This window comes from Pseudomonas sp. FW305-28 (assembly GCF_017351395.1).
Classification (GTDB): Bacteria; Pseudomonadota; Gammaproteobacteria; order Pseudomonadales; family Pseudomonadaceae; genus Aquipseudomonas; species Aquipseudomonas fluorescens_AA.
The window spans coordinates 1-57,671 of the sequence record NZ_JACNDD010000001.1 but is presented as its reverse complement, the minus strand read 5'-3'; the positions used below and the strand labels follow the sequence as shown (position 1 = coordinate 57,671).

Genomic DNA, 57,671 nt, shown 5'->3' with positions numbered 1-57,671 from the left:
GCTGGTCGTCGGCACCGAAGCCCGGCAGGCTGCAAGTTCAAGATAGCAAGATCGGTCGAGCGCATTGTGCTCGCCGGCCTCATGCTGGTGGCCTTTACCGGGAAAGACCATGACCGACACAAAAAAGCATTACCAATCCCGCATGCGCAAGGTGCTCGATTACATCGACCTGCACCTTGATGACTGCCTGGACCTGGACACGTTGAGTGGCGTTGCGGCTTTTTCGAAATACCATTTTCACCGGCAGTTCATCGCGACGTTCAGCTTGCCCTTGAATCGCTACGTCCAACTCGCGCGCCTGAAACGCGCCTCCTACAAACTGGCGTTTCGCGAACATGAAACGATTACGCAGATCGCCATGGACGCCGGTTACGCAGCGCCTGACGCCTTTGCCCGCGTATTTCGACAACGGGTGGGACAACCGCCTTCGAATTTCCGCAAGTCTCCCGACTGGCAGCGCTGGAACAACCTTTTCACGCCATTGCACGCTGCGAGGAACTGCCTCATGCCCACGCCCTATCAGCCCAGTGACGTACGGATCCGTACGGTTCCCGCGACCCCCGTCGCCATCATGGAGCACCGAGGCGATCCCTCGACGATCGGGACGACTCTCCGGCGCTTCATTGCCTGGCGGCGAAGTGTCGGCCTGATCCCCTCGATCAGCCCGACGTTCAATGTATTTCACTCCGACCCGCGCACGACGCCGCCGCAAGACTATCGCCTGGATTTATGCGCGGGGACGGGCCGACCTGTCGTGCCGAACGGAGAAACGATCAAGGCTGGCAGTATTCCCGCCGGACGTTGTGCAGTGCTGCGGGTCGAAGGGGGCGCCGACAACCTCGAGCCCGCCGCGCTGTACCTGTACAGGGACTGGTTGCCGGCCAGCGGTGAGGAGCCAGGAGATTTCCCCCTCTACTGCCAGCGTATTACGTTCTTTCCGGACGTTGCGGAGAACCAAGCCATTACCGAGCTCTTTCTGCCACTCAGGTGATCGTCTAGTGGGTAATGCCAGTCAGAGATCAAACGGCACAAAACCTGTGGGAGCAAAGCTTGCTCGCGATAGCGGCAGACCCGTCAATGGGTTGTCGACTGGCTCACCCCAATCGCGAGCAAGCTTTGCTCCCACGGGTATGAGGCTTAACTGACTGGCACTATCGTCTAGTGAGCGCTTTTTTCCTGTCTAACCGATGTACGAGTAAACGGCGAAATCGAACCCATTGAATGGAAAGGAAGCAACTTCTTTCATACCCATTTTCAAATGCGCACGGAGCGAGGGTTCATTGTCCTTGCGTATGAAAAGAATACCTTCACGCCCCCGCTCGAGCCGCCGGAGCTCCGCGAACATTCGCTGGGCCAAACCCTTGCCACGTTCCGCCTCGCCCACGCAAATCGGGCCATAGACATAGGCATCCGGCGTTCCATGATAAGCGGCGAACATCGCCTGTACGATCGGCAGGTCAGCATTCATCGCCCGCGTGGTAGTCATCAGGAAACCGGTGATACGACCCTCTCGACGCGCAACAATCAGAGGCATTTCCTGCATCATCGCTGCCACACGGGCCCTTGGCAGGCTCGCAGAAAGCGAGCCGCCGCGGGCCATCTGATTCGCGGCCTGAAGCACCAGGATCCCGTCCAGGTCGGCCTCATTGGCTCTGCCGACATCGGTTTCATGATTCGTCATTCGAGGTATCTCTGCTGGCTAGTTAAATGACTACTCCTACCGTGCCTGCCAAGAGATTAGTACAGGTCAACAATTACAGGATTTATACCTCGACAACGCAGCCTCAACCCATAGGTAACACCAATACATTGCATTGCATATCGGTCTTGGACGCTATAGCTAAAGCGGCAGATGATGGCTTCAACCAAGCGACATCAACCCGATCCAAACCGATAGGAGCTACGCCATGCAACAGTCCCACGCCTACAACGACATCAGCCTGGCCCTGACCACCGAAGTGCTGGATGCCAAGGCACGCAAGCACCTGTCCTGGCAGGACTTGGCCGATGGCACCGGCCTGAGCCTTGCCTACGTCACCGCCGCCCTGCTCGGCCAGCATCCATTGCCGGAACACGCGGCCAAGGTGATTGGCGAGAAGCTCGACCTGACCGCTGACTTGGTCGCCCGCCTGCAGATCATTCCCCTGCGCGGCAGCCTCGCTGGCGTGCCGACCGATCCGACGATCTATCGCTTCTACGAAATGATCCAGATCTACGGCACCACCCTCAAGGCCCTGGTTCATGAGCAGTTCGGCGACGGCATCATCAGCGCGATCAACTTCAAGCTCGACATCAAGAAAGTCGAAGACCCTGAAGGCGGCTCGCGTGCGGTGATCACACTGGACGGCAAGTTCCTGCCCCTGCGTCCGTTCTGATCGTCCCGCTGGCCCCAGGCGAACCTGGGGCTTCGCTGCAAACAACTTATCGCTGATTTGAACTCACTACTCTTGCGTGGAGCATGACTCATGAAAAAATTCCTGTTTCTGGCCCTGTCGCTGACCGCCTCGCTGTCGGCCCATGCCCAACCATCCACCACACCTGCGGACGTCGTTCCCTATGCCTACGGCATGCATCTGGACATCGCCCAGGTGTTGGACATCACCACGCCCGCCGATGTCTGCGGGCCGACGCCAGTGCAAATGACCTATCGCGATTCCCAAGGTGAAACCCACATTCTTGAATACAGCCTGATCGGCAACGGCTGCACGAACTGATAACACCCTATTCATTGGAGGCAAGCAGCATGAAAGCGCTGATCGAAGGTTTCCTGAAGTTCCAGCAAGAGGTCTTTCCACAACGCACGGACCTGTTCAAACACCTGGCCACCACGCAACACCCGGGCACGTTGTTCATCACCTGCTCCGACAGCCGTGTTGTGCCGGAACTGCTGACCCAGCAAGAACCCGGCGAACTGTTCGTGATCCGCAATGCCGGCAACATCGTGCCGTCCTATAGCCCGCACCCAGGCGGTGTTTCCGCGACGGTGGAATATGCCGTCGCGGTGCTGGGCGTGAGGGATATCGTGATCTGTGGTCATTCCGATTGCGGTGCCATGACCGCCGTCGCCAAATGCGCCTGCATGAATCACCTGCCGGCGGTCAGCGGTTGGCTGCAACACGCCGAGTCGGCACGGGTCATCAATGAGTCACGGCCTCACGTCGATGACGCGGCGAAAGTCAGTTCGATGGTGCGTGAAAACGTCATCGCCCAATTGGCGAACATCCAGACGCACCCGAGTGTGCGGCTGGCCCAGGAGAAGGGCTTGCTCAACCTGCACGGCTGGGTCTATGACATCGAGACCGGCTCCATCGACGCCCTGGACGCCGACAATCGCCGCTTCAGGTCCTTGGCGGACAACCCCCAGGCGTGTGCCGTACCGGCCCGGACGGCGACTGCCGCGTGAGGGTCGCTGCCTGGTCTAGGGCAGTTGCCCACCTCGATCACGGTGGCGAGGGAGCTTGCTCCCGCTGGGCTGCGCAGCGGCCCCAAAGCCATCCACCCCGTGCAACAGTGTCTCCACGAAAGCCACGGACGCCGCGCTGTGATAGTTGTTCTTGCGCCGCAACAGCGAAGCTCCACGCCGGGGCGCCGCGTCCTGCAGCGCCAGCTTGCGCAGTGCGCGCTCCTGGGTGGCGATGGGCTCCGGAAGAATGGTGGCGACGGCCGAATGCCCGATCACTTCCAGCAACGTGCTGACCGAATTGACCTCAATGCTCACCTTGGGCGTGATCCGAGCCTGGACGAAGTAGTCGTCGATGCACGTACGGGTGGCAAAGTCCGGGCTCAACAAGGCGAACTCCAGTCGCCCGACCTGCTCAGCCGTCAGCGCGGCCTGGCAGTCATACAACGGGTGATTGCGCCCCACCATCAGCCCCAGGGTTTCGGTGAACGCCGGGATCGATTCGATATCGGCGCTCCTGACCTGATCGAATGCGATGGCGATGTCTAACGTGTCATTCGCCAAGCCCTCCTCGATATCAACCATCGACAACTCGAAGATTTGCAGATGGATATTCGGGTATCGCGCTCGATAGTCACGCACCAGCGGCCCGACCAGGTAAGCCATGAACGTCGGGGTCATGGCCAGCCTCAAGCTGCCGCGGGACAGGTCCTTGACGTCGTGCAGCGCGCGCTTGCCGGCGGCCAGCTCCACCAGCACCCGCCGGGCGCATTCGATATAGGCCGCCCCGGCATCCGTGGGCCTGACCGTGCGAGACGTGCGGTCGAACAGACTCACGCCAAGAGTTTCTTCCAGTTGCCGGATCTGTTGCGACAGGGTCGGCTGCGACACGTGCAGCACCTCGGCGGCACGCGTGAAACCGCCGTGGTCAGCAACCGCCAACAGATAGCGCAAGTGACGTAGCAACATCGGAACCACCACCTGGAGCTTGAGTAATTGCGATGCATTGTATAGGGGACATGTCGCGTCCACATCCGCCACGGGCTCAGCGTTGCGTTTAGCGGGTCGGCGTCAACCTCAGCACCCGCATCACAAAAGCGCTCGCCTTCGCCAGCATGGCGCCGCTCGTACTCGGCTGGCACAGGACGTTCGAAACGGGTGCTGCAGACTCGCTGGCCAGGGCGCCCATCAACTGGGGCAACAGGAATCCGCTTTCGTATTCTGGGTGAATCGCAACAGAGGTGTCCGACCAAGGGTTGCCGGTGCAGGTGACGTCGATCATGGGAAATCTCCTGGAGGATGGAGAGCACTGCGACGGCCCGAAACGGTCGATCGCTTCTGGGATCAGTTTCACTGGCGAACAGTTTTTAGAGAATGCCCAGGAATCTGATGACTTGATTGCGCCATCTGAAACAATCGCCCCGGGCAGCCAAAAAAGCCCCGGTATCGTTGCAATGCTGTTCACTTAAGGCTGTCGACAAACCCGTGGCGAGGGTGCTTGCTCCCGCTGGGCGGCGAAGCGGCCCCAAAACCTGTCAAATGCGGAGCATCAGATACACCGCACCCACCGGTTTACGACTGCTTCGCAGCCGAGCGGGAGCAAGCTCTCTCGCCACAGGTCCATCATTTTTCTTAAGTGCACGCCAAACCGGGCTTGGGACCGGCTATGAGTCACACCGGTTTTTTCAGCGTGTCATACGCTTCAAGCGAGCGCAGCGAGTAGATGTAGGCAGCCCCCGCATTCAACGAAATCGCAGTGGCCAGGGCCGCTGCGACCTCTTCACGGCTCGCCCCCGCCTTGATCGCCGCATCCGTGTGGGCGGCGATACAGCCGTCGCAACGGGTGGTCACGGCGATGGCGATCGAGATCAGCTCGCGGGTCTTGGCATCGAGCACGTTGTTTTCGCTGGCGGCTTCCCCGAGCGCCATATAGGCCTTGACCATTTTCGGGTTGCTGCGGCCCAGCGCGCCAAACGCTTTCTGAATGGTGGGCAACAATTCGGACCAGTTATTGAACATGGCATTAACTCCTGAGTGGGTTGGGTGTACTGTTTTGACGCCCTCAGTTTTTCACCCTGGCGCCACTCGGTTTTGCTCAATCCGCTCAGTTTTTTTGGCGAAACGCTCAAATGAATGCGATCGATAAACTCATCAGCCTGGCCAACGTTCGCGGCAGCCTGGACCTGCGCTGTCAGTTCCAGGGCGACTGGGCCCTGGATCACGGCCAGCATGCCCTGGGCACGGCGCCCTATCACATCGTGCTGGCCGGCGAATGCCGCGTCGAGTTTGCCGATGGGCAGCGCTTGCCTATGCGCGCCGGTGACATCCTGCTGCTGCCGCGCGGCGCCCCGCACCTCATGCACAGCCCTGGGAAAATGGTGACGCCGACCTCACCCCGGATCGTGACCGGAGGCGCCCTGCCGATTCACCGCATTGGCGGTGCCAGCGCGGAGCTGGACATGCTTTGCGGTGGTTTTCATTTCAACCGGGCTTCGTTGCTGTTCAGCGCCCTGCCCGACTACCTGGTGATTCCCAGCGGCGCCTTACCGGCCAACGGACCTTTGCCGGCATTGGTGGAAATCCTTCGCGGGGAAGCGGATGGGAACCAGCCCGGCGCTCGCTTCTTGCTCGACGCCTTGTCCCAGGCCCTGTTCACCCTGATTCTGCGTGCGCACCTGTCGAGTCATGGCCAGGACAGCGGCACGCTGGCCCTGCTCGGCGACAAGCGCCTGGGCCGGGCCTGGCAGGCGATGCTGGCGGACCCTGCGCACGAGTGGACCATCCAAGGCCTGGCAGACCTCGCGAGCATGTCCCGGGCCAATTTCATGCGCGCATTCGTCAAGCTGGCCGGCGTCTCGCCGTGGGTACTGTTGACGCAAGTGCGAATGGAGTTGGCCTTCAGTCTGCTCAGCCACTCACACCTGGGGCTGAGCGATATTGCCGTACAGGTCGGCTACCAATCCCAGGCTGCGTTCAGCAAGAAATTCAAGGAAATCTACGGCGAGGCGCCAGGGCGGGTGCGTCGTGGGATCCAGGCCCCGAACGCGCGCTGACTATCAAGAGATATCCGCTCGCAGGGCCGGGTGCTCGCGCAGGTGCTCGACGATGTAGTCCACGAAACTGCGCACCCGCATCGGCGCCTTGCGCCTTTCACGGTAGACCACCTGCACGGGCATGGAGGGTGGTTCATAGGCTTGCAAGACCCTGCGCAAGCGTCCGCTGCTCAGATAGTCGTACAACGGATAGCTCAAGCAGCGCGTCAACCCGGCCCCATGAGCTGCTGCGTCGATGGCCGCCTGTAGCGTGGCGCAACTGAGCCGCGTGCGGGCCTTGAAGCCGTTGGTCTCGCCCTGCTGTTGAAAAGACCACTGGACCCAGTCCTGGTTGGCCTGCGTGGCGATCAGGCGGTGATCGTGCAGATCCTGCGGCACAACCGGCTCACCATACATCGCCAGATAACCAGGACTGGCGCAGACGAGCGAGCGAACGCTGCCGACAGGTCGTGCGATCAATGAGCAACTGGGTAGATGCCCTACCAGCACCGCGACATCCAGCCCTTCCTCATGCATGTTCGGGAAACGATCATGGTAGTGGGCCAATACCCTGATCTCGGGAAAGTGATCCATGTAGCCGGCCAATACCGGGGCCATGACATAACGGCTGAACAAGGTGGGCAACAGAATCGTCAGATTGCCCTGGGCCTGGACATGCCAGCCCTTGGCCGATGCTTCAGCCTCGTCAACGGCCTGGAGAATGCGTGAACAATCGGCCATGAAGCCGACCCCGGCTTCCGTCAGCGCCACCCCGCGCGTGCTTCGTGACAGCAGCTGCACACCCAGTCGCGCTTCCAGTCGAGCGACCGCACGCATCACGGTCGGGCCGGAGACGTTGAGGCGCTGGGCGGCCGAGGCGAGGCTGGGGCACTGCGACAGCGCGTGGAATATCAGCATTTCATGGTGGCGCGCCATCAGCCGGTGCCTTTTACAACAGGCTTGAGCGTGACGTCGTCTCCCAGCCGATCGGCGAGGAAGTCCACGAACGTACGCACTTTGGCCGGCACCCGATTGCTCTTCTGATACACCACGTGAATCGGCAACGCCGGTGGTTCGAAGGCCTTGAGCACCACTTCCAGTTCACCCTCGGCGACCTGCCGGGCCACTTGATAGGACAATACCCGGGTAACGCCCCAGCCCTGGCGGGCGATATTGATCGCGGCCTGATTCGCGGTCACCACCAGGCGTGGGTCAACCCGCAGGCTCAGCGAGTTTGCTTCGTCCATGAACTGCCAGTGGCTCAGCAAATGACTGGCCGAAGACATCACGATATTGGCCGTGCTCAACTCGCCAGGATGGCTTGGCCGTCCATGGCGCTGGAAATAGGCCGGGGCGCCGCAAATCACTTGGCGTACCTCACCGACCTTGATGGCGTGCTGATTGTTTTCCTGCAAATGGCCGATGCGGATCGCCACATCGATGCCCTCGTCCGCGATATTCACCACACGGTCGACCAGCAAGGCATTGAGGTGCACCGAGGGAAACCGATCCAGGTAATCCGTCAGCAAGGGCGCGATGTACAACTCGCCAAACAGCACCGGCGCGGTAACCGTCAGATACCCGCACGGGATCGAGTAGCTGCCGGCGGCGGCCTCCTCGGCCTCTTCGAGCTCACTCAGGATTCGCCGGCAATCTTCCAGGTAGCGTTGCCCCGCTTCGGTCAGGTGCACATTGCGGGTGGTACGAGACAATAGTTGGGTGCCGATCCGTTCTTCCATCGCCGCAATGGCCCGCGTCACGCTCGGTGGCGAAATGCGCAAGCGCCGGGCGGCAGCGGCGAACCCTTCCTCCTCGGCAACCACCATGAAAATCTGCATTTCCTGAAAGCGATCCATGGGTGATCCAGCCTTGCGTGAGGGAGATTGAACATACGTGGCGGTTTCGGCCTCAAGGCTTGCCGGAAGAGGCCTCCCGGCAAGCTCCTGCGGTTTGACTCAGGCTTGCTGCAAGCCCTTGGCGGTGCGCTGCATGCCGACGAAATTCGGCAAGGCTTCGATGCTGCCCAGCCAGGCACGGACGTTCGGATAGTCGGTCAGCGCGACGTTGCCTTCCGGTGCATGGGACACGTAGGTGTACGCGGCCACGTCAGCGATGGTCGGTTGCTCACCGGCCAGGAACCGGCTTTGCCCCAGCTCCGTCTCCATCACCTTCAACAGGGCGTGGGAACGCTTGATGGCATCTTCGGCGTCATAGCCGGCGCCGAACACGGTGATCAATCGGGCGTTGGCCGGCCCCTGGTTGATCTGGCCCGCGGCCACCGAAAGCCAGCGCTGCACCCGGGCCTGGGCGAGCGGATCGCCGGGCAGCCATTGGCCCTTGCCGTATTTGGCCGCGAGGTAGACCAGGATCGCGTTCGAGTCGGCCAGCACAACACCGTTGTCATCGATCACCGGCACCTGGCCGAAGCTGTTGATGGCGAGGAACTCCGGGGTCTTGTGCTCGCCTTTCATCAAGTCCACGAATACCAGCTCGGTCGGCAGGCCCAGCAGCGAGAGCATCAGCTCGACACGATGGGCGTGACCCGACAACGGGTGGCGATAAAGTTTGATCGCGTTCTCAGGCATAACGTACTCCATGTTGTTTGGGCTCGAAGCGGTGATCGCGTCGATGGGGCTATCCTCTGCTCCTGCTCCGGACAGTGGAATAACCAGCTTTTACAATCCAGCATTTCACCCAGTGAAATGATCGCAAGCCCTAGACCTCAAGCACCAGCGGCTCGCTGCCTTGAGCCGGCACCGCGCAACAGATCAGCACTTCGCCTTCGCCAACCGGTTCGGCCGGCTGGCTCAGGTAATGCACCTGGCCGCGGCTCAAGCGGGTTTTGCAGGTGCCGCAGGAACCGCCGCGGCAGCTGAATTCCGGGTTCAGGCCGCGCGCTTCGGCCAGCTCCAGCAGCGTTCCGCCGCCGGGCTCCCAACGGGCCTCCTTGCCGGAACTGGCGAACAAGACCTTCACCGCTTCAGTCGCGGCCGGCACTTGCTGGGGCGCCGGCATGCTGACTTCGATGTCCCGCACAAGGGTGGAGGGACCGAAGGTTTCCGCATGGATGCGATCGTCAGGGATGCGCAATTTGCGCAGCCCGTCGTACAGCGCCTGGGTAAAGCTGCCCGGCCCGCACAGATAGAAGTCGTAGTCGTTGAGCGGCAGCAGTTTCTTCAGCAGTTCCACATCGATCCGGCCCGCCAGGTCATAATCTTCACCAACCTTGGCTTCGGTGGGCGGTTGGCTGACCATGCGCACAACCTGGAGCTTGTCGCCGGCACGGGCGGCCAGTTCGTCGATCTCTTCACGGAACGCCAGGTCGGCCACCGAGCGGGCGCTTTGCAGCAGCCAGACCGAACGCATGCGGCTGATGCGTTGCCCCTGGTAAACCACCTCGCGCAACATCGACAACAGCGGCGTGATGCCCACCCCCGCTGCCAGCAATACCAACGGACGCCGCTCGGTGGCCTGGACGGTGAAATGGCCCTGGGGCGCCCGCGCTTCGATCTCGTGCAGCGCCCGCACCTGCTCATGCAGGTGGGACGACACCGATCCATCGCGCTTGACGCTGATGCGCAGGAAATCATCCGACGGCGCACTGGAAACGCTATAGGTTCGAATCGAGGGCGCTTTCTGCCCCTCCAGCTGGATCCGCACCGGCAAATGTTGCCCGGCTTCAAACCGAGGCAAGCCCAAGCCATCGCTCGCCTGCAGGTAGAACGAACGAATGTTGTGGCTCTCATCCACGACTCGCGCAACCCGCAACGCACGCCAGCGGCTACGCAGCGCCTCAGCCTGCAAACGCTCGGCGGCTTGCTCCCAACTGCCGGTCATCAATGAATTGGGCGAATCGCCTTCATCCTGATCCTTCCAGCGCAGCGCGATGGCGGCCGGACGATAGACGATGCGTTGCGGTGTGAAGCGCAGCAGCCGCTCGGCGCCTTGGAAGGCATTGATCTCGGGATCGTCCAGCAGGACTTGCGCCGAGCCACTCATTTGCAGCAGATCGCCGGTCTGGAAATCGACGAACACCAGCCCGGCCCGCGGGTTGAGCAGGATGTTGCCCAGGGTGTTGAAGAACAGATTGCCGGAAAAATCCGGAATGGTCAGCGACCCGTCTTCATCCATGCGCACGAACCCCGGCTTGCCGCCACGGTGAGAAGCATCGACCTGCCGCTCGCCATCGCGCACCACGTAGGTGGCGATATAAAACGAATCGGCCGCCGTCACCAGGCGCCGGACCAGCGGGTCTGACACGCTCAACTGCCGCGGCGCGACCGCCTGTGGGTCGACAAATTGATACTGGCGCAGGTTGATGTAGCGAGGGCAGTTGCCATAGGCCTGGCTCACTGCAATCTCCAGCCCTGGGGCAAGCTGACGGCGCACCACGCCATTCATGCGATTACGCCGACGGGTGTGCAACTCGATCCCCAGCATGCCGATGGCATCCCCCTCGCCCATGCCCTCCTGGGCGGGGTCGTTCGGCTCGGGCGCGAGGTTGATGTGCAGGGTCTGCGGATCGGGCGAATTCATGAAACCCGGTTGCCCCGCGCGCAGGGTCGCCCACACGTCGCCTTGCCGGTCCACCGCCCCCAGCACCACGAAAGGCAGTTGGGCGTAGAACTCCCGGTGCTGGTCCGGCATCCACGTACGCGCCAGTTGCCGTTGGCCGACACTGGCCATCATGTCGACAGCCCCGACGGAGCGCTGCAAGGTCAGCTCTCCTTCGTGCCAGGGCGAGGTTTTTGCTTGCAAGGCTTCGTCCATCAGCTACTCCTCGCGCTCGCAGCATGAACGCCTGCGCCAGTGCGCTACGGTTGGGGATTCTCCGCCATCGTTTGCACGGGTGTGCAAGTGGCTGGCGTTATCTTCTGCCCAAAGCGGTTGCGCAGGAATACGCACGAACTGCAATCCACCGTTTCATAAAATGAAATGGTGGGCTCATGGCCTGACACTGGCGAAATGCTTGGTCAATTCGAGCAAGGTCACCCGCAACTCCGGAGGCCGCACGGGCTTGGCCAGGATTGAAATGTTCATGTGGTGCAGGGCGTGGCGAATTCTTTCGATTTCATGGCCGGTCATGATCATGGCGGGGACTTCCCAGCCTCGCTGTTCGCGAATCGCAGCAATGCATTCGGCCCCCGAGACTTTCGTACCCAGGTCGAAGTCGGCAATGATGATGTCGCAGTCGCTGGTCACACCCACCCCGTCGCTGTGGGTTTCCACTTCGCATCCCCACTTCTCCAACAGCGCCGACGTCGCCATCAGCACGTTGGCGTCATCCTCCACCAGGCACACCCGCAAGCCCTGCAAACGGCTTTGCGTGGGCACCGGTCTGTCCACCACAGCCCTTGGCGCGACCCTTTCCAGCCCTTGGATGGTGGCGCGCGTGCCCTGGCCGAGCCGGGAGTCCAGCTGGATGTCCAGATTGATCAGGTGGCTGATTCGCTTGACGATGGACAACCCCAGGCCCAGCCCCTCGACATCCTTGTCACGGACATGGCGTACCCGATAAAACTCCTTGAACACCTCAGGCAGATGTTCGGCGGCAATGCCCCGGCCCTTGTCGTAGATGACGATGGCCAGGCCACTGCCTTTCGGACGCACACCGATCAACACCGGTTGGCCGGGGGCATATTTGAGCGTATTGGAAACCAGGTTCTGCACCATGGTCGCCAACAAACCGGCATTGACGCTGACCCAGTGCCGGCAAGGCCGCAGGCGCAACTCGACACCGGCCCAGCGGGCGGCTTCGGTGTTCTGCTTGACCACATCCTGGAGCAACGCGCCCAGGTGCACGGGTTCGGCCTGGGGTTCAAGCTGCCCGTTGTCGAGGGTGTAGATGTCCAGGATCGAACGAAACAGCTGCGACACGATGTGCAGCGAACGGTCGATGTTGTCCACCAGTCGCAGCTCTTCCTGGCCCAACCGGGCATCGCGCAGGCAGGCGGTGAACAAGCCGATCGAGTGGATCGGCTGGCGCAAGTCATGGCTGGCCTGGGCCAGGAAGCGGGATTTTTCCTGGTTCGCGGCAATCGCCTCTTCCGAAGCGATGCGGGTACGGGTCAGCAGGATATGCGCGTAGGCAGGCACCACGATGGTGGTGACGATCAACGTCAGGAACAGATAGGGCTGGCCACGCCAGAACGGCGTGAGCAGGAAAATCACCCCCAGTGTCGACAGCGCGAGAACGGTTGCCAGCGCCAGGTAGCGCGAGCCGAAGCGCATGCCATTGCCCAACGTGACCCAGAGCAATGCCGCGTACACCGGCAGCGTGCCCTCCCCACCGACGATCAAGGCAAAGGCGAGGCTTGCGTAATCCAGGGTCATGGCAAAAAGACGACGCAGGAAAAAGTGCCCGGGCCAGCGCCTGACCGCCATGCGCAGCGGGACCGCGGCGCCGAAGAAAAAGGCCATGTACCACAGGATCGGTACATAGGTTTCGAAGTCGCTGGCCAGAAAGGCCACCACAATGATGTAAAGCGCAGTACACGCCCCGACCGTCAATCTCAATGTCGCCTGATCAAGCTCGCTATTCTTTTCCGTCATAGTCACAGGAATATTCCCAACATGAAAGTTTGTATCAACTTGAAAACCAAGGGAGTCGTTTAGGTTACGATGTGCGAACTTGAAGTCAGAAGGATCTGAAGCATGACGTGCAGAGTCATTGTGGCAGATGACCATCCTTTGTTTCGTGAAGGTATGTTGAGAACCATCGAACGGCTTCTGCCGACAGCCACCATAGAACAAGCTGGCAATCTGGATGAAGTATTGGCGCTGGCGCGTTCCGGGGTGGAAGTGGACTCCCTGATACTCGACTTGCGCTTTCCCGGGATCAAATCGCTGCAAGTCATAGGCCAGTTGCGCAGTGAGTTCAAACGGACCTCCATTATTGTGGTTTCAATGATGGATGACATCGAGGTTATTTCCCAGGTGATGGCGCTGGGTGCCGACGGTTTCATCGGCAAGAATATCGACCCTTCCGATATTGCCGACGCCATCATGGCAATACGCGAAGGCGAAGTGGTGGTGAAGTATCAAGCCGAAAATTCGGTACTGGACGATGCGCTTTCCCAGCTGACCGTACGCCAACGGCAAGTGCTTGGGTTGATCGCGGCCGGCAAGACCAACAAGGAAATAGCCCGGGACCTGGGCATTTCCCCGTTCACGGTGCGCATCCATGTCTCGAGCCTGCTCAAATCCCTGGGTGTCCCCACGCGCGCGGCGGCCGCGGCGCAATTTTCCAACTTTCCAAGCAATGGAGGATGGTCGGAAAAACAAGACAATTAAATGTATAACAGCTGCAAATACTCATTGAGCATTACCCTCCCTGCCAGTCCCCCAGGCCATAGCACACTTGTACTATAGCTTCGCCCAGTACTCTCCCCCTAAGCTGTGGGCGTTCCATACAAAGGCTGTTCGAACAGCCAATCATAAAGAAAGCCAACGCGCCATTCGCCGTGCAGTATCACTGTGCCTATCGAAACGTCATGGCGTGCGAAGCCTATGGATTAAATAAGTCCACAGGCGGCGCAATGCTGGGTCAACTTCACCGTCTGCGCGGTTGAAATGGAATGGTCCTGACATTAACTCAAGGTAAGTCATCATGTCCTTCGAATATGGAAAAACACTTAGAAATGGATTGGCGCTGTGCGTGCTGGCGGGCGTACTCAACGGTTGTGCAAACACCGGTGACTTGGGCAACTTGGGCAACTTGATGGGCACCTTGAATCAGGGCGCCCAGAAATACGACGTCTCTTACCTCAAGCAAACGATCATTCCGGGCAAGACGACAAAGGGCCAGATCACCCAAATGTTCGGCGCGCCGACGAATGAAGAGCTCAATTCGACCAGCGCCAGCAACGAGTCGAACTGGACCTATGAAAAGAGTGATGAGGGCCTGGATAAGTACATGAAGCTGGCCCATAAGTACGTGTCGCCCGAGACACGCCTGAAGATGGCCGACACCTCGGCACAACTGTACAAGGCACAGACCGTGGCTAACGACGTCAGCAGCGTGACCGGCGGGAAAACGGGCCAAAGCCAGACTCAAGGTTCGGTATTGACCATTTATTTCGTCGATGACGTCGTGAAGTACTACAGGGTCTACTGACGCAATGACTCGTCCATTGGGGGCAGCATCAAGCCTGCCCCCAACCTTCACCGGTCACTCCTTCCACGTACCTCCGCTCAAGGCGCAACTCTTGCGGGTGCTGTCCAACAGCTCAGCGGTACGCTTGTAGTAATAAAAGTCCACGCCCTGCCCGTTCACATTCACACAGGTGCCCTGGGGATTCTCCGGGCAGGTTTGCGAGTAGGTGATCCTGCCCGCTTCGCCACCAAGCGCGACCGGCATGTTGGCGAAGGATTCACAACTGGCGCGGAACTTGGCCGCCGGTTGCTTATCGCTCGCTTGCACGCAGTCTTTCGCCTCGATGTGTTGCCCCATGACGGTCATCTCACCTTCCATCGTGCACGCCTGGCTACCTGCATGGGCCACTGAAGCGCACAGCATCGCGGCGCTGATCACACTGAAAAAACGAACGACTCCGTTCATGTACTCTCCCGACGTCCTGAGTGGTCATACCTCCTGAAGTATCCTGACTCGGGCAACAATTCTGAATAGCACAGATGGGCTAGCCGCTAAGCTTGCTCAAGGCACCAGAGGCACATGAGGTTCGAACGCCCGTGGAAAAGAACAGTGAACTGGACCAGGCCACGTTGCGCCTGATCGTCAGCGCCTGTGCGCTGTTGTACATCGTCGTGTTGGCCAGCCTCCATCCCGGCGATGCCACAGGCTACGTGCCCATCATCATTTACATCACAACGTTTATCGTCGCCTCGGTATTCCTGCGCATGATCATCAAGCGCTGGCCAGGACACTTCTTCTGGCGGCGCCTTTTCTCGATGCTGCATGACTACACGGGCATCGCTTTCGCCATGGTGCTGGGCGGTGAAAGCGCACTGCCGATCTACGCGGCACTGCTCTGGGTCACCCTGGGCAATGGCATGCGCTTCGGCTCGCGCTACCTGGCGCTGGCAACCGTTATCGCGCTGTCGACCCTGGTGCTGATTTTCTGGCTCAATCCGTTCTGGCATGGCCAGCCCTACATGTTCCTGATGTTGATCGTCACCACCATCGTGGTGCCGGCCTATGCGCACATCCTGCTTAAGCGCACCCGCATTGCTTCGGAAGAGGCGATTGCCGCGAACCAGGAGAAATCCCGCTTCCTGGCCCAGGCCAGCCATGACCTGCGCCAACCGATCCACTCCATCGGCCTGTTCACCGCCTGCCTGCGTGACGCCAGGCTGGGCCTGGAGGAATTGCGGCTGGTGGACAACATCGACCGTTCGCTGCACACCGTATCGCAGCTGTTCCGTTCGATCCTCGATATCTACACCCTGGACCATGGCCAACTGATGCCGAAGGCCGAACCCGTGCACTTGGGCGCGCTACTACAGGACGTGGTCAAGCAGAACACCGAGGCGGCTCGCTGGGCTGGGGTCGAACTGCGCCTGCGCGCCAGCCCTTACTGGGTCAGCGTCAATCCAGGCATGCTGACCACGATGGTCCAGAACCTGCTGTCCAACGCCCTCAAATACGCGCCCGGCCAACCGGTACTGATCGGCGTGCGACGCCAGGGCAAGCGCCTGGCCGTGGTGATCTACGACAAGGGCCGGGGCATTGCCGCCGAACATTTGCCCGAAGTGTTCAAGGAGTTCTACCGCGTGCGCCATGTGCGCGACAAGGATGTCGAGGGTCTTGGCCTAGGCCTGTCCATCGTCAAGCGCATCAGCCAGATACTCGGTGTCGATGTACACATCCGCTCCACGGTTGGACAAGGCACCAAGGTAGCGATCAGCGGCCTGGAACTGGCGGCGCCAAGGGCCATGGAGCCCAAGGTGTCGCCCGTCCAGAATCGCTTGGACGGATTGCGGGTGTGCTTGGTAGAAGACGACGCCAACGTCCTGATGGCGACGTCGGCGCTCCTGGAAAAATGGGGTTGCGAGGTTGAGGCCCACAGCGACGGCGAGGGGCTGACCAGCGATTGCGCCATCGTCATCGCCGATTTCGACCTGGGCACGAAAGTCTCGGGCGCAGAATGCATCGCCGCGATACGCGCACAGCGCGGCTGGGAAGTCCCGGCATTGGTCATCACCGGACACGAGATCGAGCGCATACGCCAGTCATTGCAAAGCCTGAACATCTCGGTGCTGGCCAAGCCCGTGCGACCGCCGGAGCTGCGAACAGTATTGCTTGAACTGCTCAAGTCCATGGATCGCCAGGGCGAGGGCTCAGCTCACCTCAACCCACCCAGCCGATAGCCGTCTTGGGAATCACCTCGGACTCGTCGAGCTTGGAAGCGAACATGCTCACCGCATCGAGGGCATCGGTGGTCCCGTTCCGGATCTGCACGATGACCGATCCGGCCTGGTCTGCCAGGGTGACACCGCGCAAGGCGCCCTCGTGGGTCACGTTCATGCTCGCGACGGCATCGCGGGTTTCGGAGAGGATCATGCCGATCATTTCGGCAATCTCCGAGGTGGAACGACTGGTGCGCCCGGCCAGTTGCCGGACCTCGTCGGCCACCACCGCGAACCCCCGCCCCTGATCGCCGGCCCGCGCAGCCTCAATGGCCGCGTTGAGGGCCAGCAGGTTGGTCTGGTCGGCAATGCCGCGAATGGTGTTGACGATGGCCGTGATCTCTTCCGAACGCGCGCCCAGTTGCCCAACCAGGCGCGCGGAGGCGCCGATGTTGTCGGCGATCTCGCGCATCTCCTTGGCGGTCTGGTGGATCACCTGGGCGCCCTGCTCGGCCACGCGCTCGGTCTCGGCGGAGATGTGGTACGCACGGGAGGCGCCGCGTGAGTCCTCCTCGAATTTCTCTACCCGTTCGGTGATGTCACTGGCGAACTTCACAATCTTGCATAACTTGCCTTCGGCGTCGTAGACCGGGTTGTAACTGGCTTCCAGCCAGACAACTTTGCCGTTTTTGCCGAGACGCTTGAATTGCCCGCTGAAAAACTCACCGGCGTTCAGACGACGCCAGAAATCACTGTACTCCGAGCTACCCACCAGGCTCGGTTCGCAAAACATCCGGTGGTGCTTGCCCTTGAGTTCGGCCAGTGAGTAATGCATGACATTCATGAAGTTGTCGTTGGCGGTCAGGATGTTGCCGCCCAGGTCGAACTCGATGACCGCCATGGCCCGGTCGAGGGCCGCCAGCCGGCCGCGTGTTTCGGCCTCGGCGGTGACCTTGGCGGTGACATCGAGTGCGTACTTGACCACCTTCACGACACGGCCTTGTTCGTCCACCACCGGGTTATAGCTGGCTTCCAGCCACACGTTCTGGCCTGACGCGCTGCGGCGGTGAAACGTGCCGGATACGAATTGACCGGTGCGCAATTTGTTCCAGAATTCACGGTACTCGGCGCTGCCCGCCAACGCCGGGGGGCAGAAATCCCGATGGGACAGGCTGGCCAATTGTTCCGCACGGTAACCCATCGTGCTCAGGAAATTCTCGTTCGCCCGAAGGACCTTGCCATCGGAGCTGAACTCGATAACAGCCATCGACCGCTCCAGAGCGCCCACCAGTCCTTTGTAAGTTGCCAATTCGGCCGTCCTAGCCGTCAGTTCATCTTTTAGTTTTTTATTAAACATGACGTACCCTCGAAGTAACCGGACCTTATATACATATCGACTGGTTAGCTTGGGGCTGAACGGTATGGCGAAATTATGTTTCGACGCCAAAACCCACCGAATCCATCAACCAGGTTCTAAAGGCCTGCACCTTTGGGGCATCGGCCAGTTCATGTGGGGTGACGAAGTAAATCGCGGGGTTGTCCGCTAGGCAGCATCATAAAAATTTCATGGTGCCGGAGCATGATCGCTACGTTTGCTGATTACTTTCGTTCCCATTCAGCGAGGTAGGACCATGCCACCGCAAGGACTCCAGGTGGACTTCGCCCATCGACCACGGCTTGCCGATCTGCACCCCCTGCTGGAACCCGCCAGGCGCCTGTCCAGCACCCTGCGCAAACAGCCAGGGCCAGCCGTCACACCGGCGGTGCAGTTGCAAGACCGGCGGGGATACGACAGCGGCTTTCTTGGCGACTTCATAGTGCCTTGGCCAAGCGTGGAAGCGGCGTTGGTCGATGACGTCTACCCGACCGGCACCGTCGACAATCGCCTGGATTATCAGCACTTCTCCATCGTTCTTTCGCGACGGCGACGCCTGGCCCTGGTGGCGGGCGTCAACATCGATGGCGCCAGCAGTGTCGAGATCGACCGGGGGCGTGACGCCTGGGCGTATGACGGTCGAATCCCCAGCGATGCCCAGATTGGAGAGGCGCTGTACGCCGGCAATTTGCTGGATCGCGGTCATCTGGTCAGACGACAGGATCCCAATTGGGGCTCCGAGGCACAGACCGCCAACAACGACACCTTCCACTTCACCAATTGCTCGCCGCAGATGGCAGCCTTCAATCAAAAAACCTGGCTCGAGCTTGAGGATTACATCCTCGATAACACGCGCCGGTGGAAAGCCAGGGCGACGATATTTACCGGGCCCTTGTTCCGGGACGATGATCAAGCGTACAGAGGCGTACAGATCCCCACTGCGTTCTGGAAAGTCGTGGCCTTTCTCGGTGACGACGGTAAACCTTCGGCCAGTGCCTACATGATTGACCAGCGTCAGGAACTGGAAAAGTTGGAACTTGTGTTCGGAGCACTCAAGACTTACCGACGCAGCGTCGATCAAATTGAAGCGCTGAGCGGTATCCGCTTTGGCGACTTGGCTGACTACGACGGCTTTTCCAATGAAGAACGACTGACAGGTACGAGGATTGAAGCGCCAATCCGTGGGCCTGAAGACATTCGCCTTTGAAAACGGTGGGAATGAGCTGGCTCGCGATGACGGCAGTACAGACATCCCCGCAAACTGACCTGCCGCTATCGCGAGCAAGCTCGCTCCCACAGGGGATTGAAGGTGCATGGGATGTTGGTGAGCGATTCAAAAAACGGTGGGACTTATTCGCTCAAGGCTTGGCTGAAGGAGGTGTCGATAATCCCGGCAGTGGCCAGCGGGGCTGGCAGCGCCTTGACCTTGAACAGGAAGTCCGCCGTGCTTTGCAGGTCGGCGGCGGCCTGTCGATCCACCGGGCCGACGCTCATGTGGGCCTGGCGCAACCAATGGCGTGAGACGTTCTGGTCGAGGTTGGCCTTTTTCGCCCACAAGTCCGCGTATGAGTCGGTGTGGTTGTCGACCCAGGTTCGGGCTTGTTTCACGCGGCCGAGGAAGTCGGCGATGGCTTCGCGCTTGCTGTCGATGGACGGTGTCGAAGCGGCAATGGCGCTGAGACCGGGCATGAGGTTTTTCGCCGTCAGGATCGGCCGGGCGCCGGAGAACAGGATCTGTTGCGAGATGTAGGGTTCCCACACCGGAAAGGCATCGATGCTGCCCTGGGGCAAGGCCGCCGCCGCGTCGATCGGCATCAGCTTGATGAATTCCACATGGTTCTCCGGCAAGCCGGCCTGCTCCAGGGCGCGCAGGGTCAGTTGCTGGCTCCAGGCGCCGGGCCAATAGGCAACCTTCTTGCCCTTGAGGTCGGCGATGGTCTTGACCGGTGAGTCCTTGGGCACCAACAGCGCAATGGTGTCCGGGTTCTGCCGCGAAACACCGATCAGTTTCACCGGTGCCTGTTTGGCAGCCAGGAACAGAAAACCCGAATCGCCGAGAAAGCCCAGGTCCAGGTCGCCGGTATTCAGCGCCTCGGCCAGGGGCGCGGCGGCTTGGAAGTGTTTCCAGTCGACGCGGTAGGGTGCACCCTCAAGCACCCCCGAGGCCTCCACCGAAGCTCGCACGTTGTAATAATTCTGGTCGCCGACATGCAGGACCAACGGCTCACTGGCCTGGAGCAAAGGGGCGGCGAACAATGTGCTGAGGAGCAGACCGCGCAGGGATCGGGCGAACGTCATGAAGGCAATCCTGAATGAATTTCATAGAACATAACGCTCTTGTAATTCGCTTTAGAAATTCTTTTAGCGCATAAGCTCATAGTCACAAGCAGCCACTGTCCATGACCCAACAGTGCCGCAACAGACTGTTGGCTGGGCAACATTTCCTTGAAGCCGTCACCCCGTGGCGGCACCCGAAAACCGCCCATTCGCCGGCTATGGCACAGAGCCTGCAATATTCCTTTCAAGTGCGATTTTCTTCCGCACTCCGATTTTTCGGAAATAAGAACATTGCCTTCTCACCGCCTTGCTGGAGCTGTTCCATGAAACCCGACTTCCGCTTCCCACTGGCCCTCGCCAGATCCCTGATCGGTGCCTGTGCCCTGGCGTTGAGCCTGCCGACCCTGGCCCAGGCCGCAGAAAGCCCTCCGGCCGAAGTGCACCTGGATTACGCCTATTACTCGCCGGTCAGCCTGGTGCTCAAGCATTTCGGTTACCTGGAAAAGGCCCTGCCCCAGACCAAGGTCAGTTGGGTCCTGAGCCAGGGCAGTAACCGCTCCCTGGAATACCTCAATAGCGGCGGCGTCGACTTCGCTTCGTCCGCCAGCCTCGCCGCGGTGCTGAGCCGGGCCAATGGCAGCCCGATCAAGTCGGTGTATGTCTACAGTCGCGCCGAATGGACCGCCCTGGTGGTGCGCAAGGATTCGCCGTACCAGACGGTCGCCGACCTCAAGGGCAAGAAAATCGCCGCCACCAAAGGCACCGATCCCTACCTGTTCACCCTGCGCAGCCTGCAACAGGCCGGGCTGAAGAAAGACGATGTGGAGCTGGTGCACTTGCAGCACCCGGATGGTCGCACCGCCTTGGAAAAAGGCGATGTCGACGCCTGGGCCGGTCTCGACCCGCACATGGCCGCCAGCGAAGTACAAGCCGGGTCGCGCCTGCTGTATCGCAACCCCGCCTTCAACAGCTACGGCGTGGTCAGTGTCACGGAGAAATATGCCCAGGAGCATCCGCAAACCATCGACACCGTGCTTGCGGCCTACGAACAGGCCCGGGCCTGGTCGGTGGAGCATCCGCAAGAGCTGGCCAAATTGCTGGCCGACGAATCCGGACTGCCGCTGGAAGTGGCCCGGCTGCAACTGTCCCGCACCGACCTGGGCAGCCCGCAGTTGAGTGCCAAGGATGTGCTGGCTTCCAAGGCGGCCGCGCCGATCCTGGTCTCGGAAGAGTTGGTTCGTCGCGGGGTGAATGTGGACCAGGTGATCGATCAATTGCTCGACACCGGTCGCCAGCAGGCCGTGGCCCGTCAATAACCCTTGCCCAGGCGACAACCGATCCGCGCCTGGCGCGGATTCGGCGTTGCCGGAGGAACGCCATGAGCAGTAACAGCGAAGACCTCTCCAGCCCCCATTTGGCCCTGCCCGCATCGGGCAAAGCGCCCCTGTTCAATCCCGACCGCTGGCGGCTGCGCCTCAAGGGGCTGGCCCTGCCGGTGCTGATCATCGTGTTCCTGGAGATCATCGTGCGCATCGGTTGGCTGCCCGCCTACCAGATGCCGGCCCCCAGTGAGATCGCCCTGACCCTCGGCGACCTGGCCGAAGGTGCGCTATGGAAACATATCAGCGCCAGCCTGTTGCGAGTGCTGCTGGGCTTTGCCATCGGCGCCAGCCTGGCGTTGGTCTTCGCCGCCTGGGTTGGCTTGAGTCGGGAGGCCGAAGCCTATCTGGAGCCGACCTTCGCCGGCCTGCGCTCGATCCCCAGCCTGGCCTGGGTGCCATTGCTCCTGCTGTGGCTGGGCATCGACGAAACCTCGAAGGTGGTGCTGATCGCCATCGGCGCGTTCTTTCCCGTGTACCTCAATGGCGTGGCAGCGATTCGCAACATCGACCGCAAGCTGGTGGAGGTCGGCCAAATGTACGGCTTCAGCCGCCGCCGTCTGGTGCGGCGGATTCTCCTGCCCGCCGCCCTCCCCGGCCTGTTCACCGGGTTGCGCGGCGGCATGAGCCTGGCCTGGATGTTCCTGGTGGCCGCCGAGCTGATCGCCGCGACCAAAGGCCTGGGCTATCTGCTCAGCGATGGCCGCGAAACCTCGCGTCCGGACATCGTGCTGGCGGCGATCATCGTGCTCGCCCTGCTGGGCAAGCTCAGCGACGGCATCCTCGCCGCCCTGGAAAAGCATTTCCTGGCCTGGCGCGACACCTTTAACGGCACCGAGGAGTGAGCCATGACCCAAGCCCTGCTGGACATCCACGTCGAGCGCAAGACGTTCGCCGACACCACCGTGCTCAATCATATCCACCTGCAACTGCAACCCCGGGAAACCGTGTGCCTGCTGGGCCCCAGCGGCTGTGGCAAGAGCACCTTGCTGCGCATCGTCGCCGGTCTGGAGAAAGACTTCGAAGGGCAACTGCTCAGCCACACCGAACACCTGGCCTTTGTGTTCCAGGAACCGCGCTTGATGCCCTGGCTGACGGTGCAACAGAACATCGGGTTCAGTGATGACGACGATTACGACAGGGCCTGGGTCGCGCAGTTGATCGAGGAAGTCGGCCTCACGGGTTTTGCCGACGCATTGCCCAAGGCGTTGTCCGGCGGTATGGCGCAGCGGGTGGCGATTGCCCGCGGCCTGTACGCGCGACCACAGGTGCTGTTGCTGGACGAGCCCTTCAGCGCCGTGGATGCCTTCACCCGAATGAAATTGCAGGACCTGTTGCTGCAACTGGCCGAACGGCATGGGATCGCCTTGTTGCTGGTGACTCACGATGTCGACGAGGCGCTGTACCTGAGCGACCGGGTGTTGGTGATGGACAACCGCCCCAGCCGCATTCGCCAAGCATTGACGGTGCAACTGGACCATCCGCGAGACCGGCGCGACCCGTTGCTGGCCCGACTCAAGGCGCTGGCCCTGACCGAACTGCAACGTGCTCATGTGATTTGATCAAGGCCCTTCGCTAAGCACTTAATAGCATTAACAAATAAACAATCAGTATTTATGGTTATAAAAATAACCACGTACTCTCAACTCATCCCGTCCCATTGGTCACGACAGTGAAGTGCCTTATGAAACCGACTGACAACGTTATCGACTTCGTCCAATTCCGCAAACGCAAGCAGGCTCAGCAACAGGCCCGGGCCATGTGGGAAATGTACGCGCGTAATGCCGGTTACCAGGCGTTCCAGTGGGTCCAGGCGTTCCAGCCGACCAGGACGTACCAGGCGTGAGCGCCCAGGAACCCTCGCGCTTTTTGGCGAGTGCCGACGAACCCGAAGTGGATCTGAACAACCTGGAAGCCTTGGATGAAGATCCGATTTGCGAACGGGTCGCGCAGAACCTGCAACGCCTGCGGGGCAAGCGACACCTGTCCCTGGACGCCCTCGCTCGCCAGTGCGGGGTAAGTCGGGCCATGCTGGCGCAGATCGAGTCCGGACGCAGCGTGCCCTCGATCAAGGTGCTGTGCAAAATCGCCAAGGGTCTGAAGGTGTCGGTTGCCGCGTTCCTGGAACATCGGGCTTTCGAGGGGGTGGCGGTGCTGTCGGTCAGCCAGAGCAAACGCCTGGTCAGCGCCAGTGGCGCCTTCGTCAGCCGTGCCCTGTTCCCGTTCGATGTGGCACGCCAGTCGGAATTCTACGAGCTGCGCCTGAGCCCGCTGGGGGAGGAGCACTCCGAAGGGCATGGGCCGGGTGTTCAGGAGAACCTGGTGGTGTCCCAGGGTGTGCTGGAGATCAGTGTCAACGACGAGCGCTACCTGCTCTCCACCGGCGACTCGATTCTGTTTTATGCCGACCAACCACACCGCTATCGCAACCCGGCCGACAGCGAAGCGGTGGCGTACCTGGTGGTTACCTACCCGGAACGCCTGGACTGAACCCGCCTGTGGCGAGGGAGCTTGCTCCCGTTTGAGTGCGCAGCGCTCACAAAATGGGGGCTGCTGCGCAGCCCAGCGGGAGCAAGCTCCCTCGCCACGGGGCCAGTCTCAAGGACGTTGCCCGGCTGTAATCAGCAGGTGCAGCACATCATCGGCATGCCGTTGCAGCTCATCATCATCGGCATGCTGCAGTCGTCCATCATCTTCATCATCAAGGCGCAGCAGTTTTTCATCATGTCCATGTTCATGCCCGCCATCGGCATGACTTTGCACATCATGCAGTCCGCCATCACCGTGCATTCCATCACGCACTTCATCATCGGCATCGGCATGCCCATCATCGGCATTGGCATCATCATGCTCGCCATCGGCATGGCCATGCTCGCCTGGGACATGCACATCATGCTCATGTTGCCGCAGTGCATCATCATCGGCATGCCGCAGTTCATCATCATCTGCATCATGTCGGCGCTGTTCTTGAACATGGCCATGTCCATGCCGGCGGCTGGCATCATTTTGCACATCATGCCGTCGTCCATCATTTCGCAGGTCATGGTCGCCATCATCATCGGCATGCCCATCATTGGCATCATCGGCATGTTGGCGTTCATTGGCATTGGCATCTGCATGGCGTTCATCATGGTGGTGTTCCCTGTAAGGTTCGAGAGTCGGACAAGCTGATGGGGCGGATTCTAAGCATTGACCCGGACCCGACAAGATGGCGATCGAACAGCAGGAATGAACGTTCAGACAGGCTTACCGGAGCGACACACGCAAAGCCTTCTGCTATTGCATGCACTTCGCTTTCATTGCAGACACTTTCCAAACGACAGCTTCGATTCTTCGGTCATGGATATGCCATCCAAACCTATATCAATAACCGTAAGAAATAATCGATCTAAATATCCCCCAGCGTTTCCCGCCACGAGGGCTCAGCCAATCAACTGGGCATACACCGGCCGGTCGATATTCCCACCAGACAGAATCACCCCCACCTTTTTCCCCTGCATCGCTTCACGTTCCTGCATGAGTGCCGCCAAGGCCGCGGCACCTGCGCCCTCGGCGAGGTTATGAGTGTCGGTGTAATACACCCGCATGGCCTCGGCTATTTGCGCGTCGCTGACCGCGACGATCCGCGCCGCAGCGGCCCCATAGATGGCAAAGGCCTCGGGAATGGGTCTACGCACGGCCAACCCGTCCGCGAAGGTATTCGCCGAAGCGGTCTCACACAGTCTTCCGGTTTCAAATGACAACTTCGCCGCGACGGCCTCGGTGGACACCACGCCCACCACTTGGGTTTTCAGCCCCAAGGCATCGCGGGCGGCGATGACTGCGCAAATCCCCGACCCACAGCCTATCGGCACGTAGACCGTGTCGAGGTCCGGCACCGCCTTGAACAGCTCAAGCCCATAAGTCGCCACGCCCCTGACCAACTCAGGATGGAACGGCGGCACCAGGTAGAGCCCCTGAGCGTGGGCCAGGCGTGCTGCCTCTTCCCGGGCCTCATCAAAATCGCGGCCATACTCGACCACCTCGCCGCCAAAGCCACGCATGGCATTGTTCTTCTCCACCGAGTTACCTTGCGGCACGACGATCAACGCTTTCAAACCCAAGGCGGTGGCCGCCAGTGCCAGGCTCTGGCCATGGTTGCCGCGCGTCGCCGTGACAATGCCTTTCGCCTCGGGATGCTCGCGCTTGAGCCAGTGCACGAAGGTCAGGCCGCCGCGCACCTTGAAGGCCCCGGTCGGGGTGTGATTCTCGTGCTTGACCCACACCGTGCAACCCAACCGTTCAGCCAGCAACGGCCAGGCATACTGGGCCGTGGCGGGCATGAATTGATAGAGATGGCGGGCAGCGTGTTCGATGTCGTCGCGGGTCAGTGTGTGCATGATGGGCCTCCTGGTTTTGCCCAGTCTAATCAGCGCGCCGGCGACGGGGCTTTCAGAAAACTGACCTGACTTTCAGGCCCACTCTTCATTACTATGCTGTTCATGAGCCCGCGAAATCGCCCACCGCCGCCCCTGTCTGAACCGGTCCGTCGTATCGAGGCAGGGCCCTGGGCGATCGAATTGCTCCCCGGCTGTGCCTACGCGACCCGCTACGTCGCGACCCAGTCGGCGATCGGCTTTGCCTTCGACAGTCAGCGCGGCCTGCACGCCATCGGCAGCGACCGCGTGTTGCCCTTCGAGGCGCTGCCCAACGGCCTGGCATTCGTTCCCGCCGGGTGCGACGTGTTCTCCGAATCCCCCCGGGGCGGTGAATACCTGCGGATAGTGCGCACCGACGGCATGGCGTTGCCGGCGAAACATGCGTTCAACAACCGTATTGACCCGCAGGCCATCACCCTCGCCTTGAGAATGCGCAGCGCACTGCTGCGTGCCACGGCAGAAGACGATTGGGAAGCCTGGGCGCTCGGGCTGGCTGAGCGAGTGAAGGACCACAAGCGGTTTTCGGCACACTCCCAAGGTTCGATCACGGCCGGCCGGATGCGCCTGCTCGATGAATTCATCGACGCCGGTCTCGACGGCCCGCTGGGGGTCAAGGAAATGGCGGGACTGCTTGGCTTGTCCGAAGGTTATTTCATGCGGGCTTTCAAGCAGGCGACCGGCAAAAGCCCACACAGCTACCTGATCGACCGACGCCTCGCCAAGGCACGGGCGCTGATGCGCGACTCAACCGCCCGACTGACCGACATCGCCCACATCTGCGGCTTCAATTCCCAGGCGCACATGACCACGCTGTTCAAGCAACGCCTGGGCGTCAGCCCGGCGCAGTTGCGCGGGTATTCAAGGCCCTGAAGCCTCTGGGCAATGGGTTGATGCGGGCACCTGAGGCGCGAAATGGCGCCCCAAATCAAATTGCCATCAGATGGCCTTGCAAAAACACCCTGGCCGTCTAGATTCAAACCTGTCTCCAACCAGATCTTCAACCACACCTGACAGCCCCTCGGGCGAGAGCGTCTATTGGCCTGAAAAACACACTTGGCGTTGCTTTCAATTACTGACACGGAATCAGTCATATCAACAAGAGGGATGCTTGATGAAGCATGGCCGTGGGTATCGTTCGCGCTCGCAAAAAGGACCAGCCGGACATTTCTGGCTGTCATTGGTTTGCTTTTCAGGCCTGGTGATCGCCAGCTTCCTGTTGTTCGAACAACAGATCCAGGATTTCCTGACCCATCTCAACCTGTACCTGCCCTCGACGCCCGCGCAGAAACTCAACCTGGCCTTGCTGCTGATTGCCCTGCTGGCGCTGGACGTGGTGTTGCCGGTGCCGTCGAGCATGGTCGCGCTGCTGGCCGTGGCGATGCTTGGCAGCCTGGGTGGATACCTGGTGATTTTCGTCGGCCTGTGCCTGGGGGCCGGGCTGGGTTATGCGCTGGGAGCCGGCTATTTGCGCCTGCTGTCCGGCCGCCTGGGCCTGCATCAGCGCCAGCCGGGGCAACTGGCGTACCGGTTGGGCACGCTGTCGTTGATCTGCCTGCGCGGCGTCCCGGTGCTGGCGGAAACCTCGGTCGTCGCCGCCGGCATGCAACGCTACCCATTGCGCGCGTTCATCCTGGTCACCACCCTGGCCAATGCCGGCCTCGCGTTGGCCTACAGTGCCATCGGCACCTTTCTCGTCGAACAGAACGCGCTGCTGGTGACCCTGCTCGCCAGCATGGTATTGCCCGGGCTGTTCATCGCCGGGTACAGCCTGTTCAAGAACATTCGCCGGCGCGACACGGCGCAACCCTTGCACGGGCGCTTCAAGGTCAGCTACGACTACCCGGTGGTGTTCACCGATCATCTGTTCGACCCGCTCAATCCCTGCCTGCATCGTCAGCTCACCGCCGGACACCGCGGCCAGGTAACGGTGCTGGTGTTCGCCGACGAACAACTGCTGCACAGCGCTCCGCACCTGCTGGCACAGATCAATACCTACTTCGCCAGCCATTTTCCGGACCTGCATTTGCAGGCGCCCCCCATCGCGGTCCCGGCCGGCGAATCGAGCAAGGATTCCCAGGTGTTGCAGCAGCTGTACAGCGACATGCTGCAACATGGCCTGGACCGGCATTGCTATGTGCTGGCCCTCGGTGGCGGCGCGGTGCTCGATGCGGTGGGCTACGCCTGCGCCACCTTCCACCGCGGCATTCGCCTGATTCGCATCCCCAGCACCGTACTCGCCCAGAACGACGCCGGCATCGGTGTGAAAAACGGCATCAACGCCTTTGGCCAGAAGAACCTGCTGGGCGCCTTCTACCCCGCCACCGCGGTCATCAACGATTTTCAATTGCTGACCAGCCTGAGCCGACGCGACCAGATCGCCGGGCTGGCCGAGGCGGTCAAGGTGGCGCTGATCAAGGACCAGGCGTTTTTCCAATGGATGGAGCAACAGGCCGACGCCCTCGCCCACTTCGATCACGCGGCCAGCCGCTACGCGATCCGCCGCTGTGCCGAACTGCACCTGGCGCACATCACCGGCGCCGGTGATCCCTTCGAGCGCGGTAATGGGCGGCCATTGGACTACGGGCATTGGGCCGCTCACAAATTGGAAAACCTCAGTCACCACCGACTGCGCCATGGTGAAGCCGTCGCCGTGGGCATGGCCCTGGATGGACTCTACGCCAATGCCCTGGGACTGTTGAGCGACGCCGACAGCGACCGGGTGCTGCACCTGCTGCTCAAGCTCGGCTTCTGCCTGAACCCGCCGGAACTGACCCTGAAAGATGCACAGGGACGCTCGCAGGTTCTGCTCGGGCTGGAAGAGTTCCGCCAGCATTTGGGCGGGCAACTCTCCATCCCCATGCTCAGCCGGATAGGCGAGTCGGTGGACTTGCATGAAATCGATACCGCGAGAATGGAGCAGGCGCTGCAACGGCTCTGCACGCAGGCGGCCCCTGCACTCACACTGAACGAGAGCTGTGCGCAATGAACCCGTCGTCGCCGGACCTCAAGACCTGGATGACCCTCGGCCGCGTCTCCAACCTGCCCACGGTGTGGACCAACACCCTGGCCGCCGCCCTGCTCGCCAGCAGCGCAGGGGCCCTGGCACCGCCATCGTCCCTGGTCTGGCTCCTGCTGCTGGCGGCACTGTCGCTGCTGTACCTGGCCGGCATGCTGTTGAATGACCTGTTGGACGCCGACTGGGATCAACGCCACCACAATCCGCGCCCCATCACCCTGGGCCTGGTCAGCCGCCAGCAAGTGCGGTTGGCCACGGCGCTGCTACTGGTGCTGGCCGCGGTCGCGCTGCTGGGCCTGAGCCGGTTGATCGAACAACCGCACTGGCTGCTGGGCAGCGCCACGCTGTTGGTGGGTTGCATCCTCGGCTACAACCTGCTGCACAAGAAGTACGCCCACAGCGTCTGGCTGATGGGGGCCTGTCGCTCGGCGCTCTACCTCACCGCGGCGGCCAGCCTGGCGATGCCACCCGAACCGATCTGGCTCTGTGCCCTTTTGCTCGGCGTCTACATCAGCGGCCTGACCTACCTGGCCCGCCAGGAACACCGCAATCAACTGATCAGCCGCCTCCCGCTGCTGCTGATGTTGAGCCCACTGGCGTTGGCGATCTACGCAGACAACGCCTGGTTCTGGCCAGTCCTGCTGATATGGCTTGGCTGGTTGGGCTGGCACTACTGGCGCAACCTGGCCAACCCGCGGCAACGGCAGGTCCGCGCCTTTATCGGTGCGGGCCTGGCCGCCCTGCCGCTGTTCGATGCCTTGGTGCTGGCCGTCGCCAACCAGCCGCTGGGCAGCCTGTTATGTGTCCTGGTGTTTTTCCTGCTTCCTCATTTCCAACGCTGGATCAAACCCACATGAACACGGACGTTACAGCATCGGCATCGGCAGCCCTCGACATGCGCCAGGATTGCCTGAACGAACAACGCCGGCATTTCACCCAGTCGCTCGATGAAACCGAGCGGCAATGGTGGCTCTCGGCGCAGGCGCAACTTGCCCAACGCCCGGACGCCAACACCGCGGCGTTCCTGAGCGGCCAGTGCAAGCGCCACCTCAAGGAGCGCGCCCAGCCCGGCACCGACGGCTGGAGCAATGTCCAACTGGCGCGGGCATTGCTGCTGGCCCAGGTCCTGGAACTGCAACCCGTCGCCGGGCAAGTGTCCTTGCTGCGCCAGTTGTTCCTGTGGGGCGACGACCAGGAAAAGATCGCCACCTTGAAAGCCCTCGACTGGCTCGACAGCGGTGGGCTCTGCCTCGGGCTTGCACTTCAGGCCGGGCGCACCAGCAACAGCCAGGTGTTTGCCGCCCTCGCCCTGGACACCGCCTACCCATCGCGTCACTACGACGAACGGGCCTTCAACCAACTGGTGTTGAAAGCCCTGGGCATGGGCCTCGATGTAGGGCGCCTGGTCGGCCTGACGCAACGACAAAGCGTCACGCTCAACCAGTTGGCCCTCGACCTGCTGGACGAACAACTCGCCGCCGAACGAACGGTGTCTGCCGGACTGCCCCACGTGATTGCCTTTGCCCTGCTGAGCCCGGCGCAACGTCAGCGCCTGGCCGGGCTGACCCAGCAACAACGCTTGCCGCCGCCATGGCAGGCGCACCTGGGCGGCACTTTGCCGACCTGATGCCCGCCCTTCCCCTGCCTTTTTTGACGAGGATTCACCATGCTCAAGTACTTCGACCCGCATATCCATATGGTCAGCCGCACCACCGACGACTACCAGAACATGGCGGCCGCCGGCATCACCGGCGTGATCGAACCGGCCTTCTGGCAGGGTCAGGCCAGGACCAGCGTCGGCAGCTTCATCGACTACTTCGACACGCTGTTGGGCTGGGAGCGTTTTCGCGCCAGCATGTTCGGCATCCATCACTTCTGCACCATCGGCCTGAACCCCAAGGAGGCCAACGACTTGTCGGTGGCCAATGAAGTGCTGGAGATCCTGCCGCGCTACCTGGTGAAAGATGGCGTGGTGGCGGTGGGTGAAATCGGCTACGACGACATCACCCCGGAAGAGGATCGCTTTCTCGCCGCCCAATTGGAGCTGGCCAAACAATTCAACCTGCCGGTGCTGGTGCACACCCCCCACCGCGACAAGATCGGTGGCACCAAGCGCACACTCGCGGTCATTCGCGAGGTCGGCATTGCCGAACACCTGGTGATCATCGACCACCTCAACGAACTGACCCTGCCCTTGGTGCTGGACAGCGATTGCTGGCGCGGCCATTCCATCTACCCCAACACCAAGATGTCGGAACAACGCATGGTCGCGCTGCTGCAGCAGTACGGCACGGAAAAAATGGTGGTCAACAGCGCCGCCGACTGGGGCATCAGCGACCCGCTCAAAGTGCCCAAGACCGGCCAGGCGATGCTGGCCGCCGGCTTCAGTGAAGCCCAGGTCGAACAGGTGCTGTTCCACAACCCGGTGGACTTTTTTGCCCAGAGCGGCCAGCTGGACAAAACCCTGGTCAGCACGCCCCTGCCCATCGATCAGCGGCGACAGTGGCAGGACAACTCTGCCCTGCGGGGCCAGGAGCCGGTGATCAAATGAGTGCCCGCACGGGTTGGACGGCCACGCAGATCGGCTATTGCAGCAACGTGCACCCGACCCATGACCTGGGCGGGCTGCGCGCTTCCATCGAACGGCATTTCCAGACCGTACGTACACTGCGCGGGCTCGACACCCAAGACAGTGGATTGTGGATCAGCGCCGTCGCCGCCGCCGAGCTCCAACAGGCGTCCGCCCGTGCGGATTTCCTCGACCTGCTGCAACGCAGCGGGCTACGCCTGACCTCTCTCAACGGGTTTCCCTACGGCCAATTTCACCAGGGCGCGGTGAAAGCCGACGTCTACCTGCCCAGTTGGGCCGATCCGCAGCGGCTGGCGTACAGCCTGGACCTGGCTCGATTTCTCGCCCAGGCCCTGCCAGTGGACAGTGCCCAGGGGGTGATCTCCAGCCTGCCGCTGGGCTATGCCGCCCACTGGAGCCCGACGTTACAGCAACGTGCCGAGCAGCAACTGCGCGAACTCACCGCCGCGCTGGCCCGGTTGCAACGGGAGACAGGCAAGAAGATCGTGATCTGCCTGGAAATGGAGCCCGATTGCGTGCTGGAAAACACCGACCAGGCCATCGCCTTCTTTCGTCACTGGCAAACCACGGACCCGCACCATGAACACCTGGCGCTGTGTTTTGACGTCTGCCACCAGGCCGTGATGTTCGAAGACTGCTACCAGTCACTGGACCGATTGCGTCGGGCCCGGGTCCCCATCGGCAAGATCCAGCTATCCAATGCGCTGATTTGCCACCTGCCTGAGGATGCGCAGCGGCGCGAACAGGTGCTCCAGACATTGGGCGGTTTTGCCGAACCCACCTACCTGCATCAAGTCAAAGCCCGCGCTGGACAGGAGCGGTTATCGGCCTGGGCCGACCTTCCCGCGGCCCTGTACGAGTGTGAGCAGGACGGCCACGCCCCTCCCGAGCTGAGGATTCACTTCCACATTCCGTTGTTCAGCGAACACCTGCTGTTGCCCGAACTCAGCGGCAGCCAGGTCGCCCTGGCGCAGACCTTCGATTTTCTCGCCGACCATGGGGATTTTCGCCCGGTACTGGAAGTGGAAACCTACAGCTGGGGCGTCCTGCCCAGCCAGTTGCGACCCACCACCGAGCACGCCCAACTCCAGGGCATCGCGGCGGAGTTGCACTGGGTCGAGGACCAGTTGCAGCAGCGCCAGTTGCTGCAAACCCAAGCGCTGGAGGCTTGCGCCGATGCCCTCTGAGCCTGCGCGCCAGCCGTTGCTGCTGATCAACGTGGTCGGCCTGACACCCGCACTGCTGGGGGCCGCGACGCCCTGCATCAATGCCCTGTTGAAAACGGCCAGGATGGCCACGCTGCAACCGGTGTTCCCGGCGGTCACCTCCACAGTGCAAGCCTCGATCCTCACGGGCCAGCCACCGTCGGAGCACGGCATCGTCGGCAACGGCTGGTATTTTCGCGATCAGGCCGAAGTGCGTTTCTGGCTGCAGCCCAACGCACTGATCCAGGGGGAAAAAGTCTGGCAGACACTCAAGCGCCAGTACCCCGGGTTTCGCTGCAGCCAGTTGTTCTGGTGGTACAACATGTATGCGGACGTGGACGCCGCCATTACCCCACGGCCGCATTACCCGGCCGATGGCCGCAAGATGTTCGGCCTGTATTCGACGCCGGCCTCGTTGCACGAGCATATTGAACAGCAGATCGGCGAATTCCCCTTTCCAAGTTTCTGGGGCCCGGCAGCCGGCATCGCCTCGAGCCGCTGGATCGTCGATTGCGCCATCGCCGAATTCCAGCTCGACCGCCCCGACCTGCAGTTGATCTACCTGCCCCATCTCGACTACAGCCTGCAACGCCTGGGCCCCGATCATCCGTCGATTGCCGACGAGGTGCGCGCCATCGACAGCGAAGTCGGGCGTCTGCTGGACTTTGCCCAAGCACAGGGCGCGGCGGTGATGCTGCTGTCCGAATACGGGATCGAAGCCGTCACCCAATCCGTTTCCATCAACCGGTTGCTACGCGCCGAAGGCTTGTTGCAGGTCCGCCAATCGCTGACCTGGGAGTTGCTCGATCCCGGTGCCAGTGCGGCGTTTGCCGTGGCCGACCATCAGGTCGCGCACATCTACGTGAAGCAGGCGCGCGACATCCCTCGCGTCAAGGCGCTGTTGCAGCGCCAGGCCGGCATCGAGCAGGTGCTGGATAAAACCGAACAACGGGCCTGGCACCTGGATCATCCGCGCAGCGGCGAACTGGTGGCCGTGGCCGCCGCCGGTTGCTGGTTCGATTACTACTACTGGTTCGACGACCGCAAGGCCCCCGACTTTGCCCGCACCGTGGACATCCATCGCAAGCCAGGCTACGACCCGCTCGAGCTGTTCATCGACCCAGCCATTCGCTTCCCGAAATTGAAAGTCGCGCGCCGCCTGCTTCAGAAAAAACTCGGCTTTCGCTACTACATGGACCTGATTCCGCTGGACACCCGCCTGGTCCGCGGCAGTCACGGACGGCTGCCCGCGAGCGAAAAGACCGGCCCGCTGCTCATCACCAATTGTGATCTGTCGTTGCCGCAGCACCTTGCGGCCACGGCGGTGAAGCAACTGCTCCTGGAACACTTCCGGGGGCGCCCTCATGCCGATACGGCGAATGCCAAGGAGCTTCCATGCGGCGAGCCATTTCCATAACCGTTCTCAGTGCCCTGGCCGGTTTGGCCCAGGCACAGGACACCAACAACTTCGATTGCAGCAACTTCCTGCAGTTTGGAGCAGACATCAACAAGACCCGGACCGCGTTTGCCCAGAGTCCCGAGACCATGGCCTGGAACTGGTTCGTCTGTTTGAACCAACCCAGCACCGCGCAAAGCAGCAATCTCGTGTGGGAGACGATGAAGCCTTCGGACCAGGTCTACCTGCCCAACGGCGCACCACCGGGCACCTATGACAGCTCAGCGCCGCTCCCGGCCGCGGTGGTGACGCAAGCCAAGGCACAGGGCATGGACCTGTCCCGATCCTTCCATAACATCAATGCCACCCAACAGGTCGATGGCCTGATCCTGCAAATGGGGGGTGCCGTGCCCGATGCCCAACAAGGCCAGCCCGTACGCTTTCAGTTACTGATGGGCAAGGACACGTTCGATTACATCGTGAAGAAGCAGGTCTACAACGTGAATGGCCAGGCCGCCCTGGCCAACGACCTGAACTTTCCCCCCACCGCCTGGGAGTTGAAAGCCGCGTGGCTGTGGATCGGCACGGACACGACCTACCGACAAACCCTGGTGAACGACGGCTACTACATTGCCCAGGCCTACTACCAGCAGGACGACGGTACTTACCAGGTCGGCTATGTGGCATTGAGCGGGCTGCATGTCGTCAACAAACTGAACGCCGACTGGGTCTGGACCACCTTCGAAAACATCAACAACAGCAAGTACACCGTAACCAATGCCCCGACGCCGGCGCCGATGACCAACACCACCGGGCCGACTGCGGCCGCCAAGCCGGTCAATGCCAGCTTCCAGGCCAATAATCGGAGCCTGTCGAAGTACGAGTTGATCGGGGTCGAGTTCCAACCCATCACCCAGGTACTGGCCAATTCGCAACTGGAATCGGCGTTCCAGAACACCTCGTCCTGCCTGGCCTGCCACGGCACCGCCGCCTACTCGAACGACAACGGCTACTTCAATTTCGCTCTGAACCAGGGGGGCGGCATCGTCTATCCCACCACTCCGCTGCCGCCCTCGGCATTCGATGGCTACAAAAAACTGGACTTTGTCTGGTCGCTGAAACGCGCCCAGTGGCAACGCTAAGGAGCATGACATGAGCGTATTGAATTTCCCCCGTATCTACCTCAACGGCCATATGTTCTGGAACCCACCGACGGCCAACAATAACGATGTATATCCGCTGTATGACGCGGTCAACGCGGACATCAACTGGCCGTTCATGAGCCACTTCGGCATCAACGCCACGAACGCCCCCACCCAGCTGATGCCCTGGGCCATCAAGCCCCTGGCAAAGAATGAGCTGCCGCTCTATATGCTGCAGGTACCGACCAATGCCAACCCGAAAACCTACCCATACATGCCCGCCGAATGGGATCTGTTTGGTGACAATGCCTGCGGCACGGTGAGCTACAAAGGGACTCGCTCAACGATCATTGGCGGCGAGCTGCAGGCCGACACCTACATCACCGAGGATGCGCTGGTTGGCAGGGACTACCAATTGCTCGGCAATCCCTTTGGCAGCAACGCTCCGACTGCCGCGCGCTTCGTGGACGTCAGCCCGTGGCAGAACACCTTCACCGCGTTGTATTTCGACAAGCTGATGCTGGGGGATGCCACGTGTGGCCTGACCCTCAATCGCCAGTATCGGATGATGGATCGCTTCCTCAATTTCAATTGGGGCGCCTTCGGTGGCCTGGTGTATGTCACCACCACCTGGCAGACCTGCTTTCCCCAGGAGAACCTGGAATGGGTCATCGGTGATTCGGCGCTGCTGAGTAACCTGCAGCAGCAGATGAAGCTGCAAGGGGCAAAGGGCCTGATGTTCAGGTTCTCCACCTACCTGACCTGCTACGACAGGAACGGTGTTTTCAACGACTTTCCGTACGTCAACACCCGTTCCAATGCCCCCTCGGATACGGCTCGTCTGCAAGCGATGTATCAGAAGGGCCTGGACAACGTTTCCGGTATTTTCTTCAATCCCGCCTACAGCCGCACCGCCGCGACCCTGGGCCTCTGGTTCGCCGACGAATACCCGACCGCGCCCGCCGGCCTGCGCCTGGTGCCCGCGCAGGCCGTATCTGTTGTTCAACCCAGTGGAACTCCCCAAAACGCCACACTGGGCGTGACTTCGGTGCAGATTACCGGCAACACCCTGTCGCTGGATCTGGCCAACACGTTCCCGTTCTATCCGGTAGAGCCCAATGCCCCCATCCTGACCGCCGAAAAATTCCAGGCCGGCGACTACCAACTGGGTGTACGCGAGGGTGATCAATTCACGTCGGTAGTGGACTTCGGTTTCGACCGGTATGACCAGGCAGCCTTCGACAAACGCTCCGGCCTGCAGGACTTCACGCTCAGCGACGAGGCCCTGACGAAGCTACAGGCAGATAATCCATTGGAGCTGCGACTGAAGGCCACGGCCGCCCCAACCCCCGTGATCGCCGCCACCCAGCAAACCTGGACCGCCGAAGTGGTGGAGAGCGGCAGTTTCATCGACGTGGGCGACCATAAGACACTGACCATCATGGTGCAGAAAAATGGTCAGCCGGCCGCCAATACCACGCTATGGGTGGCGGAATATGGCAACCCCTACATGGTGACCACCAGCGACTACTATCTGGCCTCCAGCAACGCGGCCAATTTCACGCTGTTCTTCGACCACCCGAACCACCCCGAACTGAACAAGGCCAATCTACCGAACTTCAATAACGCGCCGCCCGTACAAAACTATCTGGCCGAAGGCAGCGGCCGCCGACTGACCGCGCTGCGCAATACGGATGAGGACATTGGAGACCCGATCGGTTATCAGCAATTCCTGCAGGGCGAGGGCAAACCGGTCACGATCGACTTGCACCCTTGCCTGGCATTCGACGCTGGCCTCTACGCCACCGGAACCCTGCACGACGACGTCCACGCCACGCCGGTGGATTACTCTTATGTCACCACGACCACCGACGCCAACGGCATCGCCCAAGTGAGCTTCAGGGCCGTGGCCCCGGGCTTCCCGACCTTGCGTTTTTTCGTCAAGGACGGCGACAGCGATCCGGTCATCCCCTTCAGCTTCCCCGTTCCCCAAGCCTACATCGACTTCCTCGCCCCGCTCCGCGTCCTGCCCTTGGACGTGCAGCTGCAACAGGACTTCATCAACTACTGGAACACCGTCTACAAGGATCAGAACGCCGCCACGCAGCTGTGGGAGGGCTTCCTCTACCCACGCATCCTGCAGACCTTCTATTACCTGTACCCCATCATGAACAAGTACATGCCGCTCAACTCCCAGGCACGCGTCGAAGGCGCCATCGACCAGCTGATTGTGCTGATCAGCAAGCCCTACCAGGAAGAAAGCACGCTCTCGATGCCCATCACCCGTGACATGTCCCAGAGCCGCCGCGCGGTATTGGAGCTGTGGGCCAAGAAGCTGGTGAAGCGCAACTATCCGCCACAACAACTCAAGATGAGCGACTACGACAACCTCTGACCGTAACGCTGTTCACCCAGGAAAGATAAACCACTGTGGGAGCGAGCTGGTGTAGGAGCTGAGCTTTTGTGGGAGCCGAGCTTGTGTGGGAGCTGAGCTTGCTCGCGATGAAGGCACCTCGGTCTTTCGAATGACCGCGTTATCGTTCATCGCGAGCAAGCTCAGCTCCCACACAAGCTTTGCTCCCACAGGCTCGCACACAGTGTCACCCGGTACTTTTCAAAGGAATGACCTATGAAAACCAGTATCTTGAACCGGCTGTTGCTGTTGATCCTGCTGTCCAGCCCACCGCTGTTCGCCGAGGACAGCGGTGCCGTCTACTTCACCATGGGCGTGCACAACACCGAGGGGTGCAACGAACAGAACGGCAACTGCATCGCCAAACGGGCCCCGGGCGACCCTTCCGATCCGTTCTTCCCGGCGTTCTGGATCAGCGATTGGACCATGTACCGGGTGATGCACAACTACGAAAAAAACCCGCCGCCCTACAGCAATCCGCCCTCCACCCTGACCCCGGCGGACTACACCGTCTCCCGAGGCACCAGCTACTACGACACGGCCTATATCCCGGCCGATGGCGACGGCTTCGGTGCGATGATGGAGCACTATGAGAAGTACTGCCTGCCGATCTTCCCGATCAAGAACAACAATTACACCTGCTCCTTCGTGTCCCTGGGCAACAAGGCGTACTTCCTGACCTATCCGCAGGATCGCCCCAAGGACATGCCGGCCTGCTGCATGTTCTCGCCGATGAACCATCCGCCGCGCCAAGACTTCATCCAGCACCTGCCCTACAGCGCCGAGCGCAGCCAAAACCTCGACGCCAGCGTGCAGGCCTACGCGCTGGACCTTCAATCGCCGCAGGGGCCGATCCTGTTCGGCTATGCCTTCTACAAAAAGATGTCGGGACAACTGCCCTACCGGCAGCCCCAATCGTTCTTTTTCTCCGGTGACACCAGCGTTGCCAATGCCCCCATCGTCAGCCAGAACTACACCAACTTCCGCATCGCCAGACCGGACCCGGCCCAGACCTGGGCGCAGGTGGCCGCGATGTGCCCGGCGAATCCACCGCCCTGCCAGTTGTTCGAGCCACCGGCTTCCCAGAGCAACGGGCAAAAGGCGCAGTGGAACAAGCTCATGCAGCGCAAACCCTGAGCAATGACGGAGATCGCCATGAACATTTCACTGCGTTTCATCCTGGTACTAGTGGGTCTGGCCAATCTTCCGGCCCTGGCCCTGGAGCAATCCCAGGAACAAGCCATGCCACGGACACAGGCCTCCAGCCTGAATTGCCAGCCCCCCAGCACGGCGCCGGCGGCCACCGCCAGCCAGGACCTGTTCGATCAATACAGCTGGCAGCTGTTCATCGCCGTGAACTGGCCCGCCCAGGCAGGGCAGCGCGGGGATCCCGACTGCAGCAAGCAACCGGGGGACCCTGGCTACACCGTCTGGCAGACCTACAAGACCGTGGAAGAAATCTTCCTGCCACGGGGGGCCGATCCAGGTCCCTGGAACACCCCGCAACTGGCCAAGAGCCTGGGCATCATCAACATCGCCGCGCTGAAGAACAGCTCCCTGGTGAATGCCGTCGACCAGGCCGTCGGCGGCTGGCTGATCGACCAGGCCGGCAACCCGACCTACTACGACATCTCGGCCAACGAGACCTCCTACAACTACATCGTCGCCAACCAGTTCTATAACGCCGATGTGGTGTCCAAAGCCAACAACATCACCTTTCCCTACGGGGTCATCGAGGTCAAATCCAGCTGGCGCATCCTTACCACGCATGACAACGCCAGCCGCTATCTGACCATGCTCGCCCGCGTCGCCACGTTCGACGACCAAGGCCAGCGCACCGGCGTCACCGAGGCCTACCTGGGCCTGGTGGGGTTGCACATCATCACCAAGGTGAACGGTTATCCGCAGTGGATCTGGTCGACCTTCGAACAGATCGACAACGTTGCGCCCAAAGCGCTGGTGAACGGGGTATGGGTCGACCAGCCGGTAGCCGGCACGGCCTATTCCTACTTCAACCCCAACGCGCCGGCAGCCAGCCTCAACCAGTCACCCTGCGACTGGCAGACCCAGGGCGCGCACCTGGTCTGCGTGCCCAAACCCGGCACCACCTTCCAGACGCCGAACCCGTTGAACCGGTTCACCCCGATCGCCGAGATCACCAACGAGGTGAACGCCCGCTACCGCAGCGACCCGGACCTGCAACGCAGCGTGTTGAAGTACTACCAACTCATCACCACCCAGCGCCCGCTGATGCCGGACAACCCCAGCAACCCACTGGGCCAGCCGACACCCGCCCTCTCGGCCAACGTAACCATGGAAAGCTACATCCAGCCCAACAGCAGTTGCATGAATTGCCACTCCATGGCGACACCGGTCAAGAGCCCCTACAAATCCGATTACTCCTACCTGTTCAAATTCGCCAATTCGCCTGTCGGCAAAACCATCAAGGACGAGGAATAACTCATGAGCATCCTGAACGGACCACGGCTGAATTTCTGGGGCGGCATCCGCACGGACGTCAGCCTGCCGAACAACTCCCCGACCATTCCCTACGATGGCAACGATGATTGGCCGCTCTTCGACCTGACCACCTCGACCCTGGCACCCGGGGCCGAGTCCTACACCGATGACCAGTTGAACAACATGATCAATGCCCCCACCGGCAACTACTACACCGCCGGTGGCTGGAATCATTACGGGCAGCATGTCGTCGACATGCAGAACGCCTTGATCAGCTCCCAGGGCATCCCCGGCAGCATCAGCACCACCGGCGACCTGGTGGGCCAGGCCGTCTACCTGCTCGGCTCGGTGGACCCGGTGACCGGCCAGGGGCCCGTTTCCGGACCGATGATGGTGGACCTGGACCCCACCGCCTCGACGACCACCCAGATCTTCGTCGGCGGCCTGCAAATCGGCGGCAACGACAACATCCAGTTGCTGATTCGCAGCGACACCGTGTGCAGCAGTTTCGACGTCGCGGGACGTGTGCTGTTGCCGGCAAAAATGGATGCGCCGGGCTCTTTCCACGCCAGTGGCACCTTTCAACTGACGTTCCCCTTGAGCAGCATCGTCAGCTGGAACCAGAACAGCAGCGGCCTGCGCGCGATCATCCAGGCACCGAATGCCACGGGCATTGTCCTGCGTTTCGTCATGTTCGAAATGTGCCCCACGATGACCACCGAACAACTGGACGCCGACTACGCCGCCGGCAAGTACACCCCCAACCCGAGCATCGGCCGGGTCATCGGCACGCTGGCCCCGGCCTTCGCCAACGAGCCGCTGAACTGCCAGCCGGGCCGGCAACTGGTCAACCAGAGCACGGGCAATGCTGGCTATGCCGACCTGGACAATACCGGTTACCTGAGCATCGACATGGTGAACGTCATTCCGAAGGAGACCTTCCGGGCTGTCAGGGACGACATCACCAGCCCGATCGGCCCCAACGCCAATTACGGGACCGTGACCATCAGCGCCGGCGCCACCACCCTGACGACCCTGGAGCCGACCAGCCGCTTTTTATTGGACTACTACGTGTACGGCGGCATCGTCGACCTGCCCCTGACCTTCGATCAGCTAGAGGCAGTACGGACCTCTGCCTTGGCGATCAACGCACCGGGCAAGGTCGCCGGTACCACGTTGCAGGCCACCGAGTCGACCTATCGGATCTATGCCGACCAGCGCAACGTCTACCTGGAGGACTACCCCAACGGCCTGTCGATCACCCTGCAGGTCCGGTACCTGGGCGGCGCGGTGCCCAGCACCACCGAAATCGGCCTGAAGGCAATCCCGGCAGCCGATCCCCCCACGTACAAAGAACCACAGTACTGGGACTTCCTCGACTACCCTGACTCGCTGACGGTCAGCGCCGGCCAGCTTTCGGTCAGCTTCCCCGTCACCGTCAAACCGGGCAGCGCCGCCCACGCCGGTTTCGTCGCCCTGACCTGCACGGCCAACGGCCTCGACAGCAGCGCTTACTTCACCAACTTTCGCAAATACGCCCAGACCGACTTCGGCATCCCCCAGGGCACGACCATCACCTGGCCGCTGATGTACCCCAACGTGCTGCGCTTTCACTACCTGGCCTTCCCCGCCATGTCGCGCTATATCCCGTTGAATCAGCCCGACGCCATCATGGGCGCCAAGAACCCCATCCTGGCCCGCACCTCGGATGCGTACAAAGGCACCACGCTGTTCATGCCGGTGGTGCGCTCGATGTCGCCCTGCCAGCGGGCACTGCTGCGGGCCTACCTCACCGGTGAACCGTGGCAACCGCCGCAATGACCGCGTCCCCCTTTTGTTCACGGAGAGAGCCTATGTCAGTTCCCCTTCAGATCCCCGCACACCCGGAGGAAAGCCTGCGCCCCAGCACCCTTGTCGCCGAGGACCTGCTGAACCCTCGTGGCCTCTGCCTGCAAGCCGACGGCAGCCTGCTGCTCACCGAAGCAGGTTCCGGCTTGCCCGACCAACCTTTCAGCGGCCGTATCAGTCGACTGCGCCCGGATCCGCAGCGGCCCGGCGCCTACCTGCCCCGCGAAACCCTGGCGCAAGGGTTTCGCGCCATGAACATGCAGGCACGCATGCTGCGCGATGAAATCATGGGGCTGTCGGACATCGCCTGCGGTGATGAACGCTGCCTGGTCAGCCAGACCGATTACGTCGCGGGTTCCAAACTGCTGGACCTGCAATTCACACCGCCCGAGCCGGTCTTCCATAGCCGCGGCAACCTGAACGCGCTGTGCTACCACCCGACCCGCCGCAGTTGGCTGGCCGTCAAGCCCGATACCAATCAGTTGGTGGAGTTCGTCACGGGCCAAGAGGAGCGCGTGCTGGCTCAACTGCCCGAGCTGGATCAAGGCCAGGAAGCCGTTCCCGTGACCCTGGTGTACGAACCGGCGACAGACGCTGTGCTGATCAGTCTGTTCTCGGGAGAACTGCACGGCGACCCGAGCCGCAAGGGCATCGATTTTGCCGAAAAGGCCGGCCAGGTGATCCGGGTCTGGCCCGCCAGCGCCGAGATCGACATCCTGATTCGCGGCCTGCAACTGCCCACCGGGCTGGCGCTGCGCCCCAACGGCCACCTGCTGGTGCTGGAACTCTGTGAGCGCTTGCAACAACCCCTGCTCCCAGACTGGAACGGCGAACCCCTGCATGGCGGCTTTACCCGATTCAGTGGACGACTGCTGGGCTGCGACTTGCAAACAGCCCAGGTCACCGTGCTCGCCCGAGGCTTGGATACCCCGTCCAACCTGTGCCTGTTACCCGACGCGGTACTGGTCAGCGAAGGCATGGGCCTGGTCGGGCGGCCACTGCCCACGCCAGAGGAAAACGTGGTGCCGTTACGCGGCAGGCTTCGTCGGGTGCAACTCTGACGAAAACACCGGCCGGGCGCACAGCCCGGCCGGTGACCCAGGTATCATCCACCACTCGATTCAGCCTGCGGTAACGGTCATGCCACCGTCGGCCATGACCACCGCGCCGACCACAAAACTCGCGCGATCCGAGGCCAGGAACGCAACCACCTCGGCAATTTCTTCCGGCTGCGCGGCCCGGCCGATGGGCGCGGCTTCACCGTGCTGGGCGAGGAACGCCGGACCGTCCTCGACCACGTCATTGAGGATGTTGGTGACCACATCGCCAACACCGATGGCATTGACGCGAATGCCATGCTCGATGACTTCCAGTGCCAGGGTGCGCGTCAGTTGCGCCAGGGCACCTTTGGACGCGGTATAGGCGGCAATGGTCGGGAAGGCAAAATAGGACGCGTAGGACGCAATGTTGACGATGGCCCCCGCCTTGTTCGGCATCATCGCCTTGACCGCTTCGCGCGAATGCAGGAAAGCGGCCGTGGCGTTGACCGCCTGGATGCGCTCCCAGTCCTGGCGCGTCATGTCGATGACGAGTTTATTGATGATGATCCCGGCATTGTTGACCAGGATGTCCAGCCGGCCGAACTGCTCGACGGCCAGGCCGACAGCGCGCTCGGCGGCGCCATCCGCGGTGATGTCGGCCTCCAGCGGCACCAGCCCGGGACGGGCCAGCTCATGGACGGCGGGGTTGATGTCTTCAGCGATTACCTTGGCGCCGCGGGCATGCAACAGCAATGCGATGGCCTTGCCGATGCCACTGGCGGCGCCAGTGACCAGTGCAACCTTGCCTTGGACTTCGTGGGGAATGCTGTGTTGAAAATCGGTCATGATCGCTCTCCTGCGTGAGCAGGCAGACGAAACATTCGCCTGCCCGGCGCCCGTGGGCGCTGTCGTTATCGACGACTTCACTTTCTCGCAATGGCGACTGCCAGGCTTTCGCAGGCTTGCTGGGACTGTCGGGGTTTTGCGCAAATCTGCCCTCACCGACTCACTCCCGTTGCCGGTACACGGCATAGGCCGAAACTCCCACCCCGCCTGGGAGTATCAGCCGATGCGCGATGGCCCTGTGCTTCCTCATAGTTGCGGTCAACGGTCAACGGTCAGGCCTTGATGACCGCATGCTTTGGAGAAAGTCATGACTATTCTCGAGCAAGACTCCGCGCTGCCGAGCGATCCAGACTCGCTATACACGGTAACAGCCAGCACTGGCCTGGGTGTCGTGTCAACCGGCGTCAACGTGACGCTGGATGAAACCGCCGGCTTGCAAAACGGCACCGCCACGCCGGGCGCCGCAACAGATACGGATGACAACGACATTCTGGTCGCGTCCCTCCCCCTGACCTTCGCCAGTCGGCTGACTGCCCTTGGCACAGGGGCCGCGACGGGCGTCGCCTTGAGCGGCTATACCGGTGCCGTCGGCGACACCGGCAGCGATGCATTCACGGTCAATGCCGCACCTGGCGCAAGCATTACCAATATCAGCTTCGTCGGCAGCAACGGTGCGCCGCTCGACGGTGTGGACAGTGGACTGGATACGCTCAACGGCACCAGCATCCTTCTCTACACGGACACCAACGACAATATCGTTCTCGGCAGGGCCGGTGGGCTAACTGGTGCCATCGTCTTCGCCGCCTACATTGAAGAAACCGCCACCGGCGGCAAGATCTGGACCGTGCTCTACGAACCGCTCCAGCAACCCGTCAACACCAACCCCGACGATGCCGTCAACCTGCTGGACAAAGTCTTCATCGGCGCGAGCCAGGACCTGGAATTCAGCCTGGCCAATGCGCCTTCCGGCCAGAACCTGTTCCTGATGTTCACAACAGCGAACCCCACCACGGAGCTGGTCGACGGTGTCCTGCGCATCACCGACCCCACTATCATCGCCACCGGCAAGAACCCGGCCGACCAGTCCAGCGGCGCCAACATCACCACCGGTGACACGATCAACACCAGCCAGGCCGGTGGGCCGACAACCTTCGGTACCAATAACCAGATGATCGTGGAACAGGAAGGCATCCGTTTCACTTTCGTCACCGGTGCCAGGCAGGATGTGACCATTCCCAACCTGGACCAGACCGAAGCGGATGTGGAATCCAACATCGACTTTACCGACGTCTTCAATACGAAGATGGCCAACTTCGATGTCGTGCAGTTGCAGGCCGGCAAGACCGCCGTGGTAAAAATCAGCGCGTTCAGCACCGCGGCTGAATCCGGGGTGAATTTCGTCAATGGCTACACCGGTGACACCTCGGTAGCGATCAGCAATGTCCGTGTCACCAACATCAGCACCGGGGTGGTCATCGAGAACTCGGACGGCTCTGCCAATGATGCGGGCATTGTCATCAGCTTCGCGTCCGGGGTCGCCACCATCACCGGCGTCAAGGCCGGCTACCAGATCGAATACACCACCACGTCAGATCACAACCGTGTGCTCATCGAAAACGGCGCGGCCCTCGATGCCAAGGGCACCAACCACGCCGACTTTGACATCGGCGGCTTCACCCTGGTCCAGGCGTCCGTTGCGAAGACCGAAATCGGCTCCAAGATGATTTTCGAAGACGACGGGCCGAGCATCAGCACCACCGGCACCGAGCCAACCCTGACGGTGGACGAGACGCTACTGGGCACCAACGCCACGCAGAACTTCGCCGCCAACTTTACCTCCGCCTACGGCGCCGACGGTGCCGGTACGTTGACCTATGCACTGGGCGTGGTGGCCGGCGCTTCCGGGCTGACCGACACGGCCACGGGTGAAGCGGTCAATCTGTCGCTCAACGGCGCGGTTGTGGAGGGCCGCACGGCCAGTACCAATCTGCTGGTGTTCACCGTCAGCGTGGCCACTAATGGCGATGTCACGCTCGACCAGATGCGGGCCGTGGTGCACCCCGACACCACCAATCCCGATGACGCCAAGAGCCTGACCTCGGACAACCTGGTGACGCTGACCGCGACCAAAACCGACAAGGACGGTGACAGCGTCCAGGCGACGCTCAACATCGGCCAGAACCTGGTGTTCGAAGATGACGGGCCGAGCATCAGCACCACCGGCACCGAACCAACGCTGACGGTAGACGAGACACTACTGGGCACCAACGCCACACAGAACTTCGCCGCCAACTTCACCTCCGCCTACGGCGCCGACGGTGCCGGTACGCTGACTTATGCGCTGGGCGTGGTTGCGGGTGCTTCCGGGCTGACCGACACGGCCACGGGTGAAGCGGTCAACCTCTCGCTCAACGGCGCGGTTGTGGAGGGCCGCACGGCCAGTACCAATCTGCTGGTGTTCACCGTCAGCGTGGCCACTAATGGCGATGTCACGCTCGACCAGATGCGGGCCGTGGTGCACCCCGACACCACCAATCCCGATGACGCCAAGAGCCTGACCTCGGACAACCTGGTCACGCTGACCGCGACCAAAACCGACAAGGACGGTGACAGCGTCCAGGCGACGCTCAACATCGGCCAGAACCTGGTGTTCGAAGATGACGGGCCGAGCATCAGCACCACCGGCACCGAGCCAACGCTGACGGTGGACGAAACGCTACTGGGCACCAACGCCACGCAGAACTTCGCCGCCAACTTCACCTCCGCCTACGGCGCCGACGGTGCCGGCACGCTGACCTACGCCCTCGGCGTGGTGACCGGCGCTTCCGGACTCACCGACACGGCCACCGGCGAGGCGGTCAACCTCTCGCTCAATGGCACGACGGTCGAAGGTCGCACGGCCACTACCAACCTGTTGGTGTTAACCGTCAGCGTCGCCACCAATGGCGATGTCACCCTCGACCAGATCCGGGCGCTGGTGCACCCCGACGCCACCAATCCCGATGATGCCAAGAGCCTGGCGGACAACCTGATCACGTTGATCGCGACCAAGACCGACAAGGACGGCGACAGCCTCCAGGCAACGCTCAATATCGGCCAGAACCTGGTGTTCGAAGACGATGGTCCTTCCGTCGCGTTCGGCAACCTGATCGGCACCGGCAGCGTGCTTGCGCAATACGGATTCTGGGAAAAATCGGCCGGGGCCGACGGGCTGGGAGCCGCTGGCCTGGACATCGCGCTGGTCAATGGCCAGTTCACCCTGGTCAGGCCCGACGACACGACCACGACCGGGACCGGCACGCTCGTCGAGCAAGCACCCTCGCCGGACGTCGATGGCGCGTACCATTTCGCCGGGACGTTGACCGGTGACTTCGACAACAACGCCGCCACCGCCGATACCAGCGTCGACTACACGCTGACCGCCTATGCCAATGGCAGCTATGCATTGGACCTGGTGCAAGGCTTCAGCTCGACCATCGTACGTAGCAGTGCCGACGGTTCGCTCGATGCCGGTGGCCCGGATCCGGTGCGCACCTTGTTGATCCCTGAGACGAACAATCCGGCCATTCCTTCGGCATCCGAAGAAATCGTGTTCTTCTCCGCGAAGGCACTGGCCTCCACCACGGATATCCTGACCGGCATCGGACTCGGAGCCCCCGACCCCACCGAGGCTGCCCTGCAAACCACGCCATTGCCGTCCTACATCGACCCGACGGCCATGAACGTCAGCACCTCCGGCATCGGCGTCGGCAACAACCTGCTGCAAGGGGACAACCTGGCGGCAATCGGCGCGGCCGATGAAAGCTTCGTCATCAACCCGGAGAGCCTGGTAACAGGCATGAAAATCTTCATCGACAACTCGGTGGCCGGCTACAACACCGCGACCGAAGACCTGTATTTCCGGATCTACTACGAAGACGGCACGTTTTCCAACCTCACCGAGGTTAATACCCTGACGCCCGAGATCGGTGGTCAGGTGTCCTTCGAGATCGAGCGCGAAGGCACGGCAATGATCGATGCCGTTCAACTCACAATGGGCCGTGGCGCGATCAAGATTCCCGTGATCCAGTTCATCCAGGAGACCGAGAACCTGGCCAGCGATGTGCAGCTGTCGTTCAACGCAACGCTGACGGACAAAGACGGAGATACGGCGACGAGCGCATTCGACGCCAACCTGTTCGCCAACAACGCAACCGACGCACTCTTCGACTACACGCTGGTGGGCACAGGCGGTGAGCGGGATGCCTTCAACATCGACCTGACCTTCACCGAAAACCTGTACCAAGTCACGGGCTTCGATGTCAGCCAAAACCTGCGAGACACGCTGGTGCTCAATGGTGACCAGGGCGCCGTAGTCCAATCGATCGACAACAACGGCGCAGACAGCATCGTGACCGTCGCTGAGACGGGCGGGCAAATCACAACCATTACCTTGGTGGGCGTCGACCTGCTGGGGAGCGACGTGGTCTTCGGCAACGCCTGAAGCACCGCGCGTGTGAAAGATGCGAGGAGGGCCTGGAAACCATCCTCGCATCGCTTTTTATACCTTCCCTGATCACGACGAAACCCGCTCACCCTCATGGGTTTCTGGGTTGGATGCGAACTCCATGTTCACGGCGATTTTCCTGTGGGAGCGAGCTTGCTCGCGAAAGCGGTGGGTCAGCCTGCATCAATGGTGCATGTGCCGCCGTCTTCGCGAGCAAGCTCGCTCCCACACTGGTTATTCAGAGAGCAAAAGACTTGTGTTCGGCATCAATCCCTCTGTGGGAGCGAGCTTGCTCGCGAAAGCGGTGGGTCAGTTGCCATAACCACTGGATTTTCCGCCGTCAGCGCGAACAAGCTTTGCTCCCACAGGTTGGACCCACCACATGGCGTCAACGCCCCGTCCTCTTTAACTGCAGGCATCGAGTCTTACAGACAAATACGTAGTAACAAGGAGCGCCAGTCCTGAGGCTACGTCGTCTTGCGCCTTTGCCTACAACTAAGCCAGAATCCGCCCGCTTGTGCGCTTTGGGGCTGGATTCTATGGTTACCTGGTCGCTGAAAATCAGCGGTCGGGTTTAGCAGCCTGAATCCCTAGACGCACGGTGCTCCACATTGTTGAGCAGGTATTAATGCCTGCCATGTAATGGCGGTTGTGCGTGGGAGACCTTTGGGTCTGCCGGCTTCTAGGGGTCCGGTCTGCTAACCCGCGTACAGTCGCCACCCTTTTCGTTTAGCAGCGATGTCTGGCGGCTCCATTACCCCTAGGAGCGTCATCATGTTCAAAGCCACACCCAATCCACCGGAATCAGACCCCACCTCTTCCTACTCAAGCCTCGATCCGGAAAAATTCCACGAAGCCACCGAGCGGGCGCTCGATTATTACTTGAAGCCGGAACAGGCCAAACCCAAGAAAGGCCGGACAACGGCTCAGCTCTTCACCGTTGTCGATGACATCGACACTGAAAGCCTGCTCGCCAACCTCAGCGAAAACCTGGCCTCAGCCAACGCCATGATCAGCGACTTGGCATTCGATCTCGAGGGCTCTCGCCGGCATGTTGCGATGGGTATCCAGCAAGTGATTGAAGTGAGTGAGCTGCTGGCGAATCGGGCGCTGGATATCGCCGATCCACGTTAACAACTCGCCCCAAACCAAAAGGGCTGGCTGGCGCTGTAAACGCCTCGACTACAAGGCAGCCAGCTCGTCCCATGCAAACCGACCCACCGCTTTCGCGAGCAAGCTCGCTCCCACACTGGATCTTCAGAGGGCAAAAGGCTTGTGTTCGGCACCAATCCCTCTTTGGGAGCGAGCTTGCTCGCGAAAGCGGTGGGTCAGCCTGCATCAATGGTGCATGTGCCGCCGTCTTCGCGAGCAAGATTTGCTCCCACAGATCTGAGGGGTGTACGACCAGAGGAACCAGGCCGGCTACTAGCCTGCTGCTCCCACACAGATCGCTCAATCCAACTCCACCCAAGTGGACTCCGGCGGTTCTTCACTGGCGGTAAGTCCATGCTTTAACGCATACATCAACAGGTCGATGCGGTTAATGAGATCAAGCTTCTGATAAATGTTACTGAGGTGATTGTGCACCGTGTGCTCGCTGATACCCAGGCGCCCAGCGATGCTGATGTATTTGGCAGACGGGTCCCCCACGATGGCACGAATCAATTCCTTCTCGCGCAACGTCAACCGAGCCAGTTTCGCCTGCTCCAGATTGCATTGGGTGGTTGCATGGCCGATGGCGGCATAGCCGGAAAGCCCACCGGCCCAGGCCCTGTCCATTCCGATATCGCGATGATGCACCTTGACGATGGCCTGGATGATCGCCTCCGTCGGATCTTCGGCCAACACGATGCCCCGTGCGCCCGCCTCTATCGCCTGAGCAACAGGAACGGCCTCATACAAGCCCTTGAGCACGAGCACTTTCATCTGCGCGCTGCGGGTCAGCCCGGCGACAACCTCCAGAGGGTTCAGCGCATCAGGAAAGAAACTGAAGAAAATCACGTTGGGCCGCAACTGATCGGCGAGGTCCAGTGCATGGGTATAGGTCGCAGCCTGACCACTCACTTCCATCTGCGGCTTTCTGGCGTTGATCAAGTCATGAAGTCCCCGAAGGACAAGGGGGCGACAATCGACCAACATCACGCGGATTGGTGCTCTGTGATCCGGTCTCATATCGCTGCCCCCCTCGCAAGGCAAACCAGGATGTCCACTGGGTTTTCTGGTGGGGGTAGCGTGCATTTCAAGAAGCCGGACGAAACCCTCGAGACAACCTGGATAGGAATAATTATCAACAGCTTACACATGATAATGTGCTCCTTTCGAGCTCGTAGGCTGAGTCTAGGACAGCCCAGCGCACCGCCGAACATCCATTAGCCAGTCGTCGGCCTGAATCTGGTACCGACCGTCTGGCCAATTTTCCAGAAAGGTGGGGAAACGCTCGTTAAATCAGTTCGTTAAGCCCAGGGCAAGGAGTCGGCGAGACTGCCGAGGCTGGACGAGAATCGTCAATTAATCGACAAATGGTACGTACTTAGCCACCGCAATAAAGCGACTTAAAAGTAACGTCAAGAAAACGCCCACGCCGGGCAACCAGATACAGGAACGCAAACAGGCTGATCAGCGAAAGTCTTGGCCAGCGCTGTCGGGACTTAGCCAGCCATTCACATTCTCAATGCTCTCGGCCGGTGGTTTACCCGCCCAGCGGTTCAGGATCAGCACATTGCTGAGAAAGTCGTATTGAGTTTTAAGCAGATCCCGCCGAGCCCGGTATTCATTGCGCACGCTGGCCAGGACATCGACGGAATTGACCATCCCGTAGCTCAGGGCTTTTTCGGCGGCGACCCTGGATAACTGTGCCGACTCCAGGGCCAGCCGGTTCGCGCCGATTTTTTCGCCATTGGAGTTGGCGGTCAGATAAGCGTTAGTGATCTCCTTGACCACCCGCCGCCGAGTCGCTTCCAACTGCTGCTCGGCGACCACTTGGTCCTGATAGAGTCCACGGACCCGCGCCGACGTGGATCCGCCGCTGTACAGCGGAACCTGGAGACCTATCCCGGCGACATAACTGTCCGTGCGAGGTGCCAGGGAGTTGTTGTAGCCCTCATTGGTCTGCTGGGCACTCAGGTTCAAGCTCAGGGTCGGATAGTGCCCTCCCTTGCCGCTGCGCAAGGCCGCCCCCGCCGCTTCGACGCCGCTCTCGTTGGCCTTGAGCGCAGGGTTGAGTGCCATGCCATCGCGAACCCAGGTTTCCAGGCTGTGCGCCGAGACTTGCAGTTCAAGGTCGTCACGAATCCGATTGAGTCGCTCCTTGACCGGCCGACCGACAATCTCTGCCAGTGCCTCGCGACTGAGGCTGGCCTGGTTGCGGGCATCCAGTTCCTGGGCCGAGAGCAGATCCACCCGGGCCTTGAGATCGAGTTGATCGGTGATCAACGCCAACTGCTTTTCATACAACGCATTGATCCGGTCCAGGCTTCTCTGGGTGGTTCGACGCTCTGCCCGCACCAACTGCAACTCGTCCTCGGCCGCCAGCGCGGTGAAGTAACGCCGGGCCAGCTCCACCGAGGCTTCGGCCTGGGTTTCCAGGGCTTGGGATTCGGACTGCCTGGCCAGGCTCTTGAACTTCTGATAGTTCTCCCAGGCGGCTTTGTTATAGAGGTATTGACGCAACACCAGGCCATAGCTTTCGCTATCGAAACTGCGTTGCACAAGATCGCTTTCCTGGTGAATCCGATTCGACCCGGCGTTGAACGACAATTGCGGCAAGAGCGCGCCCATGGCTTCGCTCTGATGCTCCTGACCGGCCTGCGCTTGCGCATAGGACGCCAGTATCTGCGGATCCTCCAGCCGCGCCTCGCGATACAATTGCATAAGGTCGGTGGAAAACGTCGAGGCATTGATCCCGGTGGGCGTTGCCGCCTCGGCCTGCGCCAGGACGGCGGCCGCTGCGAGCATCAAGAAACCGCCTAGCAGAGCTGTCGACACGGCCATGGTCATTCCTCGATCATCGATTGAGACAGAGCATTGCGAGCCGGCTGCATCAGATACTGCAACAGCGTGCGTTGCCCAGTGATAATCAACACGTCCGCCGGCATGCCCGGCAGCAGTTTGCGCTCACCCAAGGTGCGTGCCCCCTCGTCGGTCACCCGCACCCGCGCCAGGTAATAGGCCGTCCCGGTCTTTTCGTTGGTCATGCGGTCTGCAGATACGCTGCTGACCTCGCCTTCGATCACCGGCGTGGTAGCGCTATTGAATGCGCCGAAACGGATATCGGCACGCTTGCCGATGGCGATGCGATCGATATCCACCGGCGCCACCTGTGCTTCTATGATCAGGTCGGACACCGAGGGCACGATATCGAGCAATGGCGTCGCCGGACGTACGATCCCGCCAATGGTATGCACCGTCATGTCGATCACCATGCCCGCGTCGGGCGCCCGGATGACGATACGAGCGAGCCGGTCTTCCAGCGCCGAGGTTTTCTCCTGGAGGTCGTAGACCCGGGTCTGGACCTCGGCCAATTGCTTGACGACGTCAGCGTTGAAATCTTTGTCGACTTGCAGGATCTGCAGCTGTGTTTCGTTGATCTGCAGGCGCGTCCGGTCAATGGTGGAGCGGTGATCGGCAACCTCTGAATGCAGCAGCCCCAACTTGCGCTCCTGTTCGAGCAGACGCTGTTTGTCAACGAACCCCTGCTTGAGCAGGTCAGTCAACTCTTCGATTTCGCCGCTGTAGGACTTCTCCAAATGAACCTTGGAGCCGACCATCGACTCCAGCCCTTTGATCTGCTGGCGGAACTGGCCAATGCGCTCGCGCAGCACCGCAATCTGGCCCAGCCGCGAGCCTTGCCGAGCGTTGAATACCCGCGTCTCACCCTGGCGCGCCTCCATACCCCGGACACTGTCGAGATCGGCACTGTTGCCAAAACTGATCGCCGACAAGCTGTCGCGCTCGGCCACAAGCCGCGCCTCCATGGCCCTGGCCGCGATCAGTTGACCCCGGGCCATTTCGTACTCGAAGCGCAGTTGGGCGTCATCCAGAATGATCAGCGGGTCGTCACGTTTGACGATGTCGCCATCATGAGCAAGCAGCGCCTTGACGATGCCACCTTCAAGGTGCTGGACGGTTTTCCGATACGCCTGCACGGTGACCACGCCTGGCGCGTAGGCGGCACCGTCGAGCGGGGCGACGGCCGCCCAGGTGCCGAACAGGCCGAAGATCACGGCGATAATGACAATGCCCAGGCGACGAATTTTACGATCGGAGGTTGGCAGGTCGGCGAAGCTCTCAATTTGACGACTGGGCACCATAGGGTTCATCGGAATCACCCTTGCCGGTATCGACCGAAGCCGTGCCGGTGCTTGCGGGCACGGCTGGCATCTGTGCCTGCTGTCGCTGCGCGTTAAGTTCGGCCAGGACATGCTCGCGTGGCCCGTAGAGACTGATAACCCCAGCGTTCATCACCATGAGTCGGTCAAGCTGCGACACGATGTTGGTGCGATGGGTAATGACAAACAGCGTCGCGCCGATCTGCCTCAACTGCAGGATCGCTGCCGCGAGGGCACGGTCGCCGACGTCATCGAGATTGGAATTGGGCTCGTCGAGAACGATCAGCCGTGGGCTGCCATACAGCGCCCGGGCCAGTCCGATGCGCTGGCGCTGCCCTGCCGAAAGCATGAGGCCCTCGCTGCCGATGACGGTGTCATAGCCATCGGGCATCTGCAGGATCATCTCGTGAACGCCGGCGACTCTGGCCGCCTGGATGACTTGCACCGAATCGACCGCGGTGAAGCGAGCGATGTTCTCACCGAGGGTGCCTTCGAACAACTCGATGTCCTGAGGCAAGTAACCGATATGGGGCCCAAGCGCATGCTTGTCCCAAGTGCTAATGTCAGCGCCATCGAGCCGAACCACTCCATGCTGCGCAGCCCAGACGCCCAGCAAGGCCCTGGCCAGGGTCGACTTCCCCGCCGCACTGGGGCCGATGATACCCACCATGCAACCGGCAGGTGCGCTGAAGCTGATGTTCTTGAGGATCGGGGTCCTGGAACCGGGGGCCGCGACAATCAGGTTCTCGACCTGCACGTGCCCTTGGGGGGCTGGCAAAGCCATGCGCTCGGGTTGCGCCTGCTGTTTATCGAGGATGTCATTCAGGCGGCTGTATTGAGAACGGGCGGTGATAAAGCCCTTCCAACTGCCGATGATCAGGTCGATGGGGGCCAACGCCCGCCCCAACAGCACGGACCCGGCGAACACCAAGCCGGCCCCGACCTGATGGTCCACGGCCAGGTAGGCCCCCAAGCCCAGGACAAGCGACTGCACAAGGATGCGGAAGGTGCGCGACAGCGTGCTGATGATCGCCCCGCTGTCACTCGCTGCCGATTGCAGCAACAGTACGTTGCGTTGCCGCCGGCTCCAGCGATCCATCAGGGTCTCAAGCATGCCCATCGATTCGATGACTTCGGCGTTGCGCAGGTTCTTGGTGGTGTGGAGCGTCGCGCCGATGTGCTCTTTGTTGGCCTGGGCTAGCACCGGCCCCGTCAGTCTTTCGTTGATGAAAGCGAGCGCAAGCAACAACAGCGCGCTGGCCGTCGCCACCCAACCAAACCAGGGATGGAACAGGAACATCACCGCGATATAGATCGGCAGCCAGGGCGCATCGAAAAACGCGAACAAACCGTTGCCGGAGAGAAACTGCCGCAAGCCTGTCAAGTCATTGAGCGATTGGGCCGAGGCGTCCATGCCGCCGCTTTCCAGGGCCCGCTTGAAGCTCGCCCTGTAGACCTGGCGACTGAGCAGCACATCCAGCCGAGTGCTGACCCGAACCATGATGCGTGAACGGATCCATTCCAGCGAACCGAGGGTCACCAGCAATGCGATCATGATCAGCGTCAGCATGGTCAGGGTCGCGAGACTTCCACTGGTGATCACTCGACCATAGACCTGGAGCATATAGAACGTGGGAACGAGCATCAGCGCATTGATGAAAAAGCTGAAAAACCCGACAGAAATGAAGCTGTCCCGGCAGGCTTTCAGTGCTTTTTTCAAGCTGTTTTCAGGTGCGCTTCGCATTGAAACCCCCTGCTCGGGTGACCCTCCTCTGGAGCTTAGATCATGCCGGACGACGGTGTGTCGCAATTAGCCAGTTTGTTTTCTGTCAGCCAATGCCAGCGTCTACAGGGTCAGGAACAGCGCGGAGGTCCAGACCCGTGACTGATCCCGCTGGCGGGCACAAATGAACAAGGGGTGTTCACGCCCTGGATCAAGCCCCAGGCGGGCCAGTTCGATGCGCCCCTGCAACTCACGGGGCAACGGTGCAGCGGTCATCCGTTCCAGGGACAGCTTCAACTCCGCGCCCGGCAACTGCTCGACCACTTGCGATTGCGCCAACAACTCATCGCCGGACAGCTCCATCACCACGGTCGGTGCGTGCACGTAAGGTTGCGGTTCGGACGGGTCGCCGACCTTGACGTAATTGTCGATACGGCTGTGGATCTGTAGCGTGGCGCCGGCCAGTTGCGACAGGTCGATTTCGATGCTGTCGGTATCGCCGTTGGTGTCGGTGCGAAACGCCAGGACCGTGGCGTCCTTACGCCATACGGTCTGCTCGGGATGGTCGAGGCCCAAGGCGCGGAAACCATTGATGACCGCGCCGGTGATACGGATTTCGCCAGTCCAGTACGCACCGCGATAGCGGTCCTTGATCCGCGCACCACCCAGGCGCAGGCGAATGCGTTGGGCGCAGAAACCCAGTTCCTGGTGCAGGTTACGCGACCAGATCAACTGGTCGCCATCGAACAGATCGACCTGCTCCCACCCGGCCTCCCCCAGCAGTCGATAGTCCAGGGAGGCATTCGAATCGGCAGTGAAGACTTCCCCCATGAAGTGCTTGCCCTGGCGCAGGCTGGCGAACGAACGCTCCCCGGTCGTGGCGAAGGTACGGCGGGCGCGCAAGGCCTTGCCGACGCTGGCGCGGTCGAAAGCCTCGGCGACCACACCCGTCAACCCGCCACGGGAGCCGAACACCGCCGTGGCCGGAACGCCGCCACCGCAGCGGCCCTGGTGTTCATCGCTGTTCGCCGCGGCGCCAACCCGATAGCCACGCTGCAGCGCTTCGGCGTAGACCCAATGGAACTGGCCCCAGGCCGAACCCACCTCGATCAGCCTCTCGAGTTCCGGGTGATGCCAGTCGAGGTTGCAACGACGTCCGCCGACATGGGGCATCATCAGATGGCCTTCGGGGTCCTTGGCATAGGCGGCGTACAACTCGTCCACCGGCCAGGCGCCTGGCTTGATGGTGCCAGCGGTGAACTCGTTCCATTCGAAGGAGCGCACCAGTCGTCCTTGATTGTCGAAGGGGAACTCGGGTTTGCGGTCATGCAGGAATACGACGTTGCGGTCGCCGCCCGCGCAAGAGTTACCGCACCATTCGGTCCCGGGATAACACACGAATCGACCCGGCTCATTGAGCTCGTGGATCAGCTTGACCGCCTGGTCCCAGCGTTGCTCGGTGATATTGAAGTCATTGGCGGTGTAACCGAGGACGTCGAGCCCGGCGACATCGCGACCGTAGCTGAGGTTGTACAGCGTGTCGTTGGTGCCCACCGTGTCATCGGAGTGCACATGCAGGTCGGCGTAGAGCGGGCGCAACGCCGTACCGGCCGGGTCGACAGTGACGAAGGCCTGGGCCCCGTCGACAAACGGCGCCGCCACGTTGGCGGACAAACGCCACTCGCCCACGGCACCGAGCTCAAGCGCCTCGAGCCGGGCCGTCGCCCAACCTTCGGACGCCAGCGTGAACGGCTGTCGGCGCTCGCCGCCCTCCGGATCAACCAGGGTCAGGACACCCTCGAGCGGCAAGTTTCGGCAGGTGTTGCCCCAGGCATCGTCCACCCGCAAGAGGACATCGAAGGCTTCCCCGGCGCTGACCAGTCGAGGCACGATCAGTTGCACGCGCTGCGCCGGTCCCGGCACGATGGCCAACAAAGGATCGCCCGGCACTTCGGCAAATTTCGAACTGCCCAACGGGTCGATGAACAGG

Annotated in this window: 50 protein-coding genes and 2 pseudogenes (1 of these 52 running past the window's edge); 31 read left to right on the top strand and 21 right to left on the bottom strand. The window is 61.3% G+C overall.

Annotated features, from left to right (window positions below):
• Nucleotides 1-46, top strand: the 3' end of a protein-coding gene (locus tag J4E53_RS00255; RefSeq protein WP_103308022.1) for a DMT family transporter. It extends 896 nt beyond the left edge of the window; the window shows 46 of its 942 coding nt (coding positions 897-942); its start codon lies beyond the left edge, outside the window; the stop codon is at nt 44-46.
• Between the two features lie 63 nt (nt 47-109).
• Nucleotides 110-991 carry a GyrI-like domain-containing protein gene (locus J4E53_RS00250; protein WP_103308021.1) on the top strand — a complete coding sequence of 294 codons (882 nt, stop codon included), beginning with the start codon at nt 110-112 and terminating at the stop codon, nt 989-991.
• A gap of 189 nt (nt 992-1,180) precedes the next feature.
• On the opposite strand, the gene J4E53_RS00245 is transcribed toward J4E53_RS00250, so the two are convergent.
• A complete protein-coding gene (locus J4E53_RS00245; RefSeq protein ID WP_177431674.1) occupies nt 1,181-1,681 on the bottom strand; it encodes a GNAT family N-acetyltransferase in 501 nt (166 codons plus the stop codon).
• A 226-nt stretch (nt 1,682-1,907) separates the two neighbouring features.
• Here J4E53_RS00245 and cynS point away from each other — a divergent pair, with 226 nt between their 5' ends.
• The 3 genes from cynS to J4E53_RS00230 all read left to right on the top strand — a co-directional run bounded on the left by cynS (nt 1,908) and on the right by J4E53_RS00230 (nt 3,403).
• Entirely contained in the window at nt 1,908-2,375 is a 468-nt protein-coding gene (cynS, locus tag J4E53_RS00240; RefSeq protein WP_060741845.1) for a cyanase, read from the top strand.
• Nucleotides 2,376-2,465: 90 nt separating this feature from the next.
• A complete protein-coding gene (locus J4E53_RS00235) occupies nt 2,466-2,714 on the top strand; it encodes a DUF2790 domain-containing protein (protein ID WP_060741844.1) in 249 nt (82 codons plus the stop codon).
• Nucleotides 2,715-2,743: 29 nt separating this feature from the next.
• Nucleotides 2,744-3,403, top strand: coding sequence for a carbonic anhydrase (locus tag J4E53_RS00230; RefSeq protein ID WP_060741843.1), 660 nt, complete (start codon nt 2,744-2,746; stop codon nt 3,401-3,403).
• A 15-nt stretch (nt 3,404-3,418) separates the two neighbouring features.
• Here the strand turns inward: J4E53_RS00230 and cynR are convergent, their stop codons facing one another.
• Both cynR and J4E53_RS00220 read right to left on the bottom strand, forming a co-directional pair.
• On the bottom strand, nt 3,419-4,369 hold the full coding sequence (gene cynR, locus J4E53_RS00225; RefSeq protein ID WP_060741842.1) for a transcriptional regulator CynR: 951 nt from the start codon (nt 4,367-4,369) through the stop codon (nt 3,419-3,421).
• Nucleotides 4,370-4,457: 88 nt separating this feature from the next.
• The gene (locus J4E53_RS00220; RefSeq protein ID WP_060741841.1) at nt 4,458-4,682 is read right to left on the bottom strand and encodes a hypothetical protein; all 225 of its coding nucleotides are present in this window, start codon (nt 4,680-4,682) and stop codon (nt 4,458-4,460) included.
• On the opposite strand from J4E53_RS00220, the gene J4E53_RS00215 reads away from it, so the two are divergent.
• On the top strand, nt 4,681-4,869 hold the full coding sequence (locus J4E53_RS00215; protein ID WP_060741840.1) for a hypothetical protein: 189 nt from the start codon (nt 4,681-4,683) through the stop codon (nt 4,867-4,869). The genes J4E53_RS00220 and J4E53_RS00215 overlap by 2 nt on opposite strands.
• A 202-nt stretch (nt 4,870-5,071) precedes the next feature.
• On the opposite strand, the gene J4E53_RS00210 is transcribed toward J4E53_RS00215, so the two are convergent.
• Nucleotides 5,072-5,419, bottom strand: coding sequence for a carboxymuconolactone decarboxylase family protein (locus J4E53_RS00210; protein WP_092327663.1), 348 nt, complete (start codon nt 5,417-5,419; stop codon nt 5,072-5,074).
• A 110-nt stretch (nt 5,420-5,529) separates the two neighbouring features.
• Here J4E53_RS00210 and J4E53_RS00205 point away from each other — a divergent pair, with 110 nt between their 5' ends.
• Nucleotides 5,530-6,453 carry an AraC family transcriptional regulator gene (locus J4E53_RS00205; protein ID WP_060741838.1) on the top strand — a complete coding sequence of 308 codons (924 nt, stop codon included), beginning with the start codon at nt 5,530-5,532 and terminating at the stop codon, nt 6,451-6,453.
• 3 nt (nt 6,454-6,456) lie between these two features.
• Here the strand turns inward: J4E53_RS00205 and J4E53_RS00200 are convergent, their stop codons facing one another.
• The 5 genes from J4E53_RS00200 to J4E53_RS00180 form a co-directional block, all read right to left on the bottom strand.
• Nucleotides 6,457-7,368 (bottom strand): LysR family transcriptional regulator, encoded by a 912-nt coding sequence (locus J4E53_RS00200; protein ID WP_103308020.1) that lies wholly within the window; start codon nt 7,366-7,368, stop codon nt 6,457-6,459.
• Complete coding sequence (locus J4E53_RS00195; protein ID WP_103308019.1) at nt 7,368-8,288, bottom strand: LysR family transcriptional regulator; 921 nt, start codon at nt 8,286-8,288, stop codon at nt 7,368-7,370. Before J4E53_RS00195 ends, J4E53_RS00200 begins: the two co-directional genes overlap by 1 nt.
• A 99-nt stretch (nt 8,289-8,387) precedes the next feature.
• Nucleotides 8,388-9,017: a glutathione S-transferase family protein gene (locus tag J4E53_RS00190; protein WP_060741835.1), complete on the bottom strand. Its 630-nt coding sequence runs from the start codon at nt 9,015-9,017 to the stop codon at nt 8,388-8,390.
• Between the two features lie 130 nt (nt 9,018-9,147).
• Nucleotides 9,148-11,202, bottom strand: a complete 2,055-nt coding sequence (locus J4E53_RS00185) for a pyridoxamine 5'-phosphate oxidase family protein (RefSeq protein WP_103308018.1) — start codon at nt 11,200-11,202, stop codon at nt 9,148-9,150.
• A gap of 174 nt (nt 11,203-11,376) precedes the next feature.
• Entirely contained in the window at nt 11,377-12,984 is a 1,608-nt protein-coding gene (locus J4E53_RS00180) for a hybrid sensor histidine kinase/response regulator (protein WP_060741833.1), read from the bottom strand.
• A 102-nt stretch (nt 12,985-13,086) separates the two neighbouring features.
• Here J4E53_RS00180 and J4E53_RS00175 point away from each other — a divergent pair, with 102 nt between their 5' ends.
• The gene (locus J4E53_RS00175) at nt 13,087-13,725 is read left to right on the top strand and encodes a response regulator transcription factor (protein ID WP_060741832.1); all 639 of its coding nucleotides are present in this window, start codon (nt 13,087-13,089) and stop codon (nt 13,723-13,725) included.
• A gap of 316 nt (nt 13,726-14,041) precedes the next feature.
• Nucleotides 14,042-14,548, top strand: a complete 507-nt coding sequence (locus tag J4E53_RS00170) for a hypothetical protein (protein ID WP_081015413.1) — start codon at nt 14,042-14,044, stop codon at nt 14,546-14,548.
• A gap of 54 nt (nt 14,549-14,602) precedes the next feature.
• Here J4E53_RS00170 and J4E53_RS00165 read toward each other — a convergent pair whose 3' ends face one another.
• The gene (locus tag J4E53_RS00165; protein WP_060741831.1) at nt 14,603-14,992 is read right to left on the bottom strand and encodes a hypothetical protein; all 390 of its coding nucleotides are present in this window, start codon (nt 14,990-14,992) and stop codon (nt 14,603-14,605) included.
• 131 nt (nt 14,993-15,123) lie between these two features.
• On the opposite strand from J4E53_RS00165, the gene J4E53_RS00160 reads away from it, so the two are divergent.
• The gene (locus J4E53_RS00160) at nt 15,124-16,761 is read left to right on the top strand and encodes a hybrid sensor histidine kinase/response regulator (protein WP_060741830.1); all 1,638 of its coding nucleotides are present in this window, start codon (nt 15,124-15,126) and stop codon (nt 16,759-16,761) included.
• Here the strand turns inward: J4E53_RS00160 and J4E53_RS30930 are convergent.
• Together J4E53_RS30930 and J4E53_RS30925 are read right to left on the bottom strand one after the other, a co-directional pair.
• A pseudogene (locus J4E53_RS30930) lies at nt 16,742-17,215 on the bottom strand (methyl-accepting chemotaxis protein); the annotation flags it as partial. The gene J4E53_RS00160 and the pseudogene J4E53_RS30930 overlap by 20 nt on opposite strands.
• Before the next feature lie 114 nt (nt 17,216-17,329).
• Nucleotides 17,330-18,007, bottom strand: a pseudogene (locus tag J4E53_RS30925) (PAS domain-containing protein); the annotation flags it as partial.
• A 364-nt stretch (nt 18,008-18,371) separates the two neighbouring features.
• Between J4E53_RS30925 and J4E53_RS00150 the strand changes: the two are divergent.
• Entirely contained in the window at nt 18,372-19,322 is a 951-nt protein-coding gene (locus J4E53_RS00150) for a DNA/RNA non-specific endonuclease (RefSeq protein ID WP_103308016.1), read from the top strand.
• Nucleotides 19,323-19,465: 143 nt separating this feature from the next.
• On the opposite strand, the gene J4E53_RS00145 is transcribed toward J4E53_RS00150, so the two are convergent.
• Nucleotides 19,466-20,413 (bottom strand): ABC transporter substrate-binding protein, encoded by a 948-nt coding sequence (locus J4E53_RS00145; protein ID WP_103308015.1) that lies wholly within the window; start codon nt 20,411-20,413, stop codon nt 19,466-19,468.
• A 302-nt stretch (nt 20,414-20,715) separates the two neighbouring features.
• On the opposite strand from J4E53_RS00145, the gene J4E53_RS00140 reads away from it, so the two are divergent.
• The 5 genes from J4E53_RS00140 to J4E53_RS00120 all read left to right on the top strand — a co-directional run bounded on the left by J4E53_RS00140 (nt 20,716) and on the right by J4E53_RS00120 (nt 24,261).
• Nucleotides 20,716-21,708: an aliphatic sulfonate ABC transporter substrate-binding protein gene (locus J4E53_RS00140; protein ID WP_060741826.1), complete on the top strand. Its 993-nt coding sequence runs from the start codon at nt 20,716-20,718 to the stop codon at nt 21,706-21,708.
• A gap of 62 nt (nt 21,709-21,770) precedes the next feature.
• On the top strand, nt 21,771-22,616 hold the full coding sequence (locus J4E53_RS00135; protein ID WP_060741825.1) for an ABC transporter permease: 846 nt from the start codon (nt 21,771-21,773) through the stop codon (nt 22,614-22,616).
• A gap of 3 nt (nt 22,617-22,619) precedes the next feature.
• Nucleotides 22,620-23,333: an ABC transporter ATP-binding protein gene (locus J4E53_RS00130; RefSeq protein ID WP_103308014.1), complete on the top strand. Its 714-nt coding sequence runs from the start codon at nt 22,620-22,622 to the stop codon at nt 23,331-23,333.
• A 122-nt stretch (nt 23,334-23,455) separates the two neighbouring features.
• Nucleotides 23,456-23,617, top strand: coding sequence for a hypothetical protein (locus J4E53_RS00125; protein ID WP_177431673.1), 162 nt, complete (start codon nt 23,456-23,458; stop codon nt 23,615-23,617).
• 53 nt (nt 23,618-23,670) lie between these two features.
• On the top strand, nt 23,671-24,261 hold the full coding sequence (locus J4E53_RS00120) for a helix-turn-helix domain-containing protein (protein ID WP_162491264.1): 591 nt from the start codon (nt 23,671-23,673) through the stop codon (nt 24,259-24,261).
• Between the two features lie 131 nt (nt 24,262-24,392).
• On the opposite strand, the gene J4E53_RS00115 is transcribed toward J4E53_RS00120, so the two are convergent.
• Together J4E53_RS00115 and J4E53_RS00110 are read right to left on the bottom strand one after the other, a co-directional pair.
• On the bottom strand, nt 24,393-24,902 hold the full coding sequence (locus tag J4E53_RS00115) for a hypothetical protein (RefSeq protein ID WP_072404789.1): 510 nt from the start codon (nt 24,900-24,902) through the stop codon (nt 24,393-24,395).
• A 291-nt stretch (nt 24,903-25,193) separates the two neighbouring features.
• Nucleotides 25,194-26,150, bottom strand: a complete 957-nt coding sequence (locus J4E53_RS00110; protein ID WP_060741821.1) for a threonine dehydratase — start codon at nt 26,148-26,150, stop codon at nt 25,194-25,196.
• Nucleotides 26,151-26,243: 93 nt separating this feature from the next.
• Here J4E53_RS00110 and J4E53_RS00105 point away from each other — a divergent pair, with 93 nt between their 5' ends.
• The 13 genes from J4E53_RS00105 to J4E53_RS00045 all read left to right on the top strand — a co-directional run bounded on the left by J4E53_RS00105 (nt 26,244) and on the right by J4E53_RS00045 (nt 43,320).
• Nucleotides 26,244-27,059, top strand: a complete 816-nt coding sequence (locus J4E53_RS00105) for an AraC family transcriptional regulator (RefSeq protein ID WP_103308013.1) — start codon at nt 26,244-26,246, stop codon at nt 27,057-27,059.
• Between the two features lie 241 nt (nt 27,060-27,300).
• Complete coding sequence (locus J4E53_RS00100; RefSeq protein WP_103308012.1) at nt 27,301-29,175, top strand: 3-dehydroquinate synthase; 1,875 nt, start codon at nt 27,301-27,303, stop codon at nt 29,173-29,175.
• Nucleotides 29,172-30,062, top strand: a complete 891-nt coding sequence (locus J4E53_RS00095; protein ID WP_060741818.1) for a UbiA family prenyltransferase — start codon at nt 29,172-29,174, stop codon at nt 30,060-30,062. Before J4E53_RS00100 ends, J4E53_RS00095 begins: the two co-directional genes overlap by 4 nt.
• Entirely contained in the window at nt 30,059-30,832 is a 774-nt protein-coding gene (locus J4E53_RS00090) for an EboA domain-containing protein (RefSeq protein WP_103308011.1), read from the top strand. The genes J4E53_RS00095 and J4E53_RS00090 overlap by 4 nt, the downstream gene beginning before the upstream one ends.
• A gap of 39 nt (nt 30,833-30,871) precedes the next feature.
• Nucleotides 30,872-31,756, top strand: a complete 885-nt coding sequence (locus J4E53_RS00085; RefSeq protein ID WP_060741816.1) for a TatD family hydrolase — start codon at nt 30,872-30,874, stop codon at nt 31,754-31,756.
• Entirely contained in the window at nt 31,753-32,982 is a 1,230-nt protein-coding gene (gene eboE, locus J4E53_RS00080; RefSeq protein ID WP_103308010.1) for a metabolite traffic protein EboE, read from the top strand. Before J4E53_RS00085 ends, eboE begins: the two co-directional genes overlap by 4 nt.
• Complete coding sequence (locus tag J4E53_RS00075; RefSeq protein WP_103308009.1) at nt 32,972-34,417, top strand: alkaline phosphatase family protein; 1,446 nt, start codon at nt 32,972-32,974, stop codon at nt 34,415-34,417. Before eboE ends, J4E53_RS00075 begins: the two co-directional genes overlap by 11 nt.
• Nucleotides 34,396-35,538, top strand: coding sequence for a hypothetical protein (locus J4E53_RS00070; protein WP_103308008.1), 1,143 nt, complete (start codon nt 34,396-34,398; stop codon nt 35,536-35,538). Before J4E53_RS00075 ends, J4E53_RS00070 begins: the two co-directional genes overlap by 22 nt.
• 10 nt (nt 35,539-35,548) lie before the next feature.
• Complete coding sequence (locus J4E53_RS00065; protein WP_060741812.1) at nt 35,549-37,933, top strand: hypothetical protein; 2,385 nt, start codon at nt 35,549-35,551, stop codon at nt 37,931-37,933.
• 234 nt (nt 37,934-38,167) lie between these two features.
• A complete protein-coding gene (locus J4E53_RS00060; RefSeq protein WP_103308007.1) occupies nt 38,168-39,088 on the top strand; it encodes a hypothetical protein in 921 nt (306 codons plus the stop codon).
• Between the two features lie 18 nt (nt 39,089-39,106).
• Nucleotides 39,107-40,411: a hypothetical protein gene (locus J4E53_RS00055; RefSeq protein ID WP_103308006.1), complete on the top strand. Its 1,305-nt coding sequence runs from the start codon at nt 39,107-39,109 to the stop codon at nt 40,409-40,411.
• Nucleotides 40,412-40,414: 3 nt separating this feature from the next.
• Nucleotides 40,415-42,232, top strand: coding sequence for a hypothetical protein (locus J4E53_RS00050; RefSeq protein WP_103308005.1), 1,818 nt, complete (start codon nt 40,415-40,417; stop codon nt 42,230-42,232).
• 32 nt (nt 42,233-42,264) lie between these two features.
• Nucleotides 42,265-43,320, top strand: a complete 1,056-nt coding sequence (locus tag J4E53_RS00045; RefSeq protein ID WP_103308004.1) for a hypothetical protein — start codon at nt 42,265-42,267, stop codon at nt 43,318-43,320.
• A 60-nt stretch (nt 43,321-43,380) separates the two neighbouring features.
• Here J4E53_RS00045 and J4E53_RS00040 read toward each other — a convergent pair whose 3' ends face one another.
• Nucleotides 43,381-44,145: an SDR family NAD(P)-dependent oxidoreductase gene (locus tag J4E53_RS00040; RefSeq protein ID WP_103308003.1), complete on the bottom strand. Its 765-nt coding sequence runs from the start codon at nt 44,143-44,145 to the stop codon at nt 43,381-43,383.
• A 307-nt stretch (nt 44,146-44,452) separates the two neighbouring features.
• Between J4E53_RS00040 and J4E53_RS00035 the strand changes: the two genes are divergently transcribed.
• Both J4E53_RS00035 and J4E53_RS00030 read left to right on the top strand, forming a co-directional pair.
• Nucleotides 44,453-48,628, top strand: coding sequence for a DUF5801 repeats-in-toxin domain-containing protein (locus J4E53_RS00035; protein WP_103308002.1), 4,176 nt, complete (start codon nt 44,453-44,455; stop codon nt 48,626-48,628).
• A gap of 777 nt (nt 48,629-49,405) precedes the next feature.
• The gene (locus J4E53_RS00030; protein ID WP_103311099.1) at nt 49,406-49,765 is read left to right on the top strand and encodes a DUF6124 family protein; all 360 of its coding nucleotides are present in this window, start codon (nt 49,406-49,408) and stop codon (nt 49,763-49,765) included.
• Nucleotides 49,766-50,083: 318 nt separating this feature from the next.
• On the opposite strand, the gene J4E53_RS00025 is transcribed toward J4E53_RS00030, so the two are convergent.
• From J4E53_RS00025 to J4E53_RS00005, 5 genes are all read right to left on the bottom strand, one after another.
• Entirely contained in the window at nt 50,084-50,803 is a 720-nt protein-coding gene (locus tag J4E53_RS00025; RefSeq protein WP_060741804.1) for a LuxR C-terminal-related transcriptional regulator, read from the bottom strand.
• 444 nt (nt 50,804-51,247) lie between these two features.
• Nucleotides 51,248-52,621: a TolC family outer membrane protein gene (locus tag J4E53_RS00020; protein WP_177431750.1), complete on the bottom strand. Its 1,374-nt coding sequence runs from the start codon at nt 52,619-52,621 to the stop codon at nt 51,248-51,250.
• A gap of 2 nt (nt 52,622-52,623) precedes the next feature.
• A complete protein-coding gene (locus J4E53_RS00015; protein ID WP_177431749.1) occupies nt 52,624-53,949 on the bottom strand; it encodes an HlyD family type I secretion periplasmic adaptor subunit in 1,326 nt (441 codons plus the stop codon).
• Nucleotides 53,918-55,702, bottom strand: coding sequence for a type I secretion system permease/ATPase (locus J4E53_RS00010; RefSeq protein ID WP_103311093.1), 1,785 nt, complete (start codon nt 55,700-55,702; stop codon nt 53,918-53,920). The genes J4E53_RS00015 and J4E53_RS00010 overlap by 32 nt, the downstream gene beginning before the upstream one ends.
• 102 nt (nt 55,703-55,804) lie before the next feature.
• Nucleotides 55,805-57,671 (bottom strand): hypothetical protein (locus tag J4E53_RS00005; RefSeq protein ID WP_207268093.1); only part of this gene is annotated, 1,867 nt, incomplete at its 5' end.

Bases quoted from the DNA above. Each gene is read 5' to 3' on its own strand.
- J4E53_RS00185 (WP_103308018.1), bottom strand. From the start codon at position 11,202: ATGGACGAAGCCTTGCAAGCAAAAACCTCGCCCTGGCACGAAGGAGAG.
- J4E53_RS00025 (WP_060741804.1), bottom strand. From the start codon at position 50,803: ATGAGACCGGATCACAGAGCACCAATCCGCGTGATGTTGGTCGATTGT.
- J4E53_RS00165 (WP_060741831.1), bottom strand. From the start codon at position 14,992: ATGAACGGAGTCGTTCGTTTTTTCAGTGTGATCAGCGCCGCGATGCTG.
- J4E53_RS00130 (WP_103308014.1), top strand. From the start codon at position 22,620: ATGACCCAAGCCCTGCTGGACATCCACGTCGAGCGCAAGACGTTCGCC.
- J4E53_RS00065 (WP_060741812.1), top strand. From the start codon at position 35,549: ATGAGCGTATTGAATTTCCCCCGTATCTACCTCAACGGCCATATGTTC.
- J4E53_RS00075 (WP_103308009.1), top strand. From the start codon at position 32,972: ATGCCCTCTGAGCCTGCGCGCCAGCCGTTGCTGCTGATCAACGTGGTC.
- J4E53_RS00180 (WP_060741833.1), bottom strand. From the start codon at position 12,984: ATGACGGAAAAGAATAGCGAGCTTGATCAGGCGACATTGAGATTGACG.
- J4E53_RS00040 (WP_103308003.1), bottom strand. From the start codon at position 44,145: ATGACCGATTTTCAACACAGCATTCCCCACGAAGTCCAAGGCAAGGTT.
- J4E53_RS00030 (WP_103311099.1), top strand. From the start codon at position 49,406: ATGTTCAAAGCCACACCCAATCCACCGGAATCAGACCCCACCTCTTCC.
- J4E53_RS00090 (WP_103308011.1), top strand. From the start codon at position 30,059: ATGAACACGGACGTTACAGCATCGGCATCGGCAGCCCTCGACATGCGC.
- J4E53_RS00125 (WP_177431673.1), top strand. From the start codon at position 23,456: ATGAAACCGACTGACAACGTTATCGACTTCGTCCAATTCCGCAAACGC.
- J4E53_RS00045 (WP_103308004.1), top strand. From the start codon at position 42,265: ATGTCAGTTCCCCTTCAGATCCCCGCACACCCGGAGGAAAGCCTGCGC.
- J4E53_RS00210 (WP_092327663.1), bottom strand. From the start codon at position 5,419: ATGTTCAATAACTGGTCCGAATTGTTGCCCACCATTCAGAAAGCGTTT.
- J4E53_RS00020 (WP_177431750.1), bottom strand. From the start codon at position 52,621: ATGGCCGTGTCGACAGCTCTGCTAGGCGGTTTCTTGATGCTCGCAGCG.
- J4E53_RS00055 (WP_103308006.1), top strand. From the start codon at position 39,107: ATGAACATTTCACTGCGTTTCATCCTGGTACTAGTGGGTCTGGCCAAT.
- J4E53_RS00170 (WP_081015413.1), top strand. From the start codon at position 14,042: ATGTCCTTCGAATATGGAAAAACACTTAGAAATGGATTGGCGCTGTGC.
- J4E53_RS00105 (WP_103308013.1), top strand. From the start codon at position 26,244: ATGCTGTTCATGAGCCCGCGAAATCGCCCACCGCCGCCCCTGTCTGAA.
- J4E53_RS00195 (WP_103308019.1), bottom strand. From the start codon at position 8,288: ATGGATCGCTTTCAGGAAATGCAGATTTTCATGGTGGTTGCCGAGGAG.
- J4E53_RS00140 (WP_060741826.1), top strand. From the start codon at position 20,716: ATGAAACCCGACTTCCGCTTCCCACTGGCCCTCGCCAGATCCCTGATC.
- J4E53_RS00060 (WP_103308007.1), top strand. From the start codon at position 38,168: ATGAAAACCAGTATCTTGAACCGGCTGTTGCTGTTGATCCTGCTGTCC.
- J4E53_RS00250 (WP_103308021.1), top strand. From the start codon at position 110: ATGACCGACACAAAAAAGCATTACCAATCCCGCATGCGCAAGGTGCTC.
- J4E53_RS00230 (WP_060741843.1), top strand. From the start codon at position 2,744: ATGAAAGCGCTGATCGAAGGTTTCCTGAAGTTCCAGCAAGAGGTCTTT.
- cynR (WP_060741842.1), bottom strand. From the start codon at position 4,369: ATGTTGCTACGTCACTTGCGCTATCTGTTGGCGGTTGCTGACCACGGC.
- J4E53_RS00110 (WP_060741821.1), bottom strand. From the start codon at position 26,150: ATGCACACACTGACCCGCGACGACATCGAACACGCTGCCCGCCATCTC.
- J4E53_RS00200 (WP_103308020.1), bottom strand. From the start codon at position 7,368: ATGGCGCGCCACCATGAAATGCTGATATTCCACGCGCTGTCGCAGTGC.
- J4E53_RS00135 (WP_060741825.1), top strand. From the start codon at position 21,771: ATGAGCAGTAACAGCGAAGACCTCTCCAGCCCCCATTTGGCCCTGCCC.
- J4E53_RS00175 (WP_060741832.1), top strand. From the start codon at position 13,087: ATGACGTGCAGAGTCATTGTGGCAGATGACCATCCTTTGTTTCGTGAA.
- J4E53_RS00150 (WP_103308016.1), top strand. From the start codon at position 18,372: ATGCCACCGCAAGGACTCCAGGTGGACTTCGCCCATCGACCACGGCTT.
- J4E53_RS00100 (WP_103308012.1), top strand. From the start codon at position 27,301: ATGAAGCATGGCCGTGGGTATCGTTCGCGCTCGCAAAAAGGACCAGCC.
- J4E53_RS00235 (WP_060741844.1), top strand. From the start codon at position 2,466: ATGAAAAAATTCCTGTTTCTGGCCCTGTCGCTGACCGCCTCGCTGTCG.
- J4E53_RS00220 (WP_060741841.1), bottom strand. From the start codon at position 4,682: ATGATCGACGTCACCTGCACCGGCAACCCTTGGTCGGACACCTCTGTT.
- J4E53_RS00145 (WP_103308015.1), bottom strand. From the start codon at position 20,413: ATGACGTTCGCCCGATCCCTGCGCGGTCTGCTCCTCAGCACATTGTTC.
- J4E53_RS00085 (WP_060741816.1), top strand. From the start codon at position 30,872: ATGCTCAAGTACTTCGACCCGCATATCCATATGGTCAGCCGCACCACC.
- cynS (WP_060741845.1), top strand. From the start codon at position 1,908: ATGCAACAGTCCCACGCCTACAACGACATCAGCCTGGCCCTGACCACC.
- J4E53_RS00050 (WP_103308005.1), top strand. From the start codon at position 40,415: ATGAGCATCCTGAACGGACCACGGCTGAATTTCTGGGGCGGCATCCGC.
- J4E53_RS00205 (WP_060741838.1), top strand. From the start codon at position 5,530: ATGAATGCGATCGATAAACTCATCAGCCTGGCCAACGTTCGCGGCAGC.
- J4E53_RS00070 (WP_103308008.1), top strand. From the start codon at position 34,396: ATGCGGCGAGCCATTTCCATAACCGTTCTCAGTGCCCTGGCCGGTTTG.
- eboE (WP_103308010.1), top strand. From the start codon at position 31,753: ATGAGTGCCCGCACGGGTTGGACGGCCACGCAGATCGGCTATTGCAGC.
- J4E53_RS00095 (WP_060741818.1), top strand. From the start codon at position 29,172: ATGAACCCGTCGTCGCCGGACCTCAAGACCTGGATGACCCTCGGCCGC.
- J4E53_RS00245 (WP_177431674.1), bottom strand. From the start codon at position 1,681: ATGACGAATCATGAAACCGATGTCGGCAGAGCCAATGAGGCCGACCTG.
- J4E53_RS00115 (WP_072404789.1), bottom strand. From the start codon at position 24,902: ATGATGAACGCCATGCAGATGCCAATGCCAATGAACGCCAACATGCCG.
- J4E53_RS00015 (WP_177431749.1), bottom strand. From the start codon at position 53,949: ATGAACCCTATGGTGCCCAGTCGTCAAATTGAGAGCTTCGCCGACCTG.
- J4E53_RS00190 (WP_060741835.1), bottom strand. From the start codon at position 9,017: ATGCCTGAGAACGCGATCAAACTTTATCGCCACCCGTTGTCGGGTCAC.
- J4E53_RS00010 (WP_103311093.1), bottom strand. From the start codon at position 55,702: ATGCGAAGCGCACCTGAAAACAGCTTGAAAAAAGCACTGAAAGCCTGC.
- J4E53_RS00215 (WP_060741840.1), top strand. From the start codon at position 4,681: ATGGGAAATCTCCTGGAGGATGGAGAGCACTGCGACGGCCCGAAACGG.
- J4E53_RS00035 (WP_103308002.1), top strand. From the start codon at position 44,453: ATGACTATTCTCGAGCAAGACTCCGCGCTGCCGAGCGATCCAGACTCG.